Source organism: Amycolatopsis ruanii (assembly GCF_003385175.1).
GTDB lineage: Bacteria > Actinomycetota > Actinomycetes > Mycobacteriales > Pseudonocardiaceae > Amycolatopsis_E > Amycolatopsis_E thermalba.
The window spans coordinates 113,098-170,768 of record NZ_PQHY01000005.1; the positions used below are offsets into that span (position 1 = coordinate 113,098).

Here is a 57,671-nt window from a genome sequence, read left to right on the forward strand (position 1 = left end):
CGTGCAGCTCGGACATCCGGTAGTTGTGCCCGGGCACCTCGTAGGAGTAGCGCGTCCGCATGCCCTGGTTGCGCAGCACGCGCAGGCGGTCGGCCAGCTCGGCGTCGTCGGTGGTGATGACGCCGCCCTCGCCGGTGGTCACGTTCTTGGTGGCGTACAACGAGAAACAGCCCACGCCGAACGATCCGGCCGGCCGTCCGGCGAAGGTCGCCCCGACCGCCTGCGCGGCGTCCTCCACCAGGTACAGCTCGTGCTCCTCGGCGAGCGGGGCGAGCTTGCCCAGGTCGGCGGTCTGGCCGTAGAGGTGCACCGGGAGGATCGCCCGGGTGTCCGGGGTGATCTCGGCCGCGACCGCGTCCGGGTCGACGGCGAAGTCCTCGCGGGTGATGTCGGCGAACCGGACCGTCGCGCCCGTCGCCAGGATCGCGTTGAGCGTCGCGACGAAGGTGAACGGCGAGGTGATCACCTCGTCGCCGGGGCCCAGCCCGAACGCCAGCAGCGTGGCGGTGAGCGCGGCGGATCCGCTGTTCACGGCGACCGCGTGCGCGGTGCCGGCGGCGCGGGCGAAGGCGTCCTCGAAGCGGGCGACCATCGGGCCCTGCGCGAGCGTCCCCGACCGCAGCACCTCCACCACGAGGGATTCGGCGTCGCGGACGTCGACCGCGGTGATGGGGATCATGGGCGCGGCGTTCCTTTACTGTGATCGGCTCAGGCGTCCGTAAGACTGTACGAATGGATCTCGCGTGGTAAACCGCATCCACCCGACTGCGGTACTCGGGCCCGGAGTCGAACTCGGCGACGGCAACGTCGTCGGACCCTACGCCGTGCTCGCCGGGCCGCTGGTGATCGGGGACGGCAACTGGATCGGTCCACACGTCACGATCGGCACTCCGGCCGAGGACCGCACCGGTCCGCATCCCGTGTCGTGGGAGGACGAACCGGTCGGCGCGGGGGTGCGGATCGGCAGCGGCAACCGGATCCGCGAGTACGTGAGCGTCCACCAGGGCACCCGGCGCAGCACACGTCTGGGTGACAACGGGTACTACCTGCGCGGCAGTCACGTCGCGCACGACTGCGAGATCGGCGACCACGTCACGCTCGCGTCGAACGTCGTGCTCGGCGGGCACACGGCGATCTGGTCGCGCGCCAACCTCGGCATGGGCGCGATCGTGCACCAGCACGTGCGGATCGGCCCGGGCGCCATGGTGGGCATGGGATCCGCGGTGCGCCGCGAGGTCGGCGCGTTCACCGTCGCCGTCGGCAACCCGGCGCGCGTGACCGGCCTGAACGTGGTCGGCCTGACCCGGCTCGGCCTCGACGAGCGGCAGATCGCCGCGCTGGAGCCGTGGCTCAAGGGGGCCGGGCCGATTCCACCCGATGGGCTGCTGGACCGGCTCCCCGGCGGCGTCTCTACTTTGGTGCAGGCGTGGAACGACCGGAAGGACTAGACGTGGACATCGAGACCCGGCTGCGCAAGGTTTTCACCGAAGCGCTCGACCTCGGCGGCGACGTCGACGTGGACGCCCTGACCTACCGCGGGATCGAGGCCTGGGACTCGGTCGGCCACATGAGCCTGGTCGCCGCCATCGAGGACGAGTTCGACATCGAGCTGGAGACCGACCAGGTGATCGACTTGAGCAGCTTCCAGGTCGCGCGGAAGCTGGTGGCGGAGCTGGCGGGTGCCTGACCTGCGCGGGCGGGTCGCGCTGGTCACCGGCGGCACCCGCGGCATCGGACTGGCGACCGTGCGCGCGCTCGCCGCGGCCGGCGCGGCGGTGGTGCTCACCGGACGCGACGAGGCACGCGCGAAGGAGGTCGCGGCGTCGGTCCCCGGGCAGGTCACCGGGGTCGCCCTCGACGTCACCGACGCGAAGGCCGTGTCGTCCGTCGTCCGCGCCGCCGCCAAGGAGCGCGGCCGGCTCGACGTGGTGGTCGCCAACGCCGGGATCTACGCCGAGGGCGTGCTGGGCATGGTCGGCGACGTCGAGGCGGTCCTGTCGACGAACGTGGCGGGCACGATCCACACGGTGCAGGCGGCGGCGCGGGCGATGACCCGCGCCCGCTCGGGCGCCATCGTGGTGCTGGCCTCGGTCGTCGGCGAGCGCGGCGCCGCCGGTCAGACGGTCTACGCGGCGTCGAAGGCGGCGGTCGCGAACATCGCGAAGAGCGCGGCGAAGGAGCTGGGCCGGTTCGGCATCCGGGTCAACGCCGTGGCGCCGGGCGTGATCGACACCGAGATGACCGCCGGGCTCGCCGATCCGGACACCGCGCTGGGGCGCCGCGGCCGCGCCGAGGAGGTCGCGAACGCGATCGCGTTCCTCGCCGGCGACGAGGCGTCCTACGTGACCGGTCAGGTGCTCGGCGTCGACGGAGGGATGGTGCTGTGACCCTGCTGGCTCCCGGCGCGCGGCTCGTCGACGCGGAAACCGGCGCGGAACTGGGCGGCGCGGCGCTGACCGGCGAGGTCGAGCGGCGGGCCGAGGAACTCGCGGCGCTGCCGGACGGCGTGTTGTTCGCCCGCACCGGCGTCGACCTGGACAGCGTGCTCACCTACGTCGCGGCGGTGCGGGCCGGGCGGGCGGTGGCGCTGATCGACCCGGCGCTGGACGTCCCGGTGCTGGCCGGCCTGATCGAGCGGTTCTGCCCGGCGGCCGTGCTCGGCGCGCCCGCGGCGGAACCGCCGTCCGGGTACCGGACCGCGGACGGGCACTGGCTGCGCCTCGACCCCGGTGGTATCCGCCCGCACCCCGACCTCGCCGTGCTGCTGCCGACCAGCGGTTCGACCGGCAACCCGAAGCTGGTCCGGTTGTCCCGCACCGCGATCCTGACCAACGCGCACGCGATCGCCGACGTGCTCGGCATCGACGAGCGCGAGGTCGCCCCCACCACGTTGCCGCTGCACTACAGCTACGGCCTGTCCGTGCTCAACTCGCACCTGGTCCGCGGCGCGACCGTCGTCGTCGAGCGGGAGGGCATCCTCGGCCGCGGGTTCTGGGACGCCGTGGCCGCGCACGAGTGCACGTCGGTCGCCGGGGTGCCCTACCACTACGAGATGCTGCGGCGGCTGAAGTTCGACCCGTCCGCCAATCCCGGCGTGCACACGCTGACCCAGGCCGGCGGGCGGATGCGGCCCGAGCTGATCGCCGAGTTCGACACGCTCATGCGCTCGGCCGGCGGGCGGATGTTCGTGATGTACGGCCAGACCGAGGCCGCGCCGCGGATGGCGATCATGCCGTCCGAGCGGCTCGCCGAGAAGATCGGCTCGGTCGGGCCCGCGCTGCCCGGCGGGCAGTTCGCCATCCGCCGCCCGGACGGCGGCGACACCACGCACCCCAAGATCAGCGGCGAGATCGTCTACCGCGGGCCGAACGTGATGATGGGCTACGCCTCGACCGCCGAGCAGCTCGCGCTGGGCGACGAGTGCGGCGGTGTGCTGCCCACCGGTGACCTCGGTTACCTCGACGAGGAGGGGTTCCTGTTCGTCACCGGACGGCTCAAGCGGATCGGCAAGGTGTTCGGCAACCGGATCAGCCTCGACGACCTGGAGGCGGCCACCCGCGCGACCGGGCTGGGCATCGACATCGTGGCCGCGGTGCCCGCCGACGACAAGGTCGTGTTGTTCGCCGAGGGCGTTCCGGCGGAGACGTGCAAGGCCGCGTCCCGCGCGCTGTCCGACCGGCTGCACCTGCACGCGTCCGGGTTCGACGTCCGCTCGATCGACACGATCCCGCTGCTGGCCAGCGGGAAGATCGACTACCAGGCGCTGGCGGAGCGGGTATGAGCCTGCTCGCCGAGCTGACCGCGCTCACCGCGCACCACCGGGCGCGCTGCCCGGAGTACGACCGGATCCTGTCCGCGCTCGGTGCCGGGTCGTCGTTCGACAGCGTGGCCGACCTGCCGTGGCTGCCGGTCCGGTTGTTCAAGACGCACGCGCTCAAGAGCATCCCGGACGAGGCGGTGTTCAAGGTGCTCACGTCGTCGGGGACCACCGGCGAGCCGTCGCGGATCTTCCTGGACCGCGAAGCCGCGGCCGCGCAGACGAAGCACCTGGCGGAGACGCTGCGGACGGTCCTGGGCCCGCAGCGGCTGCCGATGCTGGTGGTCGACACGATCGGCGTGATCAAGGACCGCCGCACGTTCTCCGCGCGCGGCGCCGGGGTGCTGGGCATGGCGAACTTCGGGCGCAAGCACGTCTACGTCCTCGACGAGCACGACGTGCCGGACGTCGAGGCGGTGCGCGGGTTCCTGGCGCGCCACGGCGGCGAGCCGTTCCTGGTCTTCGGGTTCACCTTCATGGTGTGGCGGTACCTGTACCGGATGGCGCGCGAGCACGGGTTCGACCTGTCCAACGGGATCCTGCTGCACTCCGGCGGCTGGAAGAAGCTCGCCGACCAGGCGGTGGACAACGCGACGTTCCGCCGCGCCTTCGCCGAGGACACCGGGCTGCGGCGGATCCACAACTACTACGGGATGGTCGAGCAGATCGGCACGGTGTTCGTCGAGGGCGCGGCCGGGGACGGCCTGTACTGCCCGGAGTTCGCCGACGTGATCATCCGCGATCCGGTGACCTTCGCCGAGCAGCCGGTGGGGGTGCCGGGCGTGATCGAGGTGGTGAGCACGCTGCCGCGGTCCTACCCGGGGCACGTGCTGCTGACCGAGGACCTCGGCGTGTGCCACGGGATCGACGACGGCGAGCGGCCGGGCAAGCGGTTCTCGGTGCTCGGCCGGCTGCCGAAGGCGGAGGCGCGGGGCTGCTCGGACACGTTCCAGGCGCGGGCCGCATGAGGCAGCTCTTCCCGGCCGCGGGGCCGGTCGAGGTGGACCGCCTGCTGGACGAGGTGCGCTCGGCGCCCGCGCTGGAGGTGGGGGACGAGCGGGTCGTGGACTTCCTGGTCCGGTTCGCCCGCGCGCTGCTCGCCCCGGCGGTGGCTCGCGCGTACCCGGAGCTGGCCTCACTGGGGTTCTTCCTGCGGCGGGGCGAGATCCGGCGCGCGCTGGCCCGGCTGGACGGGGACGAGCTGCGGTTGCCGCGTGGCCTGGTGTTCCACGTGCCACCGGCCAATGTGGACACCATCTTCGTGTACTCGTGGGCGCTGTCCGCGCTGGCGGGCAACCGGAACGTCGTGCGCCTGTCGCCCCGGTCCGCGGGCGCCTCGGCCGCGGTGCTGGACGCGTTGTCCGATGTGGACCCCGTGGTGGCCGCGTCGCAGCGGATCGTCACCTACGACCGCGACGACGCGGTGACGGCGGCGTTGTCGGCGGCGGCGGACCTGCGGGTGCTCTGGGGCGGCGACGCGACGGTGCGCGCGTTGCGGAGGTTCGAGCTGGCGCCGCACGCGCGGGACCTGACGTTCCCGGATCGCTCGTCGTTCGCGGTGATCTCGGCGGCCGGCTGGGCGCGCGCGTCGGCGGACGAGCGCCGGGCGGCGGTCGAGGGGTTCCGCAACGACGTGTTCTGGTTCGACCAGGCCGCGTGCGCGTCCCCGCGCGGCGTGTACTGGGTCGGCGGCCCGCCCGCGGCGGAGTTCCGGTCGTTGCTGGCCTCGATCGCGCCGGCGCCGGAGCCCGCGATGGCGGTGCAGAACCGGGTCGGCGCCTACGGTGTGGCGGCCGACGGCGTGGCGACCCGGATCGCCTTCGACGGTCCGGCCCTGACCACCCTCGAAACACCCGACGTGGTCCGCGATTGGCTCGGCGCGGGGGTTGTCACCCAATCGAGGGTGTCCAGTTTGGACGAACTGGTACCGAAAGTCGTCCGGCGCGACCAGACCATCACTCATTTCGGTTTTTCCCGCGCGGAGCTGACCGATTTCGCGCGGAAACTGCCCGGCGTGGACCGGTTGGTGCCCTTCGGTTCGGCGTTGCAGTTCGCGCCGGTGTGGGACGGCTACGACCTACTCGCGGAATTCACCAGGATCGTCACTGTTACCGTCTGACCTCGTGAAACGACTCCTGGACGTCGCCCGCTGGGTGGCGCTCGCGGTCGTCGCGGCGTTCGTGGTGCGGGTGCTGGCCGGCGACTGGACGGAGTTCTGGCGGGCCCTGCGGTCGATCGCCTGGCCGTGGGCCGTGCTCAGCCTGGCCGCGCTGGTCGCGAGCATCACGGTGTCGACCTACGGCTGGCAGACGGTGGTCGACGGCCTCGGCGACCGGGTCGGCTACCGGCGCGGCGCGCGAATCTGCCTGGTCGGGCAGCTGGGGAAGTACGTGCCCGGTTCGGTGTGGGCGTACCTGCTGCAGATGGAGCTGGGCCGCAAGGCGGGCGTGTCCCGGGCGCGGATCTTCACCGGTTCCCTGGTGCAGTTCGGCATCGGCCTGGTCGCGGCGCTGCTGTTGTCCGCGCTGGCGCTGCCGGTCGCCGGGCCCGCGGTGTGGTTGCTGGTGCTGCTGCCTGCCGGGCTGGTGGCGTTGCACCCGCGGGTCCTGGCGTGGGGCACCGGCCTGGCGCTGCGCCTGCTGCGCAGCGATCCGCTGCCCCGCCCGCTGGGGTTCGCGTCGATCGCGCGGGCGTTCGCGGCCTCGGTGCTGGCCTGGACGCTGCAGGGGCTGCACCTGTGGCTGCTGGCGCCCTCGCTGAACCTCTGGACGTGCGTCGGCGCGATGGCGATCGCGATGACCGCGGGCACGTTCGCGTTCCTGCTGCCCAGCGGCGCCGGTGTGCGCGAGGCCGTGCTGGTGGCGCTGCTCGGCACGGCCGGTTTCTCGGCCGGGCAGGCGCTGGCGTTCGCTCTGGTGTCCCGGGTGATGTTCACGGTGGCCGACCTGCTGACCGCACTGGCCGCCACCCTCCCCACCCGCGAGTCCCACGCTCAGCCGCGCGAGTCCCACGCTTGAGACCGCGAGTTCCACGTTCCGGGCCCTGAGTTCCGCGTTCAGCGCACCAGCTGGTACACCACCGCGTCCGCGTTCCGGTAGGCCACGCGCAGGAACGGCAGCCCGTCCAGGTCCCGCCGGAGTCGCCGGCGCACCGCGGTGCGCGGGTAGCCGCCGTGGCCGAGGATCACCCACCGGATGTTCAACCGCGCCACCGCGTCCCGCACCGCGGCGTTCGTCGCGTATTCCCGGAAGTGTCCCGCGAGCAGCACGTAGTCCGCGGGCGGCAGGGCCGGGTCGAAGTGGCCCGCCGTGGTGCGCACGCCGCTCAGCGCGTAGGTCCAGGCCGTCCCGTCGGAGCGGTCGTTCACCGCCCAGTCGCCGGGGGAGGCGAGCCGCGCCAGCTCCAGCATCGCCTGCGCCTCGCCGGTGTTGAGCGGGATGTCGCCGGTCGACGGGTAGCCCGGCCGCACGATCACCGCGTTCGACGTCGTGTACAGGCCGTTCGTCGTCACCGCGAAGCCCGCCAGCGTCACCACTCCGGCCACCCACGCCCAGCGCGGCGCGAAGTTCCGCAGCCACCGCTGGACCTCCGCCAGCCCGTGCGCGGCCAGCAGGCAGCAGGGGACCGCCGCCATCACCAGGAACCGGTACGGGTCGTTCCACCACGGCCGCGACACGGCCTTGACCAGCGGATGCCCCGACGACAGCACCGCCACCGCGAACACCCCGAACAGCAACGCCGTCGCCGCCACCCACCGCAGCGGACCCAGCCGTTGCCACAGCACGATCCCCACCAGCAGTGCCGCCGACAACCACAGCTGCGGATGCGGCGCCACGTGCTCGAAGGTCAGCAGCATCCCGACCGCCGTGTTCGTCGACGCCGCCGTCGGCCAGCCGTTGTACGGCAGCGGCCCGGCGGCCAGCCCGATCGCCCCGAACAGCTGCAGCCACCCCAGCAGCAACCCGGCCACCGCGACCGGCCACAGCCGCCACAGCGTCCGTCGGTGCGCCACCAGCAGCGGCAACGCGAACAACAGGCCGCCGAACAGGGTCGACGAGTGGATGGTCAGCAGCCCGACCGCCACCGCGACCAGCAGGAACCCGGTGTCGAACGCCGGCCGCCGCAGGTAGCCGTCGAGCACGACCGCGACCAGCGGGGTCAGCGCGATCCCCAGCAGGAACGGCAGCAGCGGGCCGAAGTTCAGCGCCTCGTACAGCAGCGTCACCGGCGCCACGCACACCAGCGCCACCGCCCCGGCCGTCACCGCCCGGCCCCGGAACCACCGCACCAGCACCACCAGCGACAACGCCAGCAACCCCGGCAGCAGCACGGTGTTCGCGTTCAGCACCGCCGGGATCTCCGCGCCGGTCAGCCGGTACACGAGCGAGCCGACCAGGTGGTAGGCGTTCGGGTAGAACGACCCGTTGGGGTACCAGTTGACCGTGCCGGTGCCCACCAGGCTGCCGTCGCCGGTCTCGGCGAGGTAGCGGATGCCGTTGCCGTGGTACACCGCGTCGTAGCCCTGCGGCACGGCGTTGAGCCGCCCCATCCCGCTGAGCACGGTCCGCGCCCCGACCGCCCCACCGGCCAGCAGGCACAACCCGACCGCGACATGCCCACGCCGGTCCCACACACCCTCGACCGCGACCCGCCGCCACCCCGCCACCCACGCGATCCCGGCCAGCACAGCCACCGCCGCCAGGAAACTCGGCAGGTTGAACGGGATCCCGGCCTGCGCGAACCACGGCCCGGCCAGCCCGGCCGCGAAGTAGGTCAGCACCGGCGCCAGCCCGGCGAGCAGCCATCCGCGGGCACCGGCGAGCGCGCCGATCAGCAGGCCGGGCGCGAACAGCACCAGCAGGTACACCGCGATCACCGCGGCGGCGCCGGAGGCGCTCAGGGGAGTCGGCAACGGGTCCGCCAAAAGTCTCGGAGACGAAACAATTCGTGCGCGAGAACGATACTTACGGCAAGGGTGGAGCGGCGTCACGGAGGGTGAGAAGTGCCTGGTGCCCTGGTCGCCGCGTGGCTGGCGCTGGCGGGGGTGGTCACCGCGGTGTGGCCGCGGGTGGCGACCCAGCGCGCCCGGCGGGGCTGGATCCTGCTGCTCGCGCTGGTGTTCGCCCTGGTCCTGCAGCTCGTCGTGGCCACCGTGCCGGACGACGCGTTCGTCACCTTCCGCTACGCCCGCAACATGGCCGAGGGCTACGGCGCGGTCTACACGATCGGCGAGCGGACCCAGGGCGTGCCGAACTTCCTGTGGCTGGTGCTGGTCACGTTGCCGCGGGCGCTGTTCGGCGCGGACATCGTCGGCGGCGCGGGCGCGCTCGGCATCGCGTGCGCGCTGGGTTGCGTGGTGCTGGCGTACCTGCTGGCGAAGCGGTTCGCCGGTGGGGCGGGGGTGGTCGCCGCGCTGCTCACCGCGGGCGCGAGCATCCTGGCCGCCCGCGGTCTGGCCGGCACCGAGACGGCGTTGTTCGTCCTGCTCGTGCTGGCCGTGTGCCTGGCGCTGGTCACCGGCCACCCGCTGGTCGCCGGGGTGCTCGCCGCGCTGGCCGTGATGACCCGCTCCGACGGTGCGGTGCTCGCGTTGCTCGGCGAGGCCTGGCTGGTGACCGCCGCGGTGCGGCGCCGGACGAGCTGGTGGGGCCCGGCCGGGTACCTGCTGGGCGCGCTGGTGTTCCTCGTGCCGTGGTGGGCGTGGGAGGCCACCTACTACGGGCACGCCAGGGCGGGGTGGCCCGCGTCGGCCCACCTGCCGTACGGGTTCCTGCTGGGCGCGCTGGCCGCGGTCGGCGCGGCCGCGGTGTGCGCCCGGCTGGGCGTGCGCCACGACCGCCCGTCGCCCCGGCCGCGCCGCAGCCTGGCCGAGCGGCGCGTCGTGCCGGTGGTCGCGCTCGCGCTGTGCGCGGTCAGCGTGCCGGTGGCGGTCGCGGCGCAGCAGGTGGTGCACCTCGACCGCGAGCGGCTCGCGCAGACCACGGAGATCGGCCGCTGGCTGGGTGACCGCCTGCCGGCCGGCTCGACCATCGACACGTTCGGCAGCGCCGCGCTGGCCTACCGCGCCGGCTCCCGGATGATGATCACCGGCATCACCGCATCCGAGCCGGCCGACGCCTACGCTCCGGTCGCGATCTTCGGCCTGCCGGTGCTCGCCGCGCCGCTGGCCTGGTACTCACCGGAGCAGGACTGCGGGATAGCGGAGAAGTACGCGCAGCGCTACGAGGTGGCCACCTTCCAGCGCACCGGCCTGGGCTGGCTGACGCTGTACCTCCGCACCGACAGCGAGTCGCGCCTGCTGACCCAGCTGATGTCCGACCAGCGGCTGACCTACGTGCCCTGCCCCTAGAACCAGCGCTCCAGCACCTGCGCGACGCCGTCCTCGCTGTTCGGGCTCGTCACCTCGTCCGCCACGGCCAGGACCTCCGGGTGCGCGTTCGCCATCGCCACGCCGTGGCCGGCCCACTTCAGCATCTCCACGTCGTTGGGCATGTCCCCGAACGCGATGATCCGCTCGACCGGCACGTCGAACCGATCGGCCACCTCGGCCAGCCCGGTCGCCTTCGTGATGCCGTGCGCGGCGATCTCGATCAGCCCGCCGCTGGCGGAGAACGTGATGTCCACGGACTCGTCGAGCAGCGCCCCGGCCGCGCGCGCCATCTCGTCCGAGGTCATGTCCGGGTGGCTGACCAGCAGTTTCACCGCCGGCCGCCCGACGATCTCGGCGCGCGACACCGGCACGCCCTCACCGTCGCCCCACGGGTTGCGGTAGCCGTGCTCGATCACCAGGTGCTGCACGTCCGGGTCGAGCGCGCGCCGCCCGACCCGTTCGGCGGCGAACCCGGCGCCGGGCAGCGCCTTGGTCAGCTCGTCGACGGCGTCGTGGAGCATCATCGGCTCCAGCGCGCCGTGCACGCTGACCACCTCGTCGTTGCCGATGTCGTACAGCACGGCGCCGTTCGCGCACACCGCGTAGCCGGTCAGGCCGCCGGCCTGCGCCACCGCCGGGATCCAGCGCGGCGGGCGGCCGGTGGCGAGCACGATCGGAACCCCCGCCTCGGCGGCGCGGCGCAACACGGCGGCGGTGCGGGGGGACATCCGTTCCATCGGGTCGAGCAGGGTGCCGTCCACATCCGACGCGATCAGCAGGGGTTTCTCCACACCCCCATTGTCCCTTGGGGTGCGGGGCGACGGATTGTCGGTGCTGACCGATAGCGTGGGCCGGTGCGCGTTGGCATCGTGATTCTTCCCGAGGACCGGTGGTGGGCGGCCGAGCCGAAGTGGCGGGCCGCCGAGGAGTACGGCTTCGACCACGCCTGGACCTACGACCACCTCGGCTGGCGAACGCTGGTCGACGGCCCGTGGTTCTCCGCGGTGCCCACGCTGACCGCCGCGGCCATGGTCACCTCCAGCATCCGCCTCGGCACGTTCGTCGCCTCGCCCAACTTCCGCCACCCGGTGCCGTTCGCCCGCGAGCTGATCACCCTCGACGACGTCTCCGACGGCCGTCTCGTCCTGGGCATCGGCGCGGGCGGCCTGGGCTACGACACCGGCGTGCTGGGCGACGCGGAACTCACCCCGCGGCAGCGCTCCGACCGGTTCGCCGAGTTCGTCGAGGCCCTGGACGGCCTGCTCATCACCGACGGGTTCGACTACACCGGCACGTACTACGCCGCCCGCGGCGCGCGGAACCTGCCCGGTTGCGTCCAGCGGCCGCGCATTCCGTTCCTGATCGCGGCCAACGGCCCGCGCGCGATGAAGGTTGCCGCAACTTACGGTGGCGGCTGGGTGACGACCGGCCCCCGGGCCGAGACGCTCGACGAGTGGTGGCGCGGCGTGACCGAGCTGTCGCGGCGCTTCGACCAGGTGCTGGCCGACTCCGGCCGGGCCGGCGAGGACGTGCACCGCTACCTCAGCCTGGACGCCGCGCCGGTGTTCTCCCTGGTCAGCGCCCAGGCGTTCACCGACGCGGCCGGCCGCGCCGCCGAGCTGGGTTTCACCGACGTCGTCGTGCACTGGCCGCGTTCGTCCGGCCCGTACGCCGGGCGCGAGTCGGTGCTCGAGGAAGTGGTCGCCGACGTGCTGCCGGGCCTGCGCGAGGCGCAATAGTGAATGTGGGTGCGGTCGCCCTCAGTAGCGTCGGTACCCTCGCTTCCCGTGAGCGAGCACACGAGCAACACTGACGTCACCGACGCCGATTTCGCCGGGTACGACCTGGTCGTCGTCGGCTCCGGCTTCTTCGGGCTGACGGTCGCCGAGCGGGCGGCGAGCCAGCTGGGCAAGCGCGTGCTCGTGCTGGAACGGCGCTCCCACCTGGGGGGCAACGCCTACTCCGAGGCCGAGCCGGAGACCGGGATCGAGGTGCACCGCTACGGCGCGCACCTGTTCCACACCTCGAACAAGCGGGTCTGGGACTACGTCAACCAGTTCACCGAGTTCACCAACTACCAGCACCGGGTGTTCGGCAAGTACCAGGGCCAGGTCTACCCGCTGCCGATGAACCTCGCGTTGATCAACCAGTTCTTCGGCAAGTCGCACACGCCGGACGAGGCTCGTGAGCTGATCGCCAAGCAGGCCAGCGAGATCGACACCGCCAACGCGCAGAACTTCGAAGAGAAGGCCATCTCGCTCATCGGCCGCCCCCTGTACGAGGCGTTCTTCCGCGGTTACACGGCGAAGCAGTGGCAGACCGACCCGAAGGAGCTGCCCGCGGCCAACATCACCCGGCTGCCGGTGCGCTACACCTTCGACAACCGGTACTTCAACGACACCTACGAGGGCCTGCCGGTCGACGGCTACACCGCGTGGCTGGAGCGGATGGCCGACCACGAGCTGATCGAGGTCCGCCTGAACACCGACTACTTCGACGTCCGCGAGCACATCCCGGCGGGCACGCCGACCGTCTACACCGGCCCGCTCGACCACTACTTCGGCTACTCCGAGGGCCGCCTGGGCTGGCGCACGCTGGACTTCGAGCAGGAGGTCGTCCCCACCGGGGACTACCAGGGCACCTCGGTCATGAACTACAACGACGAGGACGTCCCGTTCACGCGGATCCACGAGTTCCGCCACTTCCACCCGGAGCGGGACTACCCGAAGGACAAGACGGTCATCGTCCGCGAGTACTCGCGTTTCGCCAACGAGGACGACGAGCCGTACTACCCGATCAACACCCCGGACGACCGCGCGAAGCTCGAGCGTTACCGCGAGCTGGCGAAGGCCGAGGCGCGCGAGCGCAACGTGCTGTTCGGCGGCCGCCTGGGCACCTACAAGTACCTGGACATGCACATGGCCATCGGTTCGGCGCTGTCGGTGTTCGACAACAAGATCGCCCCGCACCTGACCGACGGCGCCCCCCTGGACGGGAGCATCGATGCTTGAGAAGAAGCCGGAGCGCGCCGCCGAGATCCAGGTGCTCGCCAAGGTCCAGGGCGTGCTCAAGCGCCCGGCGACCGTGAAGGCCGCGCGTGGCCTGTCCCACTTCGGTGAGCACGCGATCGGGTGGTTCGCCGCCGGTCTCGTGGGCGCGGCGGTGGACCGCGAGCGCCGCAAGGACTGGCTGGTCGCGGCCGCCGGTGTGGTCGGCGCACACGGCGCGTCGATCGCGGTGAAGCGCGTGGTCCGGCGGCCCCGCCCGCAGGACCCGAGCGTCGAGGTCCTGGTGGGCACGCCGAGCCGGCTGAGCTTCCCGTCCTCGCACGCCACGTCCACTACGGCGGCGGCGGTGCTCTACTCGGGATTGACCGGGCGTAACCTGGTTCCCGCGCTCGTCCCGCCGATGTTGGCGTCCCGGCTCGTGTTGGGGGTCCACTACCCGACCGATGTGCTCGCCGGCGCCGCGCTCGGTGGTGTGGTCGGAGGTCTGCTGCGCAGGAAAATCCGCAAAAAGGGGTAGGGAACCACCCGTGACCAAATCAGTGAACAACGCCGCGGAAGCCGAGATCGTGGACGAAACCAGCGAAACGGCCGAAGCGAAGACGGTGGAGACGGCGGAGCCGGCTCCGGCGGTCAAGCGCGGCCCGGTGCACATGGTCGTCGGCGTCGCCAAGACCGCGCGGCCGAAGCAGTGGGCGAAGAACGTCCTGGTCTTCGTCGCGCCGTTCACCGCGGCCCAGATCACCAACGGCTCGGTGCTGCTCGACGCGGTCATCGCGTTCGTGGCGTTCAGCCTGGTCGCGTCGTCGGTGTACCTGATCAACGACGCGGTCGACGTGGAGGCCGACAAGGCGCACCCGACGAAGCGGAACCGGCCGATCGCGGCCGGGATCGTGCCGGTGCCGGTCGCGTACGCGGCCGCGGTGCTGTTCTTCGGCGTGGGCCTGGCGCTGTCGTTCCTGGCGAGCCCGGAACTGGCCATCGTGCTGGGGGTGTACGAGGCGGTCCAGCTGGGCTACTGCTTCGGTCTCAAGCACCAGCCGGTGATCGACCTGGCGATCGTCGGATCGGGCTTCCTGATGCGCTCGATCGCCGGTGGTGTGGCCGCGGGTATCGCGCTGTCGCAGTGGTTCCTGCTGGTCACCGCGTTCGGTTCGCTGTTCATGGTGGCGGGCAAGCGCTACGCCGAGATCATGCTCTTCGAGCGCACCGGGGCGAAGATCCGCTCGTCGCTGAAGAAGTACTCGGCCAGCTACCTGCGTTTCGTGTGGGCGACCGCCGCGGCGATCCTGATCATGTCGTACTCGCTGTGGGCGTTCGAGCTGCGTGAGGGCGCCGACCAGTCGGTGTGGCCGGTCATCTCGATGGTGCCGTTCGTGATCGCCGTGCTGCGGTACGCGGTCGACGTGGACGGCGGCACCGCGGGCGCGCCCGACGAGATCGTGCTCAAGGACCGCATCCTGCAGGTTCTGGGCGTGCTGTGGGTCGCCACCCTCGGGATGACGTTCTACCTGTGACGACCACGTTGGCCCGGCCCGGCGGCGGCACGTCGATCGAACCCGCACCGCACCGCCCGTTGACCCGTCTCGGACTCGGCCGCACCCTGGCCGAGCTCGTGCTGGGCACGGTCGCGGCGGTCGTGCTCAGCCTGGTGCTCCAGTTCGGCTCGAACAAGCTGGGTGTCGACCCGGGCACGTACGTGCCGGACGCGCTGGTCAACCTGGCCGTCGCGGTGATCGTCGTCGTGTTGTTCGGGTCGCTGGCCTACAGCGGCGCGGCCCGCTGGCCGTTGTGGGTGCGCCTGGGCGGCAGCTGGGCGGCGCTGACCGCGCTGTCCACCCTGCTGCTGGCGATCCCGCTGCAGGGCACCCGGTTCTTCCTCGGCGGCTCCAGCGTGGACAACACGTTCCGCCTGCAGTACATGGAGCGCCTGACCGAGACGGCCGGGCTGGCCGACGTGAACTACCACGGCCTGGCCGCCTACTACCCGGGCGGCTGGTTCTGGCTGGGCGGGCGCTTCGCGAACCTGCTCGGCCTGGAGGGCTGGGCCGCCTACAAGCCGTACTCCATCACCTGGGCCGCGGTGTCCGGGGTGGTCGCGTTCGTGCTGTGGAGCCTGGTCGTGCGGCGCCGGATGGCGCTGCTGGCGTCGGTCGCCACGGTGCTGGCCGGGTTCGTCGCGCTCGGCCCCGAGGAGCCCTACGCCTGGCCGACCACCGCCTGGCTGCCGCCGATCATGCTGCTGGCCTGGCACGCGCTGCGCTCCCGTGAGCGGGTACCGGCCTGGACGCTCGTGCTGATCGGCGTCTACCTGGGCTTCTCCGCGGTCACCTACACGCTGCACGTCGCGTTCGGCGTGGTGGCCGTGGTGGTGCTGGCGCTGGCCGTGCTCGCGCTGGACGTCCGCGCGGGCCAGCCGGTCGGGCCGGTGCTCAAGCGACTGCTGCTGCGCCTGGTCGTCGTCGGCGTGATCACCGCGGTGCTGGCCCTGATCACCTGGGGTCCGTTCATCCTGGCCGGCGGGCTGGGCAAGCCGAACGTCGCCGCGCACTTCCTGCCGGAGATCAGCGCCTACTTCCCGATGCCGTTCACCTCGGCGAGCGCGTTCGGCCTGCTGTGCCTGGCCGGGCTGGTCTGGCTGGTGCTGCGCGCGCGCCGCGATCCGGTGGCGTTCGTGATGCTCGTGCTGACCGCGCTGGTCTACGCCTGGTTCGCGTTGTCGAACCTCGCGCTGCTGGTCCGCACCACGCTGCTGTCGTTCCGGTTCATCGTGACCATCGACGTGGTCCTCGCGGTCGCCGGGGTGTTCGCGCTGGCCGAACTGGTGCGGGTGCTGCCGAAGCTGATCGGCCGGGTCCGCCCGGTGCGGACGGTGGCGTTCGTGCTGGCCGTGCTCGGCGCGGTTTCGGTGTCCCAGACGGTCGTCGGCACGTCCATGAAGGACGCGGTGGACACCGCCGAGTCCGACTACTACCCGGACGGCTGGACCGCCAGCTTCGGGCACGACCCGAAGCACGACGGGTACTGGACGCCCGAGCTGATCAGCACCATCGCCGAGCTGACCGGACGCCCGGCGAGCGGCAACATCGTCTTCTCGGCGCACGACCGGCTGCTGTCGTTCCAGCCCTACTGGGGCTTCCAGCAGACCACGCCGCACTACGCGAACCCGCTGGCCGGCTACACGCAGCGCAACGAGGAGATCCGGTCCTGGGCGACCGCCCGGGACTCGGCCGACCTGCTCGCGCGGCTGCGGGCGAACCCGCACGAGGCGCCCAACGTCTTCGTGCTGCGCCGCGCCGACGACGGGAAACTGCTCGCGCCGGTCGTGTCCGACACGTTCCCGCGCGCCGTGCCGATCCGCGTGGACGAGGTCGAATTCGCGCCGGAACTGTTCACCGCGTCCGAGTTCGCCCGCCGCGATGTCGGACCGTTCGCGGTGATCGTGGACTCATCTGCGCCACCGATTAGCTGAATGTGTGAGTTTCTCGTAAACTGCTCCGCACACACCAGTTGGCCGAAAACGCAGAGGGGGCACCGGCGTGACCTACCCCCTGTACCGCACCGGCACGATCGCCGTCGTGGACGGCGTGTCCTACCCGGTTTCGTATGCGGCGGGCGAAAACTACGTGCACTTCCCGCAGGTGAGCGACGCGAGACCGGCGCCGTTCCCGCGCCAGGAACTCGCCGGCGCGGTTCCGGTGGAGATGTGTGAACGCGTTTTCTCGGTGCAGGTCTACGCCAGCTACCGGGACCACCGCGTGATGGTCGACGCGGCATTCGACAACGGCACCGCGCGCGTGCTGGATGCCGAATGGGATAACGAATGGGCCACGATCAACGGTTTCGTGCAGGAGAACTCCTACGAGTACTACAAGACCGTCGACATGCGTGATCTCCGCGACTACGCGGAACGGCAGAACGACCTGTTGTTCACGCGGTGGCGCGCGGCGCGGTTCGCGCGGCCGGTCGAGGGGATCCCGCTGCACGGCGGCTGGCCCAACGGCCAGGCGGCGGTCGTCGCGGGCCGCCCGCGGTCCGGGGTGCTGGAGACCGAGGGCGGCCGGGTCGCCGAGGTGAGCACGCGCGCGGAGTACCTCGGCTACTCCTGCGAGGTGGCCGGGATCACTATGGACGGTTCGGTCGGCGTCCACTACCTGGGCAGCGATTTCGAGCGCGCCGACGCGGACGGGTTCCGCGTCGGCCCGGACGGCCGCTGGTCCAAGACGGTGCACATCTTCGACCTGGCGCGTTACCACGAGCTGCACCGGGACCTGCTGTTCGACCAGTGGCGCGAGTCGCGGGATAGCCTGGCCCGATGAGGCAACCACGGAACCCGGGCCGGGCGTGTGCGTGAAGTGACACGAGTTCTGGACCGTTCGGACGAGGTCGACCGCACCACTCACCGGCCCCGCCGCGTACCGCCCGGTGATCGTGCCTTCTGGCTCACCGGAGCGCTGGCCGCGCTGGTCGGCGTCGTGTTCGTCGCGAGTGGCCTGGCCTGGAACCAGGGCAAGCTGATCGCGCCGCTCGACGACGTCTACATCCACCTGCAGTACGGGCGTCAGCTGGGCCTGGGGCACTTCTTCCAGTTCAACACCGGCGACGAGATCAGCGCCGGGGCCAGCAGCCTGCTGTACGCGCTGGTGCTCGGCGCCGCGTACGCGGTGGGGGTCCACGGCACGTACTTCCTGGCGTTCGCGGTCGGCTTCGGCATCCTGTGCTTCGCGGTGGCGGCCGGGCTGGTGACCGTGCTGGGCACGAAGCTGGTGGCGCGTTCGGTCGGTGTGTGGTCGGGTGTCCTGGTCGCGCTGAGCGGCCCGCTGGCGTGGGGTTCGGCCAGCGGCATGGAGGTCGGCCTGGTCATGCTGCTGGTGGTCGCGACGCTGCTGGCGTTCGTGACCGAGCAGCCGTGGGCGCGGTTCCGGTGGACGCCGGTGCTGGGCGGCCTGCTGGCGCTCGTGCGCACCGAGGGCCTGATCCTGGCCGTGGCGCTCGCGTTCGCGGCACTGTGGACGGTGTGGGCGCACCGGCACATGACGCGTCCGCGCCGGACGGTGCTGCGGGCGCTGTGGACACTGCTGCCGATCGCGGTCGGCGCGGCCCAGCTGCTGTTCTACAAGATCGCGACCGGCACCGCGTCGGCGAACGGCATCCAGTCGAAGTCGTTCCTGCACGACCGGCCGGTGTTCTGGCTCGGCGAGTTCACCGACCGCACGATGGCGAACGTGCGCGGGTTCCTGAGCATCTTCCTGGGGTTCGACGGGCAGGACTTCGCGTTCCCGGGCGCGCTACTGGTGTTCGCGGCGGGGATGGTCTACGTGTTCCTGACCCGGCCGGCGTGGCGGCCGATGCTGTACGCGCTGGCGGCCGGCCTGGTGCTGATCCTGGTTTCGGTGTCCACTTTGAACACCGCGCTGGTGCACGAGCTGCGGTACGTGCAGCCGTTCATGCCGGTGTTCGTCCTGTTCGTGGTGATCGGCGTGTACGGGCTGAGCCGGATCGCCGCACGCGAGCGGGCCCGGCGCATCTCGCTGCACGGCGCGCTGGTGGTGGTGCTGGTGCTGTCGCTGGCGACGCTGCCGAGCTGGTCGGTCCGCTTCGGGCGGGCGACGGCGGCGATCCGCGACACCGACGTGTCGGTGGCGCAGTGGGTGCGCGGTAACCTGCCGCCGGAGGCGATCGTCGCGGTGAAGGACGTCGGCGCGGTCGCGTACTTCAGTGAGCACCGGGTGCTGGACCTGATCGGGTTGGGCACCAACGGGTTCGCGGCACCGTCGAACAACGGCACGGGCTCGCTGTACGAGGCGCTGAAGCACCTGCCCGCGGCGGAGCGGCCGGCCTACTTCGCGGTGTACGACCCGGCCCCGGGGCCGTCGATGGAGCTGCTGAAGAACGTCGGGGTGCTGCGGACGCCGGTGGAGATGAGCTTCGAGGTGCAGGCGCAGCCGGACCTCGGCGGGCGCTTGATCGTGCCGTTCCGGTGGCTGAACGTCTACGAGGCGGACTGGTCGCTGGCCGGCAGCGGTGACGAGCAGGCGGTGCCCGGTGAGCTGCGGGACTACGTGAACGTGGGCGACCTGCGCAGCGAGGGCGAGCACGGGTACGAGCCGGTGCTGGCCCAGGTGGGCACGCAGCCGTGGACGACGCTGGCCCGGGTCGGCGACGTGATCGACAGCGCCCGCCCCATCGTGGGCGGCGAGGCGTTCACGGCGCACAACCTGGTCCCCGGCCGCCCCCTGACGATCACCTCCCGCACCGCGATGCACGGCACGGTGTTCGACATGCGGGTGCTGGTCAACGGCGTGGAGGCGGGCGTGTGGACCCGCGACGAGCGGGACGGCGTGTGGTCGACGTACAGCTTCACGATCCCCGCGGAGCTGATCACGGACCCGTCGGCGCACATCGAGATCCAGCAGCCGCGCCCGCTGCTGAACCCGTACCCGGACTACACGTCGTACGGGTACTGGCTGAGCCAATAGAACCCCGGCCAGCGCGAGCGCACGCATCACCGGCCTGGGCGCCGGGTGCCCGCCCAGGCCGACCCTGAACGCGGCAACGCCCCGGGGGCCATCGCGGCGCCCGGGGCGTTGCCGTGGGAAACGATCAGATCGGCAGCTTGCGGAAGATCGGCCGCGGCACGTGCCGCAGGATCGACATCACCGCGCGGAACTGCGCGGGCGCCCACACCAGGTCCTTGCCCTTGCGCGCCGCGTCCACGGCGATTTCGGCGACCTGCTCGGCGGTCTGCTCCAGCGGCGCCTTGCCCAGGCCCTCGGTCATCTTCGTCTTGACCTGGCCCGGCCGCACGACCGTCACCTTGACCCCGAACGGCGCCAGCGCCTCGCCCAGGCCCAGGTAGAACCCGTCGAACCCGGCCTTGGTCGAGCCGTACACGAAGTTCGACCGCCGCACGCGCTCACCGGCCACAGAGGACAGTGCGATCACCGAGCCGTGGCCCTGCTTCTTCAGCTTGTCCGCCAGCGCCACGCCGACCGACACCGCCGCCGTGTAGTTCACCGTCGCCAGCTCGACCGCGGTGGCGTGGTTCTGCCACGCCTCCTCGTTGTCGCCGAGCAGGCCGAACGCCACCACGGCCACGTCGATGTCCCCGGCCGAGAACGCCTGGTCCAGCACCGCCGGGTGGGACGCGGTGTCCTTCGCGTCGAAGTCCACTTCGGACACCGTGGCGCCGGCCGCGCGCAGCTTCTCCGCGGCCAGCTTGCGCCGCTCGGACGCCCGCGCCGCGAGCACGACACGCAGTTCGGGCGCGTCCGCGAGGTACTTCTGCGCGATGGCCAGCGCGATGTCCGAGGTGCCGCCGAGCAGCAGCAGGGACTGGGGGTTGCCAACAGCGTCGATCACAGTTCAAGCCTCCGGCTCATGTCGGACGCGAACACGCCCTCGGGGTCGACCGACTGGCGGATCTTGCGCCACTCCTCCAGCCGGGGGTACATCTTCGCGAAGGTCTCCGGCGTGGTGCGCGAGTCCTTCGCCGTGTACAGCCGGCCACCGGCCGCCAGGACGTCTTCGTCGAGTTCGGTGCAGAAGCGGCCCAGGCCGTCCTTGATCGGGAAGTCCACGGACAGCATCCAGCCCGGCGACGGCCAGGACAGCGGCGCCCGGTTGCCCTCGCCCATCCGCTTGAACACGTTCAGGAACGAGTAGTGCCCGGACCCGGCGATCTTGCGGCACAGCTCCTTCAGCTCGTTCTCCCGGCCGAACGGCACGGAGAACTGGTACTGCAGGAAACCCTTGGAGCCGTAGGCGCGGTTCCACTCGCTGAGCATGTCCAGCGGGTGGTAGAACTGCGTCAGGTTCTGGATCTTGCCGCGCGCGCCCTTCTTCGGCACCGTGCGCTGCCAGATGTTGTTCAGCATCCCGAAGGTGAGCTTGTTGCCCAGGCCGTTGGGGAAGACGTCGGGCAGCGTCATCAGCTGCGGCGCGTCGAACTTCAGCGGATCGGCCCGCAGCTTCGGCGGCAGCTGGTCCAGCTTGGCCAGCGAGCCGCGGGAGAACGTGGCCCGGCCGAGACGGCTGTCGGAGTTGATGAGGTCCGGCACCGACATCGAGTAGTCGTAGTTGAGGTCGGAGCCGTTGCTGAACAGCTCCAGCGTCTCGTCCAGGCTCGACGTGCGGTCGGCGTCGACGATGAAGTAGGCGCTCTCGGTCTTCTTCATCCGGATCTTCGCGCGCACGATGATGCCGGTCAGGCCGATGCCCGCGACCGTCGCCCAGAACAGCTCCGACTCGGGGCCCTCCGGGGTCAGCGTGCGGATCCGGCCGTCCGCGGTGACCAGGTCCATCGACAGCACGTGGTTGCCGAAGCTGCCCGCGCTGTGGTGGTTCTTGCCGTGGATGTCGTTGGCGATCGCGCCACCGATGGTCACCTGGCGCGTTCCGGGCAGCACCGGGACCCACAGGCCGTGCGGCAGCGCGGCCTTCATCAGCTGGTCGAGGCTCACCCCGGCGTCCAGGTCGACCTCGCCGGTGTCCGGGTCGATCGAGTGGATCGTGTTCAGGGCGGTCATGTCGATGACGAGTCCACCGGCGTTCTGCGCCGGGTCCCCGTAGGAGCGGCCGAGCCCGCGGGCGATCACGCCGCGCTCGCCGGCCTGCGCCACCGCGCGGGCGATCGTCTCCACGTCCGGTGTGGTCAGCACGTCTGCGACGGTCGGGGCGGTGCGACCCCACCCGGTGAGTGTCCGCCGCTCGGTATGCGGTGTCGTGTTCACCCGGACCAGGGTAACCATCCCCGAGGGGCGGCTTTGACCGAGGCGCTTCTACACTTTTCCGGTCCTGGAAATCGCACGCTGGTGAGGTAGTGCAGTGGTGTCTACGGAACCGCAGGAGCAGGCAGTGACCGCGAAGGCGACGCCGGGCCTGCTCGGCCAGTTGGTGCGATTCGCGCTGATCGGCGGATTTTGCGCGGTGCTCGATCTCGGTACCTACACCGGGTTGCGAGCGCTGGGTCTCGATTACGCTCCGTGGGACACGGTCGCCCGCGCGATCAGTTTCATCATCGGTACGACGACCGCATTTTTCCTTAACCGGAAGTTCACGTTCTCCGGCGGCCGCAAGGGCGGCAAGGGGCAGATCGGCAGCTTCGTCCTGCTGTACGGCGTCACATTCTTCGTCGCGGTCGGCGTGAACGCGCTGATGCTGCACGTGCTCGGCGAGTTCGCGTTCAAGCCGACCGTCGCGTGGGTGATCTCGCAGGGCACCGCGACCGCCATCAACTTCGTGATGCTCAAGTGGGTTGTGTTCCGGGAACCGGGTGTGACCGATGTTTCGCCGGAGTCCGGCTCGTGATTCGTTCACAGGTGACCCGTGTAACTTGGCGGTCGCGAGTCGGATTCCCCTGGAGGACTGAGAACTGATGGCCGGCAAGACTGCCGCGGGACAGCCTGCCCCCGCTGAGGCGAAGACCAACGGAGCCCAGGCGGCGCAGGACCAGACCACGTTCGCCGAACACGTTCCGCAGGGCCGCCTGACCGCGCAGCGCGGGCTCTACGCCGGGCCGTCGCCCATCGTGTCCAAGGACCTCTACTCCGAGGTGCTCGAGGGCGTGGTGAACCGCGGCCGCGACGGCGTGACGCTGGAGCCGTCGGCGCGCGTGTCCGGCAACACCTACTTCGGCCGGTTCCCGGCCAGCTACTGGCAGCGCTGGACGAAGGTGCGCCAGGTCCGCGTCGAGGCCGTCGTGAGCGGCGCCGGCCAGCTCGCGGTGCGCGCGTCCGACATCGAGGGCGAGCCGCGCACGATCGAGGCGCGCGAGGTCGAGGGTGCCGACCAGGCGTCGGTCGAGTTCGACGTGAAGATCGACAAGTTCTACGACGGCGGCGCGCTGTGGCTGGACCTGGAGACCCAGGCGGGGCAGCGGCTGACCGTCGAGCGGGTGCGGTGGACCGTCGAGCCGCCGGAGAAGATCCGGCCGACCGCGGTGACCATCTGCACGATGAACCGCGCCGACGACTGCCTGAAGAACCTGCGGGCGCTGGCCGGTGACCTGCAGTCGCTGGACACGCTGGACGCGATCTACGTCGCCGACCAGGGCACCGACCGGGTGGACTCGCGGGACGGGTTCGCGCAGGTCGCGGCCGATCTGGGCGACAAGCTGCACTACATCACCCAGCCGAACCTGGGCGGCGCGGGCGGCTTCACCCGCGGTCTGTACGAGGTGGCCGGGCACACCGAGACCGAGCACGCGAACGTCCTGTTCATGGACGACGACGTGCTGCTAGAGCCGGACCTGGTGGTCCGGATGACGGCGTTTTCGAACCTGGCCGCGAACCCGGTCATCGTCGGCGGGCAGATGCTGAACCTGCTGCACCCGCACCAGCTGCACGTGGGGGCGGAGTACGCGCGGCTGAACACGCTGGAGCCGGGTGTGCCGGTGGAGCACAGCCTGCACACGGCGGACCTGCTGGGCGTGGACGAGGAGACCGGCAAGCCGAACCGCCAGGACCGGCGCCTGGACGCGGGGTACAACGGCTGGTGGTCGTGCCTGATCCCGTACGAGGTGGTCAAGGCCGTCGGGTACCCGATGCCGTTCTTCTTCCAGTGGGACGACGCGGAGTACAGCTACCGCGCGCGGGCGCACGGCTTCCCGACGGTCACGCTGCCCGGTGCCGGCGTCTGGCACGCCGACTTCCACTGGAAGGACTGGGACGAGTGGCACCGGTACTTCAACCTGCGCAACTCGATCATCACCGCGGCGCTGCACAGTGATTTCAACCTGAACGTGGTGTGCCGGACGCTGATGGCGCAGGTGGTGCGGTACCTGCTGGGGATGCAGTACGGGCTGACGCACACGCTGATCAAGGCGGTCGAGGACTTCCTGGAGGGCCCGTCGATCCTGGAGGACGGCGGAGTCGCCGCGATGCAGGAGATCCGGGCGATCCGGGCCCAGTACCCGGAGACGAAGCGCCACGACGCGACGGAGGTCCCCGGCATCGCGTCGAACGACATCGGAATCATCAACACCGCGCCGAGGCCCGCGCTGCAGCGGCTGATCCTGGTGAAGCGAATTGTCGACCGGCTGCGCGGCCGCTCCCGTTTCGCGCTGGGAGCCGTGCCCAACGACGAGGCCCACTGGTGGCACGTGGCGCTCTTCGACACGGCGGTCGTGACGGACGCGTCCCAGGAGGGCGTCCGGGTGCGCAAGTACGACCGGGAACGGATGTTCGAGCTGGGCAAGCGCGCGGTGAAGACCCTGAACCGGCTGCGCAAGGAGGGCCACGCGGTGCAGGCGCAGTACAAGCGCGCCCTGCCGCAGCTGACCAGCCGCGAGAACTGGAAGCGCCTGTACCGGCTCTGAGGCTTCGTGGTTTCGAGCCGGCCCTGCTGCTTCGGCGGCAGGGCCGGTTTTTCGTCGAGTTGGCGACCGGCCTGGGTGGCGTTCGCCAACCGTCCTGGGCGTGGCCGCTGTCCCAACGATGGCTGGCGGTGCCGAGCAGCCTCGTCACGAGGGTGATCCGCCAGGCATGAGCCACGCAGGCGGCCATCCCCGGGGAACCGCCGCTCCGCGTGGGGGCCGCCGCCCGGCCTGGGCCGTTGCCCGAGGCGACCCCCCGGGCGAACCCTCGCGCGAGCCGGGCCGCCGCCCGCGCGGGATCGTTGCCCGGCCGGCCGCCCGGGGCGAATCGCCGCTCGAACCGGGACCGCCGCTCAAGGCCGGACTGCCGGTCGGGCGCCGCCCGTCGCCTCAGTGCAACCCGAACACCTTGTTCTTCCGCTGCAGGTCGTCGATGTAGGCCACGGCCACGTGCGCGAAGTTCACGGTGACCCGGGAGCCTTCCTTCGTCCGCACGGTCTGCACCGAGCCGTGTTCCAGGTGCAGGTGCAGGTCCTTTTCCAGCTCGTCGACGTCCTCGGGCGGCAGGGCGAACAGCAGCGGCTCGCCACCGGTCGCGAGGTGCAGGACGAGCGCGGGTTTCTCATCGGCCATGCACCCAGCACACCAGCCACCGATCTTGCCGGCAACGAAGTTCGCCGACAGCGCAAGCGCTCAGTAGCGGAAGAACCGCTCCCGCTGTCCCTGCCGCACCAGCTTCAGCCACTGCACGAACCCGGCGGGATCCCGCTTCACGCCCACGAAGTACAACCCGAACCGCAGGATCTCCAGTGCCCCGATCTTCCGCATGCCGGGCTGGGACAGCAGGTACCCGCGGTTGCGGTAGGTGTAGTAGCGCTTGACCTCGTTCTCCGGGTCCTGCGCGTGGAACCGCCCGCCGAGCATCGGCTTGAACTCGTCCGAGCCGTCCGGGTGCAGGTAGGACACGCGCAGCGACGTGCCGAACGGCAGACCGGAGCGGACCAGCCGCCGGTGCACCTCGACCTCGTCACCGCGCACGAACAGCCGCAGGTCCGGCACGCCGACCACATCCAAAGTGGACGCCCGGAACAACGCACCGTTGAACAGCGACGCGATTCCGGGCAGGAAGTCGGTGCCCAGCTCGGCCGAGGAGCGCTTCCACGTCAGCCCGCGCCGCAGCGGGAACGCCAGCTTCTCCGGCGCGTTGATGTTCGTGACCATCGGCGAAACCTCGGCCAGCCCGCGCTTCTCGGCCTCCTCCAGGAGCACCGCCAGCACCGTCTCGTCCGCCGGGCGGCCGTCGTCGTCGGCCAGCCACACCCAGTCGGCGCCCAGCGCGAGCGCGTGCAGCATCCCGAGCGCGAACCCGCCCGCGCCACCGAGGTTGTGGTGCGACGGCAGGTACGTGTACTGCCCCGGGAACGTCTCCACGACGTCGCGCGCCGACTGGTCGGGACCGTTGTCCACGACCACCAGGTGGTCCACCGGCCGGGTCTGCGCGGCGATGATCTTCAACGAGTCCGCGAGCAGCTCACGGCGGTGCCGCGCGACGACCACCGCCGCCACGCCGCCCGGTCGCATCGGAGCCTGCTCCGGACCGCTCATGTCACTCCCCGCCCTGTACCGCCGGCGCGGCGTCGATCCGCTGCGCGGCTTCCGCGCTGATGTTCTCGAACGGGTCCCGGCCCTTGTACGCGGTGAGCACTTCGCGCAGGCCGCCCCGCATCTTCATCCGGCCCTCGTCCATCCAGATGGCCGTCGTGCACAGCTCCAAGAGTAGGTCGTCGGCGTGCGAGGCGAAGACCAACATGCCGGAGCGGTTCACCAGATCCACCAGCCGGTCCCGCGCCTTGTTGAGGAACGCCGCGTCGACCGCGCCGATGCCCTCGTCCAGGATCAGGATCTCCGGGTCGATCGTGGTCACCACGCCCAGCGCGAGCCGCACCCGCATACCGGTCGAGTAGGTGCGCAGCGGCATCTGCAGGTAGTCGCCCAGCTCGGTGAACTCGGCGATGTCGTCGACCCGCTTCTCCATCTGCTTGCGCGTCATGCCGAGGAACAGCCCGCGGATCATGATGTTCTCGTAGCCGGAGATCTCCGGGTCCATGCCGACACCCAGGTCGAACACCGGCGCGACCTTGCCCTCGACCCGCGCGAGACCGCGGGTGGGCTCGTAGATGCCCGACAGCAGCCGCAGCAGGGTCGACTTGCCGGCGCCGTTGTGGCCGACCAGCCCGACGCGGTCGCCCTCGCGCAGCGACAGGGTGATGTCCTGCAGCGCCTCGATGATCGGCACCTTCGATTCGGTGCCGATCTTGCCCCCGACCTTGCCGAGGACCTTCTTCTTCAGCGAGCGCGTCTTGGCGTCGAAGATCGGGAAGTCGACGTACGCGTTCTGCACATCAATGCTGACCATTGGTCGTTCTCACACCCAGTAGGAGACGCGGGACCGGTAGTTGCGCATGGCGACGAGCGCGAGCAGCCAGCCCACGATCGTCATGCCACCCACGGCGACCCAGCTCCACGGGCTGACGGCCTGCCCGATCAGCGGCGCCCGCAGGATCTGGACGAAGTGGTAGATGGGGTTCAGCTTGATGATCGGCTCCGCCCAGCTGACGCTGTCCCGCGCTCCGCCCGCGGTGAGCTGGTCGATCGGCCACACGATCGGGGTCAGGTAGAACAGCAGCTGGACCAGGGAGTTGATCACCTGCGGGATGTCCCGGTACCGCGTCGAGATGATGCCCGCGAGCAGTGTCACCCAGACCCCGTTGAAGGCCAGCAGGAAGAACGCCGGGATCGCGGTCAGGGTGTACCAGCCCAGGCCGGGGTGGCAGATCCCCTCACCGTCGCAGACTCCCTTGGAGAGTCCGTACTCGTGGTTCAGGCTGCCGAAGAAGATCCCCACCACGAGCACGACGACGATCAGGTTGTGCGCGAACATCAGCGTCTGCCGCCACACCGTGCGCAGCGCGTACACCGTCAACGGGGCGCGGATCTGCTTGATCAGACCCTCGTTGGAGATGAACGTCTCCATGCCCTCGAGCAGGCAGCCGTTGATGAAGTTCCAGACGACGAAACCCACCGTGATGTAGGGCAGGAACGTCTGGATGTGCATGCCGAAGAGCTGCGAGTAGAGCAGCCCGAGGCCGAGCGCGATGACGCCCTGGCTGATGGTGATCCAGAACGGGCCGATCACCGACCGGCGGTAGCGCTGCTTGATGTCCTGCCAGCCGAGGTGGCTCCACAGTTCGCGCTGGCGGAGGGCTTCCTTGATGTCGCCGAACGCGCGCCCGAACGTCCGGCTGTCCGACAAGGGCGGAAGCTCAGCCGGGCGGTCGAGATCGTCGCTGGTCTGCTGGACCGTGCTGGTGGCTTGCACGGGACCTAGCGTAGCGAGCGGGACACACGCACTCCGGGCAGGGCGGAGACGTCCGGTTTGGCTGATCATCGCCGGAAATCACGCTGTGCAACGGCGCGTGACGGCAGCGTGCACAGGATCGTCACGTACCCTCGCCCCCGTGCCTGAGACCCCGAAGACCCGCGTGCTGGCGGTCGTCCCGGCCAGGGGCGGCTCCAAGGGCGTACCGGGCAAGAACCTCGCGCAGGTCGGCGACGCCCCGCTGATCGCCAGGGCGATCCGCTCGCTGGCCGCCGCGGCCCGCGTCGACCAGGTCGTGGTGAGCACGGACAGTGGCGACATCGGCGCCGTCGCCAGGGCCGGTGGCGCCACGGTCCTGCCCCGCCCGCCGGAGCTGTCCGGTGACTCGGTCAGCTCCGAGGCCGTCCTCCGCCACGTGCTGGACGAGATGCGCGACACGGCCGACGGCGAACCGGACGTGGTGCTGCTGGTGCAGTGCACCTCGCCGTTCATCGCGCCGGAGACCGTGGACAACGTGATCTCGCTGATCGTCGACGGCGGCTGGGACTGCGCGTTCACCGCGGTGCGGGTGCACGAGTTCCTGTGGCGCCGGGACACCACGGGCGGCGCGCTGGCGGTCAACCACGACGCCTCGTTCCGGCCGCGACGGCAGGACCGCGAGCCGGAGTACCGCGAGACCGGCGCCGTCTACGGCATGCGCGCGCCCGGCTTCCGCGCCGCCGGCCACCGTTTCTTCGGCCGGATCGGCCTGGTGGAGACCCCCGCCGAGCACGCCGTGGAGATCGACACCCCCGAGGACCTGGCGATCGCCCGCGCGCTGGCCGCCGTCATCGACCCGCCGCCGCACACCGGCATCGACGTGGACGCCGTGGTCACCGACTTCGACGGGGTGCACACCGACGACACCGCGATCGTCCTGCAGGACGGCACCGAGGGGGTCGTGGTCAGCCGTTCCGACGGGGCGGGCGCGGCCCGGCTCAAGGCCGCCGGGATCCCGCTGATGATCCTGTCGGTCGAGCAGAACCCGGTGGTCGCCGCCCGGGCCCGCAAGCTCGGCGCGGCGGTGCTGCACGGGGTGGGGGACAAGGCCGCCGTGCTCAAGACCTGGCTCGCCGAGCAGCGGCTCGACCCGGTGCGCGTCGCCTACGTCGGCAACGACCTGCGCGACCTGGAGTGCATGGCCCTGGTGGGCTGGCCGGTCGCGGTCGCCGACGCGCTGCCGGAGGTCCGCCGCGCCGCCCGGCTCGTGCTGCGCCGCGCGGGACGCGCGGGTGCGGTGCGCGAGCTGACCGATCTGGTCCTGGACGCCGTCGAACGGAGGAACAACCGGTGAGTGCCGTGCGGATCGGGGACCGCGAGGTCGGTCCCGGCCGGCCCGTCTACACGGTCGCGGAGATCGGGATCAACCACAACGGCGACGTGGACATCGCCAAGCGGCTGATCGAGATCGCGGCGCGGGTGGGCGCGGACGCGGTGAAGTTCCAGAAGCGGACCCCGGAGATCGCGACCCCGCCGGACATGCGCGACACGCGCCGCGAGACGCCGTGGGGCGAGATGACCTACCTCGACTACCGGCACCGGGTCGAGTTCGGGCTCGACGAGTACCAGGAGATCGACCGGTACTGCGCCGAGCAGGGCATCGCCTGGTTCGCCTCGCCGTGGGACGTGCCGAGCGTGGACTTCCTGGAGAAGTTCGACGTGGTGTGCCACAAGGTCGCGTCCGCCTCGGTGACCGACCGCGAGCTGCTCACCGCGCTGCGCGACACCGGCCGCCCGGTGATCCTGTCCACCGGCATGTCCACGATGGCCGAGATCGACGCGGCGGTCGAGCTGCTGGGCACCGACCGGCTGGTGCTGCTGCACGCCACCTCGACCTACCCGTGCCCGCCGGAGGAGGCGAACCTGCGCACGATCCACACGCTCGCCGAGCGCTTCGGCGTGCCGGTGGGCTACTCCGGGCACGAGCGCGGCCTGCAGGTCTCGATCGCCGCCGTCGCGCTGGGGGCGTGCGTCGTGGAGCGGCACGTGACGCTGGACCGCACGATGTGGGGATCGGACCAGGCCGCCTCGCTGGAACCGGACGGGCTGCGCCGGCTGGTGCGGGACATCCGGGCCGTGGAAACCGCCCTCGGCGACGGGGTCAAGCGGGTCTTCCCAGGTGAAGAGGCTCCGCGTCGCCGACTCCGGCGAACGTAGCTAGAGTCGTCGCCTCGACGACGAAGGGTGATTGCCGTGTACCTCGCCGAGACCGTCTCCGAGACGGCCGCGGTCGGGACGGAGCGGGACACGCTCCGCGACCTGCTGACCGCCTACGGCCGCGGCGGGCGGGTGGAAACCCTGACCGTGGTCGGGAACGCGCCGATGCCGCCGTCGCGGGAACGGGCCGCGTCGATCGACGACAGCGACCTGGTCGTGCGGATGACCACGTTCGCGCTCGACGAGCCCGGGGGCGAGCCGGGCTACGGGCGCCGGACCGACGTCGTGGTGCTGCACCGGGGCGTGGTGGCCAGCCCGCACACCTTCGCCGACTACACCTCGCGCCTGTACCTGCTGGCCGAGCCGGGGCGGATGCACTGGGAGCCGGCGAACATCCCGGACTGGTGGCCGGCCGACCTGGGCTTCGTGCCGATCCCGAACCGCCCCTACGTGGTGCCGCTGAGCCGGGCTCTCGGGCTGGACACCGCGTCGGCGACCTGGGCGACCACCGGCACGCTGACCGCGTACCTGGCCGTGACCCTGTTCCCCGCGGCGAAGATCCGGCTGGCCGGGTTCTCGATCGTCGACGAGCCGGAGCAGACTTCGTTCGCCCACGCCTGGGGCGAGGACGTGAAGGTGACCGGGGACCACCGGTTGCACGCCGAATCCGCGTTGCTGCGCTCGTGGCGCGACGCGGGCCGAATCGAGGTGGTGCCGTGAACGCCGCGAAGAAACTGGTCAAGGCCGCCGGCTTCCCGGTGTGGAAGCGGCTGCGGTGGCGGATCGAGCAGGTCACCGACGAGCGGTTCGGGCCGCGGCTCGACCACCTGCACGCGGAGCTGGACGGGCTGCGCGGCGAGCTGCGTGAGCTGCGGGACGGGGTGACCGGCCGCTGCGACGAGCTGGCCGGGCACCACCGCTGGCACGACGACGAGCTGCGCCGCCTGGCCGCGCACGTGGCCGGGCTGGACAGCAGGCTGGCCGGGCTGGAGCGCCCGGCCACCGACGGCAGCGCGCCGGTGTCGGCGGTCGAGGAGGTCCGCGCCGAGCACGCGCGCGTCCGGGCCCGGCTGTCCGCGGTGGCCAGGTACGAGGAGCGGCTGGCGCGGCTCGAGGAGGCGCTGTCGGTGCGCGTCGAGAGAGCGGGCGAGTAGATGACGGCCACCCATCCCGTCCGCGAACGGGCACGTCGTAAACCGATCCGGGGATGGGTGTGGGCGGCGGTCGCGGCGCTGCCGGTGGCGCTGACCGCCTCCTGGATCGGGCTCGGCCACGACGTCCGCTACGTGCTGGGCGGGTTGGACGTCAGCCCGTTCGGCGCGACCGGGACGTTCGTGCACCGGCCGCTGGCCTACCGCTGGCTGGCCGAGGGACTGAGCGTGTTCGACGTCGGTTCGGTCGGCGTCGGTGAGGGGCTGATCCGGCTGGTCGCGCTGGCCTTCGTCGCCGGTGCGGCCTGGTGGCTGCGGGCCGGGCTGCGGCAGCGGCTGCCGTCGGGGGAGGCGTCCGCGGTGGCCGCGGCGGTCGGGCTGGCCCTGGCGCTGGCGCCGAACTGGGACTTCCTGCAGCCGGAGTGGGTGGCGGCCCTGTTCGGCGTGGCCGCGATCGGGGCCGCGCTGCGGACGTCCAGCGTGCTCGGCGGGCTGCTGCTGGCGCTGGCGGTGCTGGTCAAGTACACGACCCTGCCGACCGCGTTGATCGCGCTCGGCGTGATCGCCGTGCTGGACCGGCGGCGCGCCCTGGTCGCCGGGGTCACCGCCGTGGTGTCCGGGTTCGCGTTGTTCGGGCTGAGCCTGCTCGCGCCGCGGGAATGGCGGTGGCTGCGCGAGGCGTGGCTGCTCGACGAGGGCGTGGCCCGGGACTTCGGCGCGGTGGTGAAGTTCGCGGCCAACGAAGCCATGCTCGTGCCGCTGGTCGCGCTGCTGCCGGCGAGCCTGGTGGTGCTGGTGCGCGTGTCGCGGCGGCGGTGGGCCTGGCCGGTCCTCACGGTGCTCGCGCTGGCGCTCGTGCTGGGCGCGGCGGTGATCCAGGGGCAGTGGTTCCAGTACCACCTGGCCGCGTGGGTCCCGTTGGCCGCCGGGTTGTGGGCGCTGGCCGTGGCGCGCTGGACGCTGGTGCACGGGCGGCCGCCGTGGACGCTGGTCGGGGCGACGGTCGTGGTCCTGTTCGCCGCGCGGGTGTGCCTGGGCGCGTCGTTCGACTGGCGCTCCGGCCACGGCGCGCTCGCGTACGGGCTGCTCGCCGGCCTGGTGGTCGTGGCGATGCTGGCCTGCGCGGTCGAGCCCGGCCGCGGCGGGCGGCAGCTGCTGTCGGTGCCGGTGCTGGTCGGGGTGCTCGCGCTGACGGTGCCCATCCTGCCGACGACGCCGTACTCGTTCGACGGCGTCCACGCCGACTACACCAACGCCGGCCGGGTGGCGATCGAGCACAAGTTCACCGAGGAGATGCTGGCCGTCCGGGACCGCATCGGCGCCGACACCCCGGTGGTCTACCTGGCCTTCGGCGACATCGCCTACTTCATGGGCAACCCGACGCCGTGCCGCTACCCGTCGCCGGCCTACCTGCGGCGCGGCACCTACCTGCCGTCGCTGCGGGACACGGCGAGCTACTCGGAGAACGCCGCCTGCCTGTCCGATCCGTCCGTGGCGTACGTCGTGATCCAGCCGCTGTGGATCGACGCCGCTGAGCTGCCACCGGGCCTGATCGACACCCGGTTCGACTGCTCACGGCCCCTCACGAACGACGACGTGGTGGTCTGCCCCCGCACCCGCTGACGCGAGTCCCACGCTCCCGCGCGCGAGTCCCACGCTCAGCGCGCCGAGTTCTGCGTTCCGGCGCGCGAGTCCCACACTCGCGCGCCGGCACTCACAGGTACTGACCCGTCCCGCTGATCCCCGGCGCCTGGCCCTCCTGGCCGCCGCGCCCGGCGGGCAGCCCGCGGCGCATCTGCTCCAGCTGCACCCGCGCGGCCATCTGCTGCGCGAACAGCGCCGTCTGGATGCCGTGGAACAGGCCCTCCAGCCAGCCGACGAGCTGAGCCTGGGCGATGCGCAGCTCGGCGTCCGACGGGGTGGTGCCGTCGGTGAACGGCTTGACCAGCCGCTCCAGCTCGCTCTGCAGCTCCGGCGCCAGCGCCTGTTCCAGCTCCTTCACGGACGTCTGGTGGATCTCGCGCAGCCGGTCGCGGCTCGCGTCGTCCAGCGGCGCGGCCCGCACCTCCTCCAGCAGTTGCTTGATCATCGTGCCGATCCGCATGACCTTCGCCGGCTCTTCGACGAGGTCACCGACCGACTCCTGCTGCTCGTCGTCCTTGTTCGGGATTCGCGCCGTCCCCACCGGCGAGCCGTCCGGCCCCACCACGACCACGCGGTGCGGCTGCTCGTCGGGCGAGGGTGACTCGGAAAACCTCGGTTCCGTCATTGCTCCATCCTGGCTGGTCCGGCAACGCCGCTGTGTTCGAGCCTAGCGGTCGCGCACGCCCGCGGTCGGCGACAGCCCAACCCCGGACGCATTGCGAAACTACCCCTCCGTACGGTGTTGTCCATGGCGTTCGACGTCGCTCGAATTCGTGGGTTGTTCCCCGCGCTGGGTGACGGCTGGATCCACTTCGACGGCCCTGCCGGAATGCTGGTACCCGAACAGGTGGCCTCGGCCGTGTCGACGGCGATGCGTGCCCCGGTCTCCGGCCCGGGTGGCGCGTTCCCGGCGTCCCAGCGCGCGGAGAGCATCGTGACCGCGGCCAGGCGGGCGGTGGCCGATCTCGTCGGTGCCGATCCGGCCGGTGTCGTGCTGGGTTCGAGCGCGGCGGTGCTGCTGCGTCGACTTGTCGACGTGCTTTCGGAGCGCTGGACCCTGGGCGACGAGGTGGTGGTCTCGCGCCTGGACGAGCAGACCAACATCGCGCCCTGGACGCACGGCGCGAAACGCGTGGGCGCGGTCGTGCGCTGGGCCGAGATCGACATCGAGAACTGCGAGCTGCCGGCCTGGCAGTACGAGAACCTGGTCAACGCCCGCACGAAAGCCGTCGCCGTCACCGCCGCCTCCGGCTCGGTCGGCACCCGGCCCGACGTGCCGACGATCGCCGAGTTCGCCAAGCGCGTCGGCGCGCTGGTGGTCGTCGACGCCACCGCCGCGGCGGCGTTCCTGCCGCTCGACATGAACGCCCTCGGCGCGGACGTGCTCGTGGTGTCCGCGCAGGCCTGGGGCGGCCCGGCCGTCGGCGCGCTCGTCTTCCGCGACCCCGACCTGCTGGAACGACTGCCGTCCACGTCGCTCGACCCGGGCGCCCGCGGCCCGGCCCGGCTGGAGCTGGGCCCGCACGCGTACCCGCTGCTGGCCGGGCTGATCGCGTCCATCGACTACCTCGCCGGCCTGGACGACGCGGCCACCGGCTCCCGCCGCGAACGGCTGGTGACCTCGCTCGGCTCGGCGAAGTCGTACCACGCCGGGCTGCTCGCCCAGCTCAGCACGGAACTGCGCGCGCTGCGGCACGTCATGGTCATCGGCGACGCGATGCGCCGCATCCCCGCGCTGGCGTTCACGGTCATGGGCAAGAAGGCGCCGGAGGTCGCGGAGTACCTTGCCGCGCAGGGCCTGTGCGCGTTCGCCGACCTCGGCACCAGCGGCGTGTTCGCCGCGCTCGGCGTCGGAGAGGTGGGCGGCGCGGTCCGGATAGCGCTCGCCCACTACTCCAACGTCTTCGAGGTCAACCAGCTGGTGCGGGTACTGGACGAGCTGCGCTAGCCGCGGACCGAGAGCAGTACCTTGCCGAACACGCCGCCCTCCTCGAGGGCCTGGTGCGCCTTGGCGGCCTCGGACATCGGCACGACCTGACCGATCACCGGCCGGACCGTGCCCTCGGCGACCAGCGGCCACAGCCTTTCCCGCACGTCGGCGACGATCCGGGCCTTGTCGTCCACCGGCCGCGCCCGCAGCGTGGTCCCGGCGACGCTGGCGCGCTTGGCCATCAGCTTGCCGATGTTCAGCTCGCCCTTGACACCGCCCTGCATCCCGATGATCACCAGGCGGCCGCCGGTCTTCAGGGCGCTGACGTTGCGGTCCAGGTACTTCGCGCCCATGTTGTCGAGGATGACGTCGGCGCCGCCGGTCTCGTCGCGCAACACCTCGACGAAGTCCTGCTCCTTGTAGTTGATCGCGAGGTCCGCGCCGAGCTGGCGGCAGCGGTCCAGCCGGTCGGCCGAGCCCGCGGTGACCGCGACCGTCGCGCCCAGGGCCTTGCCGACCTGGATCGCGTGGGTGCCGATGCCACCGGCGCCGCCGTGCACGAGCAGCACCTCGCCCTCGGCCAGGTGCGCGTGCATGACCACGTTCGACCACACGGTGCAGGCGACCTCGGGCAGGCCGGCGCTGGTGATGAGGTCGACCTCGCCGGGGACGGGCAGCAGCTGCCCGGCGGGCACGACGACGCGTTCGGCGTAACCGCCGCCGGCGAGCAGCGCGCACACCTCGTCGCCGACCTGCCAGCCGTCGACGCCCTCGCCCAGCTGGGCGACCGTGCCCGAGCACTCGAGCCCGAGGATGTCGCTCGCCCCGGGCGGCGGCGGGTAGTTGCCCTGGCGCTGCAGCAGATCGGCCCGGTTCACCGCGCTCGCGGCGACGTCGAGGAGCACCTCACCGGGGCCGGGCCGCGGATCGGGGACCTCGACCCACTCGAGGTTGTCCGGGCCGCCGGGTTCACGGAGCTTGATCGCATGCATGTGCCCGACCCTATTGCCGGGGTACACCGAATGCACGATTGACCTCGGCGCGAATCGGGACAACAGTGACTCCTCATGTCACTTCGGCCAAAGAGACCCTTTGCCGCCCTGGTGCTGACCGCCGCATTCGCGACGGCCGCCACCCCGGCCGCGATCGCAGCCCCGTCCCCGCTACCCGACCAGCTCGTCGCGAAGACCGACGTGGGTGCCATCAACCGGCACCTGATCGCGTTGCAACGCATCGCCGACCGCAACGACGGCAACCGCGCCGCCGGAACCGGCGGGCACGCCGAGTCCGCCGAGTACATCGCCGGCAAGCTGGAAGCCGCCGGGTATTCGGTGACGCGGCAGGAGTTCCCGTTCACCTACACGGAAACGATCGCGGAAAAGCTGACGGTGAACGGCGCCGACGTGCCGATCACCGTGATGACGTATTCGGCGTCGACGCCGGCGGGCGGGATCACCGCGCCGCTGGCCGTGGTCCCGGTGGACGCCACGCCCGGTTGTGAGGCGTCGGATTATGCCGGTGTCGCGGGCAAGATCGTCCTGGTGCCGCGCGGTTCCTGCCCGTTCGCGCAGAAGCAGGCGGCCGCGGCGGACGCGGGCGCGATCGGCGCGGTCATCTACAACAACGTGGCCGGTCCGCTGAACGGCACCCTCGGTGACCCGGCGGCCGCGCGCATCCCGACGGGTGGCATCTCCCAGGCGGACGGGCAGGCGCTGTCCGGGCTGAACGGTGCCACGGTGACGCTGGACCTGCGCGAGTTCCGGGAGGAGCGCACGTCCTACAACGTGATCGCCGAGACGAAGACCGGTCGCAAGGACAACGTCGTGATGGCCGGCGCGCACCTGGACAGCGTGCCGGAGGGGCCGGGCATCAACGACAACGGCACGGGTTCGGCGGCGTTGCTGGAGATCGCGTTGCAGCTCGGCGGAAAGCCGAAGGTGGAGAACGCGGTGCGGTTCGGGTGGTGGAGCGCGGAGGAGTTCGGGCTGGTCGGCTCGACGTACTACGTGGATTCGCTGAGTTTCGAGCAGCAGCTGGACATCGCGTTGTACCTGAATTTCGACATGATCGGTTCGCCGAACGCGGGGTACTTCGCTTATGACGGCGACAATTCCGACGGTGTGGGCGCCGGCCCGGGCCCGTACGGTTCGGCGCAGATCGAGGCCGAGTTGGCTGGGTATCTGAATGGTCGCGGCGTGCCGACGGAGGGCAAGGACTTCGACGGCCGGTCGGATTACGGCGAGTTCATCGCGGTCGGGATCCCGGCGGGTGGCCTGTTCACGGGCGCGGAGGGCGTGAAGACGCCGGAGCAGGCCGCGAAGTGGGGCGGCCAGGCGGGCGTCGCGTACGACCCGTGCTACCACCAGGCGTGCGACAACCTGGGGAACGTCGACCGGGTGGCGCTGGACCGCAACGCGGACGCGGTCGCGTGGACGCTGGGCAGGTTCGCGCTGAGCACGGAGTCCGTGAACGGAGTCAAGCCCGGCACGGCGGCGGTGAAGCCACACCGCACCCCGGCGGCGACCAAGGCGGCGGAGCTGGCGGTGGCTTGAGGTTCTCGGGTGGGCGCCACTCCACGGGCGGCGCCCACCCGGAGTGCCTCTCACCTGCCGGGCTGCTTGCACCCTGCCCCGCCTGCGCTGCTTGCTCGCGTTGCCCGCCTGCACTGGCCTGCCTCGATGGCGATTCCCTCATGCACCCGCCGAGCGCTAGCGTTCTCCTCTGCGGCGGCTTGTCTCCCACGAAAGTCCCACTCGCTGACGCGCGAGTGGCCCACTCGGTCGCGCGCGAGTGGCCCACCGGCACGGCGATGGTTCACTCCGCGAGATTCGTGTTCGCGGAACTACGAGATGCCCATTCGCCGGTCCACGAAAATCCCACCCGCTGACGCGCGAGTGGCCCACCCGCCGCAAAAGGTCTGCCCACCGCGTGAAAGTCCCACTCACTCCCGCGCGAAAGTCCCGCTCGCTCCCGCACGAACGGTCCACTCCCCCCCCCGCACGAACGGTCCACCCGCGTCACCCGAGGTTGTTCGTTCCGAAGGTGTCGCACCGCGCCGGGTCGCCGGTCTGGAGCCCCGTCGTGAACCACCGCTCCCGCTGGGCTGACGTGCCGTGCGAGAACTGCGATTCGTCCACCTGCCCGCCGCCGAGGTGGGACTGGATGTAGTCGTCGCCGATGCGGGACGCGGTGTCCAGCGCGCGGTCGATGTCGTCCTGCGTGATCTCACTGATCAGCGGCCGCCCGGTCGACGACGGCGTGGTCGTCGCGTGGTTGGCCCACACCCCGGCGTAGCAGTCGGCCTGCAGTTCGAGCCGCACCGAACCCGAGGTCGGCCCCGTCTCGTTGCCGACCCGGCGGGACGTGCCGAGCTGGTTCTGCACGTGGTGGCCGTACTCGTGCGCCAGCACGTACGCCTCGGCGAACGTGCCGCCCTCCGCGCCGAACCGGGTGCGCAGTTCGTCGTAGAAGGACAGGTCGATGTAGACCTCGGAGTCGGCCGGGCAGTAGAACGGGCCGACGTCGGAGGTCGCGCTGCCGCACCCGGTGCGCACGCCGCCGCTGAAGAAGTTCGTCTGCGCGGCGCGGTACGTGCGGCCGGAGCGGGCGAACTGGTCGCTCCAGTAGTCCTGGATGGAGTTCACGATGGCGACGATCGCGCAGTCGTGATTGGAATTGGCGTCCGCGCCGGTGCGGCATTCCTGCGCCAGCGAGCCGTTGCTGACCTGCTCGCCGGAGCCGAGTTCGCCCAGGCCGCCCACGCCGCTCGGGCTGACCCCGCCGATCTGGGAGAGCACGAAGTAGATGATCACGCCGACGACGCCGAGCCCACCGCCGCCGAGCGCGACCCGGCTCCCGATGCCCCCACCGCCGCCGCGGAGGTCGTCGACCTCGGACGTGTCCAGCCCGGCGCCTTCGTCAAACCTCACCGCGTCTCCCTCACACAAGCCTGGGTGCGGACTCCGCGAGTCCGCACCCAGGATTACCGAGGTTGTCAATTGTAATCAGCGGCTGACCACGTCGCGGGCCGGCGAGGAGCTCTGCTGTGCGGACACGGAGACCGCACTGAGGCAGGCTCGAAATCGCCGTGGTGCGCAAGCGATGGTCGAGGCGCATCGAGATGGAAACCCGTTGCTGCTCACAGTCACAGCCGGACTGGGTTCACCGCATCCCGGCTGTGGGTCCACAGCTGTATCCGGTAGTCAACCGCGAGGAACTTCTCGTCATTGAACCACCTGACCCTCTCCCGGCGGACGGCTCGATGGACCGCACCCGGGTAGTGCGTCCCTGGACCGGTGACCGATCCGCCGTTGCCCTCAAGCATGCGCCTGCGCGGGCGAATCCTCAACCGGAGCGTCGTCCCTCGTTGGTTGGTAATCGCGGTTCCGGGCTACTGTTCGGTACATGGCTGAGGTGCGCTGGCTGAGCGAGCCGGAGATGTCGGCGTGGCGCGCGTACGTCGTCGCCACGCTGCGGCTCCGCCAGCGGCTGCACCGCGAACTGGCGGCCGCGCACGACGTGTCGCTGACCGACTACGAGGTCCTCGTGTGCCTGGAGATGGCGCCGGAGCGGCGGATGCGGATGTCGGAGCTGGCGGCCATGATCGGTTCCACGAAGAGCCGCCTGTCGCACCAGATAGCGCGCATGGAAGCCGCCGGCCTGGCCCGGCGGGCACCCGACCCGGACGACAAGCGCGGCGTGGTGGCCGAACTGACCCCCGGCGGAGAGGCCCTGCTGAAAGAAGCCGCGCCGACGCACGTCGAGGGCGTCCGGGCCCACCTGATCGATCTGATGACCCCCGAGGAGCAGGCGGTGCTCGCCAGGGTCTTCTCCCGGGTCGACGAACACCTCGAGGGCCTGGGCGGCTGAGCCGCTACCCTGAGGCCCAGGGAAGCGTGGCAGAGCGGCCGAATGCACTCGCCTTGAAAGCGAGCGTCGGGAAACCGACCGGGGGTTCAAATCCCTCCGCTTCCGCGCCGTTGACCAGGGCGGATGCCGGGCGGGGCAGACGCACTCGCCCGGCAACCGCCCCGTGAGGCGACCTTCCGGAGTCGTTCCTCGGCTGAGCGAAACTCGCGCGCGCCGTCTGCCGGCCGTCTGCCAGGAAAGGGACGATCGGCAGCTGGGCCGACCACAGTCGACCGGAAAGGCGGTGCCGTGCGCTCCTTCGCCGAACTGGTGCGCGAGGCGGAATCGGCGCCCGTCGAGGGCTGGGACTTCTCCTGGCTCGACGGGCGGGCGACCGAGCAACGACCGTCCTGGGGCTACCAGCGGCTGCTGGGGCAGCGGCTGGCCGGTGTCGACGCGGCACTGGACCTGGAGACCGGCGGTGGCGAGGTGCTGGCCGGGGCGCGGGCCACCTTCCCGCCGCTGATGGTGGCGACCGAGTCGTGGCCGCCGAACCTCGCCAAGGCCGCCGGGCTCCTCCGCCCCCGTGGCGTGCACGTCGTCGCCCAGGGCGAGTCGCCGCCGCTGCCGTTCGCCGAAGCCGTCTTCGACCTCGTCACCAGCAGGCATCCGGTGGCGCCGTGGTGGGACGAGATCAGCCGGGTCCTGCGGCCCGGTGGCACGTACTTCGCCCAGCACGTCGGACCGGCCAGCGCCTTCGAACTCGTCGAGTACTTCCTCGGCCCCCTGGACCGGCGAACGCACCGGCTGCGGCACCCGGACGACGAACGCGCCGCGGCGGAGGCCGCCGGCCTGCGGGTCGTGGACCAGCGGCACGAGCGGCTCCGGATGGAGTTCTTCGACGTCGGCGCGGTGATCTACTTCCTCCGCAAGGTGGTGTGGATGGTGCCCGGCTTCACGGTCGAGACCTACCGCGACCGGCTACGCGAGCTGCACGACCAGATCACCGAGCGGGGCCCGTTCGTCGCACACGCCTCGCGGGTGCTGGTGGAGGCACGCAAACCGGCCTGAGCACAGGACGTTCCCCCGCGGCTCATTTCGCCGGCCGCCACAGCACGGCGACCCCGTGCCCGGGCAGCAGCCACGATTCGATGTCGAGCGTCGTCGGGGTGGTGGCCGGTAACCACTCCGCCACCGATGATCCCGACCGGAACGTGAACGGCACCGTCCGGAACTGCCACTCCGCCCGCCCGGCGACGTTCAGCGCTCCGGCGTTCACCCGCACCTGCTCCACGTAGCACGGAAACGGTGGCTGCCAGTAGCAGTAACCGTCGTTGACGTGCTGCGGCCCAGCGACCCGCACCTCGAGCCGTTCGATCGAGCGCACCGCCCGCCCCGCCAGCCGGCCGAGATCGCACTCGAACACGTGCAGCTTCGCGGACGGCAGGTCCAGCCGCCGCCGCAGTTCCGGCTTCAGGTACTGGCCGATGAGACGACCAGGCACTTCCCGCAGGTCGGGTTGCACCGGCGCTGAACTACGCGCGTTTCCTTCAGCGTCCAGGTAGTCGCACGCGATTCGCACCGAGGCCAGGGTGCGCGCGGCGGCTTCGTCGAACCCGGATCGGTCGGGGAAGAACCACAGATCGAACAGCGGCAGTTCGATCCCGGCGACGAGGGAGTCCCGGACCTCCGCGTCGGACGTCATGACCAGCACGAACTTGTTCGTCACCAGCGGCCGACGGAAGCGGTAGGTGCAGGTGTACCGCAGCTCGTACAGCTCGCCGCTCAGCGCGGTCAGTTCCAGGTCGACCTCGGTGTGCGTGCTCACCGCGAGGTGCCTGCCGAGCAGACCCGTCACGACGTCGTGGGTGGCGTCGTCGCGGCCGTAGATGGAGGAGAGCAGCACGTCGAGCAACTGCTTCGGCGCCATCGAGTCCACGATGCCCGGTCCGGACAGGCGGCGGAGGTCGTCCGACAACCGCCTGCGCAGTCCGCGCCGATAGCCGACGAGGACGACCGCGCACAGGCCCAGCAGCGTCCACGCCAGCGTCAGGACGGTGTGCGCGACGACCTGCCAGGTGGAGCTCGGTTCCCACAGCAGGACCGCGACCAGGGCGGCGACCGCGGCGACGGCCATCCCGAACGCCAGTTGTCCCCGCGTCACGGCAGCTCCCACTGGCCGCCGGGTCGCCACAGCAATGCCACGCCGTGCCCGAGAAGCAGCCAGGAGTGGACTTCGATCGTCGTCAGCTCGTCGGCCTTGAGCCACTTCTCCGAGATGTTTTCCGACCGGAACATGAACGGCGCCACCCGGAAGGCCCAGGTGCCCGTCCGGTCGACGTCCAGATCGGCCGCGTCGATCCGGATGCGGTCCACGTAGCACGGGTACGGGGCGTGCCAGTAGCAGTAGCCGTCGCCGATCTGCTGCAGGGTGGTGGACCGCAGTGTCAGGCGTTCGATCGACTGGACCTCGTGTTCGTCCTCGGCCAGATCGCTCAGATCGCACTCGAAGATCCGCAGGGCGCCCAGGTAGTCCCGGGTGCTCTGACGCCGCAGCGAGCCCATGTCCTCCCGGAAGAACGACAGGTAGTCGGCCCACCGGTCGTACTTGACCTCCCGGAGGCGCAGCTTGTCCGACGACGCCAGGTGGTGGTCGCCCCGGTCGTCCAGGTACTCGATCCCGAGCCGGACCGAGGGCAGCATGTCCTCCACCGAGTTCTGGAAGATGTCCTCGTCCGGGATGAACCACAGCTCGAACAGCGGCAGCTGGCAACCCGAGCTGATCGAGTCCCGCAGCAGCGTGCTGCAGGTGGCGAAGATGACGAACCGGTCCACCGCCACGTTCTTCTTGAAGCTGTAGGTCGTGGTGACCGTGAGGTGGTACTGCTCGTGGTCCACCGCGCGCAGTTCGAGATCCACCTCGGTGTGCGTGCTGACCGCGAGATCGGCGCCCATCGGACGCCGCCCTTCGCCACCGAGCACACCGACCAGCACGTCGCGGTTGGCTTCCTTCTCGCCGTAGACCGAGGTGAGGAAAGCGCCCATCACCTGCTGCGGAAGCAGTGCTTCGACGATGCGCGGCCCCGCGAGCCGCACGATCTCGGACAGCAGGCGGTGGTGGACGAACGCCTCGTAGCCGATGATCGTGAGGCCGGTGACGAGGAACCCGGGCGAGGCCGCGAGAAGGAACCGGTGCGCCGCGGCCACCCAGCCGCCGGACGACGGCCAGGTGAGGCCGACGATCAGGAGGACCAGGCCGACCGCGGTCAGCAGGAAGCCGAACCGGCTGGGGCGGCGGCCGGTTCCGGGAGGTGGAGAGCCGTCCCCGCCCCGGCCCGCGTCCCCAGTCGTCACTGCCTCTCCGCACGATCGAAGAACCATGATCGGCGGATGGCGGACCGGGACGATAGGCCCGATCGGATTAAATTCGGACCTGGCTCACCGGTTCTGCTGCCAGCTCGGTTCGTCCTCCAGCGCGTAGTTCGTCAAGCCGGCGCGCTCCTCGACGGGCATGCCGGTCTGGGCGGCCAGGTCGTTGTACAGACCGAGAAGGTGCGTGGTCATCGCCGCTCGTGCGCCGGCCTCGTCGCGCCGCCTGAGGAACCACGACACCTGGTTGTGGTCGTTCGCGGAGCGGACGTGCACCTCGGCGCTGCTGTAGCTGTTGCGGCGGTAGGACCGCAGCTGCGGCACGAGCGAGCGGTACAGCTGGTCGAGCAGCTCGTTGTGGCTGGCCCGCACCACGGCTGCGTGGAAGTCCTCGTCGGTCCGCAGCAGCTCGTCCTTGTCGTTGACCGAGGCGGCCTGGTGCAGCTTGGCGAGCTTGGCGATGTCGTCGAGTTCGCCCTGGCTCGCCCGCAGCGCGGCGAGACTGGCGGCCGTCGTCTCCAGCGCGATCCGGACCTCGAGCAGGTCGGAATCGCTCACGCGCCGGTCGAACCGCAACGGCTCGTCCCGTTCGGCCACGTCGGTGGAGCGCACGTACCAACCGCGTCCGCGCATGACCTCGACGACGCCCTGGAGTTGCAGGCGCTGCAGGGCGGTGCGCAGGGAACTGCGAGCCACAGCCATCTTCTGCGCCAGCTCGGGTTCGGTCGGGAGCCGGTCGCCGGCCCGGAACGTGCCGTTGGTGATGAGTGCCCTGATCTTGTCCTCGATCAGTTCGGGCAGGGGCTTGCGGGCGTTCGGTGAGAGAGCCCAGCTCTCGTCATCCATCGTCAACCTCTCGCCTTGCTCCACTGGGTGTCCCCGAGCATTCGTCGACCGTAACAAGAACTGATGCCAGACGCAAGTTGTCTGTCAACAAGTTGTCACTTGACAGACAACCTACAACATGGAGATCCTGGAGTTGCCGAAGCGGGGGCCGGATCCGTCGGGGCGACTCGGGCGGACACGAGTGGAGGTGTTGGCAGTGGGCTCGCAAAACCTTCTGATTGTCATCTTCTTGGTGGCCATGGCAGTCGTGTTGATCGGCTGGCGAACAGTGCTCGTGATGACCGTGACGGCCTGCTTCGTCCTGGCGGTCGTCGGTTTCGTGCAGGTCGTTTCCTTCCTGGGCAGCGGGGTCTGAGGGGAGGCCAGACCCGTACCTGGCGTCTGTTGTCTGACAAGATGGCCCGTTGCGGGTGCGCTCGGGCGTGGCTGTAATCTCGCGCGGTCCACAGGCTGGTCCTTCTAGCGGAAGCCGCGCACGGATGAATTCCAGATCTGCTTGGCCGGACGCCACGGCCGTTCACGCGGCACTGGCGCCCGCCCATGCGGTGCTCGAGGAGCGCCGGGCGCTCTACCGGCTGGCGGTCGAACTGCTGCTCCCGGGACGGGCTCCGGTACCGCCGGAGCAGCTCGACAGCCCCCTTTTCCGGTTCCAGGTCGGCGAAGCGCTGGCGGGACGACGTCCGATCACTTCCGATCTCGGCGACGACCTCGATTGCGTCGTGACCGAGCTGGTGGCGGGCCCGTCCACGTTGAAGGTGGCGACCGGAGACCGGGCCGGTGCCGTGCTCGCGGAGGCTCTTCGGGTCATCCACGCGCAGAGCCTGTCCGGTGGTCGTCCGCCGCGCGTGCTGACCGGGGACGACGAGGCCTTGGCCGTCGTCTCGGCCGGCCTGGACAAGGTCCGGGCGGTGAGCCCGGCGCTGGCCGGCGACCTCGTGGCGCACGTCGACCTGCTCGTGGTCCTCGATCCGGCCACGTCCGGCGGATTGGTGTCGGCGTCGTCCCGGCTCTTCCCGGGGATGATCCTCATCGATCGGCCGGATGCTGCTTACGAAGTCGCCGAGGCGATCATCCACGAGGGCGCCCATCAGAAGTTCTTCGATCTCGCCATCACCCGCGACTTCCTCGGCCCGGATCCGGCGGACGGGCGCACCTTCCGGCCGTCGTGGTCGGCGGCGGTGTGGCCGGTGGAACAGGTCATCGCCGCGTTCCACGCCTACGCGTGCCTGGCGCAATTCGCCGAAGACGTGTGGGCGCGGAACGAGAACAGCGAACTCGGCACGAATTCGTTGCTTCCCCGCGCTCGCGAGCGCGCGACGGAGATCGGGCGCTGGCTCCGCGGCGCGGAGGACACGCTGGAAATCGACGCCAAGTGGTTGCTGCGCACCCTGTTGTGTGATGAGGACGCGCCCACTCTTTCCCAACCTGTCACCCGTCCGGTGCCGCCCGGCTACTACACGCTGGACCCGCTGCTGCGCATCGCCCGGATGGAGACCACCCGCAGAGTGCTCGTCGGCCGTCCCGGCGACCCACCGGAACTGCACTGGCTCGACGGGGACGCGGCCGAACTGGTGGTGCGGCTTAGCCGGGCGCCCTCCGGGCTATCCCTGGCGGAAATCGAGTCCGGTATGCGGCCGGTGCTCGCCGCTCTGTTCGAGGCGACCTTGGTTCGTGCGACCGGCGCGGCAGGAGTACCGTCCTCTTCGGACGGATCAACACGTCGGAAAGGAAACTGATGTCAGTGCAATGGGATCCCCGCCGGGAACGCGATAACCGGCCCGGGGAATTGGTGGTGCCCAGCGCGGATGCGATTGATTCTCCGGTGAATCCGATGATCGGCCGTCAGCCTTACGGTCAGCCGATCGCTCGCGTGAACTTCTTCCGCCGGATGCCCCAGGGCGGCACCGCCTACCTCAAGCCCGCCGACTCCACCGAGGACTGAACCGGCCGGGCTCGTCGACCCGGGCGAGCCCACGGCCATGTGACGAACGGCGTCAGATCGTCCCGTTCGCCATCGCTTCGCAGCTGCGCAACACGACTGCCGCGGCGCGACGCTCCCCGGCGCTCAGCTCCGGGTTCTCCGCCTGGTCCCGCCACCGCCGCACGGCGAGCAGCACCGGCTCCGCCCCCAGCCGCTCGGTCCGCGACGTTCCCGCGGCACCGATCAACCGCAGGGCTTCCGCCTTCAGGTCCGCCGAAAAAGACGTCCGTCCGGTTTGCAGCGCGGCCACCAGCCGCAGCTCCCGGAAATCGTGGGCACCGGCCAGCAACCGTTCCAGTTCGGTCGCCAACCCGGCCGCGGCCGGGCGCGGTTCCATGCGCAGCACCACTTCCAGCCCGATCAACGCCGACCGCGCCTTGAGCGCGTCCCGCCGCGCCACGAAGTACCCGTCGATCGCCTCGCGCAGGTCGGCCAGGCCGCTGCGCGGCACGAGCTGACCGGCCAGCGCCGGCAACGTGTCCGCGCCGCGGCGGATCAACGTCAACGCCAGCCGCACGCCGAAGATCCCGAAGCGGGCGAGCAACGCGGCGCGGTCGGACGCGGCCACCGGCGCCGGGAACTCCGCCGCCGCGAACCGGTCCGCCGACAGCAACCGCGGCTCCAGCTCCTCCCGCGGCACGGCCGCGAGCGCTCGCAGCACCGCGAACTCCGGCTCGGTCAGCGTGCGCGCCGCCGCGGCCAGCAGCCCGGCCACCGGCACGACGTCCTGGCACAGCCCGGCCACCTCGGGCGCAACCCGGTAGCGGCGCGCGACCTGCCGGGCCGAGATCACGGCGTCCACCCGGCCGCCACCCAGCTCGTCCGCCCGCGACAGCACGACCAGCGCGTTCACGGCCGCCGCTCGCGCGACCGGGTGGTCCTGCAGCGTGTGCAGGAACGACAAATCGGCCTCGGACGGGCGCCGCACGAGGTAGAGGACCGCGTCGGCGTCCATGCAGATCCCCTCGATCGTGCTCGGCGCCGCACCGCCGTCGATCGCCGGCGTGTCCATCAGCATCAGCTCGTCCGGTGAGCGGCCCGGCGAGGTCCGGAACCACGTCATCTCACCCTGCGGCGGCTCCCCGGCCAGCGCGGCGACCAGCGTCGACCGGCCCGAGCCGCGCGGCCCCACCACCGCCAGCCGGAGCGGGTCGTCGAACCGGGTCAGCTGGCGCTGCAACCAGCTCGTCGCCCGCGGGCTGTCCTGGTAGACCTCCAGCGCCTCCTGCAGGACCGCGCGCGTCCTCGCGGCCAGGCTCACGCGGTGATCCCCCGCTGGGTCGGCAGCTGCGCGGGCGTGGCCAGCGCCTGGGCCCGGCGGCGCAGCACGTTCAGCTCGTCCATCATCCGCCGGATCTCGTTCGCCCGGACCGTGCGACGGGTGGTGTCGTCGTCGATGGCCTGCTTGAACGTCTTCGCGGTTTCGGTGATCTCGCCACGCAGCTCGTCGGCGACCCCGTTGAGCCGGTCGCGCAGCGCGCGGTGGATCTGCCGCGCGGTGTCCTTGCTGTGCTTGCCGTAGCGCAGGAAGAAGTCGTCCACGTACCGGTGCGCGGCGGTCTTCGCGGCGTGCTGGCGCCGCTTGAGCCGGTTGCCGCGCTCCTCGAACACGCTCTTCGCGCCGAAGGCCGCGCCCGCGCCGAGCGAGATCGGGTTGATCAGCGGCAGGCCGGCGATGGTGGTCGCGAGACCGAACATCAGCAGGCCGCTGTAGGACCCGCGCATGCCGACGAAGAGCTTCTGCCCGACGCTGAACCGCTCGACCCGCGGCATCCGCAGGTCCCCGACCGCGTCACCGGGCACCTCGCGCGGCAGCGAGTCGGGCAGCGCGTCTTCGCGGTGCGGAGCGACCTGCCGCGCGATCTTGCGCGCGATCCACTCGAACCGGTCGAGCAGCCATTCGGAGTTCGTCTCGGCGACCGTGGTGAGGTTATCCCGCAGCCACTCCTCGAACTCGGGCCACGTCTTCGCCGGGTCCGCGGTCTCGAAGTACTCGTCGACCTCGACCAGGATCTTGCGGGTCCGGTCGCGCAGGTCGAACTCGACGTCCGAGATCAGGTCGGACACCTCGTCGGACAGCAGCGTCTGCCACCGGTTCGCGTCCCGCTGCAGCCTCTCCAGACGTCGTCCCGCGGCGTGCCAGCGGGCGACCGCGTCGCCGTTGTCCGGCTGCTGCGTCGCGGCGTACTCCTCGGTCAGGGAGTTCTGCAGGGCCTCGACGGTGGTGGTGCTCAGCGCGGCGACCGAGCGGCGCGCCAGCAGGTCCGCCTGGCCGGGGAGGTCCTGGTGCAGGCACTTGACCAGCTCGCCGAACCCGGACTCGGCGTTGAGCGCCTGGTCGCCGGTTTTCGCCGCGGCCAGCCGCAGCGCCGCCGAAACCGGGACCAGCGACGCCATCAGCCCGCGCTGGTCGAGGCGGTTGCGGTTGCGCTGCGCCACCGCCCGCCAGCCCGGGACCAGATCGATCTTGGTGAGCACCACGAGCACGGTCGGGCACAGCCGGACGACCTGTTCGAGCAGCTGGATCTCCGACGCCGACAGCTCGCTCGTGGCGTCGGTGGCCATCAGCACGGCGTCCGCCGAGTCGACGGTCTCCATGGCCGCCCGCGCCGGTGTGTCGACCAGCGCCAGGCCGCCGGACAGCAGCGCGCGGGGCAGGCCGACCTCGGCCCGCACGACCGGTGGACCGCTCACGGCGACCGCTTCCCGATTGGCCTGCCCGGTGACCGACTCGACCGGGACCGGCTGCCGGGCGGGACCTTCGATGGCCCGCGGACCGGCCGTGACGACGGCCGCGGTGGGGGTCTCGGCGTGCGTGACGACGGCCGGGACGGTGGTCGTCGCGTCCTCGCCGACCGCGCACACCGGCGCGTTGACCAGGGCGTTCACCAGCTGGCTCTTGCCCTGGCCGGACTCGCCGATCACGACCACCCGCAGCTGCTCGTCGAGCAGCTGAGCTCTGCGTCTGCGGATGCGATCGACCAGATCAGGACGCCGTTGGGTGGCGCAGACGTGGGCGGTGTCGTCCAGTACGTCGAGCCAGGGCGGTGCAAGCACGCGGAGGAGTGTGCCGTGTCGTGACCAAAACGTGAAGCGGCGGGGTCCGTTCTGAGACGAACCCCGCCGCTCCGTCGGTGAGTGGTAGCCGCGCCGTTGCGGCTACCGGTCAGTGACCCAGGGGCAGATCGCCGTGCAGGTTGTCGAGGTCAGCGGCCTCGGGCAGCGGCGCGTGGTTCAGCGGGCCGATCGCGTCGGCCAGCGGGCTGTCGGTCACGGACACGATCTCCTTGACCGGGTCGGTGGTCAGCGCGTGCTCGACGTGGTTGGTCACCTCGGGCAGCGGGTTCGCGACCGGCAGGTGCGGCAGGCCCTGCGGCAGCTCGGCGCCGAAGTGGACCGGCAGATCACCGGGCGCCTCGGCCGGGATCATGGTCGGGACGGCGGCGGGCAGCACGGACGGCACGCCGGGGGCGGCAGGCAGGTCGCTGGCGAGGTCCGCGGCCTGGTGGCCGGCGTCGGAGATCGCCGTGCCGGCCTGGGCGCCACCGTTGGTGACCAGCTCACCGGCCTGCGCGCCGCCGAGGGTCAGGTACTCGCCGAGGGTGGCCGAGTGCTGGGCGACGCCGCCGCCGACCAGGTCACCACCGATCGAGATGTAGTCGGCGATCGTGCCGGCGGCCGGCTCGGCGCGGCCGAGGACGTCCGAGTCGAGCGAACCGGCCAGGTCACCGGCCTCGTCGAAGCTCGGCAGGCCGTCAAGGCTCGGGGCGTCGGCGGGGGTGCCGTCCACGCCGAGGGTGTAGGTGCCGAGGGCCGAGTCGGTGCGGGCGCCCGCGAGGACGGCGTCCTCGGTGGCGGTCAGACCGCCCTGCAGCTCACCCTCGTTGTTCTCGACGGCGAAGCCGCCGGTGAAGCCCTCGGTGCTGCCCGCGGCGCTGCCGATGAAGGCACCGGCCGGGGTACCGGCGGTGCCGGCGACGCCCGCGCCCTCCGCGGCGGCGGCGGCCGCGGCGGCGCCTTCGGCCAGGTCACCCTCGTAGGAGACGGTGGTGGCGTAGCCGTCGGCGGAGCCGGCGCTCGTGGTGTCGAAGCGGCCCACGCCCGGGACGTCCAGGTCGGGCGCGGTGAACGGCTCGTCGCCCAGCGACGGCGCGTCCACCGGCAGCGAGCCCAGCGTGTCGAAGTCGACGGGCAGGCCGCCGGTCTCCGGCAGCTCGGTCAGGCCGACGGCCGCGGCGAGGCCGGTGACGTCCTCGGTGCCGACCGGCAGGGCGCCCGCGTCCAGCGGCAGAGCGCTCGCGTCGACCGGCAGGCCGGTCAGCTCGCTCGGCACGTCGGCGCGCTCGGTGCTCACCGTCGGCAGGGACGGCAGCTCGCCCAGGGCGGGCAGCTCGACCGGGAGGCCGGGCACCGCGTTCTGCAGGCCCTCGACCTCGGGCAGCGACACCGCGGAGCTGCTCAGATCGGGCGCCTCGACGGGCAGCGTGTTGACCGGCAGGTCGCTGACGGGGAGGTCGCCGACGGGCAGGTCGTTGCGCGCGTCCAGCGGGAGGCCGTCGAGGGCGGGGACGTTCAGCGGCAGGTCGCCCAGCGGCAGGTCGCCCAGCGGCAGGTCGCCCAGCTCGGGCAGCTCGACCGGCAGGTCGCCCAGGTCGGCGGTCGGGCCGCCGAGCAGCTCCTCGCCGAGCGGCAGGGCCGAGGTGTCGACCGGCAGGGCCGGGGTCTCGACGGGCAGGTCGGCGCGGGCCGGGACGTCCAGGGGCAGCTCGGGGGTCGCGACGGGCAGCGCGTCAGCGGCGTCCGCGACGGCCTGCAGCTGGGCGATGGCGCCCTGCAGGTCGGTCACGTCGGCGTCCAGCGGCAGCGCGGACAGCGCGTCGGCCAGCGGCGCGGGAGCGTAGTCGGCGACCAGCGGGGCGACTTCCTGGATGTCCTGCGGCGTGACGTCGCTCAAGCCGGCGGCGGCGAGCGCGCTGGTCGGGTCGGCGGCGAACGCCGACCGGGCAGCCTCGTCGTTCAGGAGGTTGAGCACGAACTCGTGCAGGTTCTGGGCGGGGAGAGACAAGGAATATCTCCGCGGATCTCGGGGGGTTTGAAACCGGACAAGGCGTCCAGGGTGCACCGCAGGACGCCTCGGCCGAACCTAGTGACCGTTCCGTTACCGAGGCATCGGGGATAGGTCCGCAACCTTGGGTGAGGTCATCGGGGCCAGCGGTTAGGGGATTAGGGGATGTGACCCCAACGGGCGACTTTGGTACGAAGGGGCGACCCCGTGAGTGAGGATTCAACCCCTATGCGTCACGTTCTCGGCATCGACATCGGCAGCACCGGCATCGCCGCTGCCGTGTGCCGTGACGTGGGCGAACGCTGGTCGGAGCCGGTGTCCGGGCCCCCGGTGGAGTCCGTCGTGCACGTCGCTCCGGACGCGACCGTGTCGGTCGGCGCGGAGGCGTTGCGGCGCTCGGTCGTGGAACCGGACCGGGTGGCGCGGGGATTCCTGCGCCGCATCGGCGATGACGTTCCGTTCCTGCTTGGTGACGAATTGTACACGTCAGAGGCGCTGACCGCGGCCGTCGCGGGCTGGGTCGTCGACCAGGTCGCCGCCGACGAAGGCGAGCCGGCCGAGCGCATCGCGGTCACGCACCCGCCGTCCTGGGGCACCTACCGGCGCAAGCTGCTGCTCGACGCGCTGGGCGCGGCCGGGCTACCGCCCGCGATCCTGCTGCCGACGCCGGTCGCCGCCGCGGAGGGGCACCTCGCGCGGGAGCGGATCGACCCGCAGACCCTCGTCGCGGTGTGCCGGATCGGCGGCGAGCACGCCGACCTCGCCGTGCTGCGGCGCGGACCCGCGACGTTCGACCTGGTCACGCACGCCGAGCCGGCCGAGCCGGCGGCTGGGAAGGCGCTCGACGACCTGCTGTTCGCCCACGTCCACGAGCGGTGCGGCGACGTGGCGCCCTCGGCGTTGCGGCTGGTGTGCGCCGAGGCCAAGGAGCGGCTCTCGACGCTGCCCGAGACCGAGATCGGGCCGGTGCGGGTGACGCGCGCCGAGTTCGACCGGCTGGCGCGGCCCGGCCTGCTCGCGACGCTGGACCCGCTGCGCCGGTACGAGCGGCTGAGCGCGGTGCTGCTGGTCGGTGGCACGGCGGCGGTGCCGCTCCTGGCCGAGCTGGCCGGCGAGCTGACCGGCTGCCGGGTGGTCGCCGAGCCGGAACCGGCCTTCGCGGTCGCGCGCGGAGCGGCGCTGGTCGCGCGGCTGCGGGAAGGCGCAGCGGTCGAGTCGACCGCGCTCGTGCCGAAGGTGACCGGCTTTCCCGACCTGGAACCCGAAGACGTGTACGACGACGAACCCGTTCCGCCGCGGCCGCCCGTCGTACTGACCCCGCTCGAACCGCCCCGCCGCCGGTTCGCGCCCTCCCGCCGCGGCGGCTCCCGAAGCGAGGACGACGAGTGATCCTGCTGGACGAACCCACCGAGCGGGTCTGCGCGGCGATCAAAACCGGTCAGCTCGCGCCGGTCCGCCTCGCGATCGTGGCCCCCGGCGGCTACGGCAAGACCGCCGTGCTCGACCACCTCGCCGGCGCGCCCGGCGTGCGGCTGGTCGACGACGCCCACCTGCTGACCGACGCCGAACTGTCCGAAGTGGCCCGTCAGCTCGACGACGAGTCGGCCGGGCTGGTCATCGCGGCCCGCCCGCACCCGCGGCCGGCCGCGCTGAACCAGGTGCTCGGCCGGCTGACCGGGCAGCTGGTGCTGCGGCCGTTCGACCGGCCGCGCACGGAGACGTTCCTGTCCAGGGCCGGGCGGCCGCTGGCCGTCGACTCCGTGCTGGCGCAGACCGGCGGCGTGCCTGGGTTCGTGCGCCTGCTGGCCGGCGGCGACGGTGAGCTGGTCGCGGCGTTCCGGCACGAGCTGGACCAGGCCGGCGAGGATTCGCTGTGCTACCTGCTCGCGGTCGAGGCCGGGGCCGATCCGGACCTGCTCGCCGCGCTGAAGCTGCCCGCGTCGACGGTCGAAGCGGTGCGGGCGACCGGCTACCTGGGGCCGGACGGGCGGCTGCTGCCGGTCGCCGCGCGGGCCCTGCGGGAGCTGGTGCCCGCCGACCGGCGGATCGCCCTGCGGCTGCGGCTCATCCGGCGGCAGCTCGACCGCAGCGGGCCGGTGCTGAGCCTGGTCCGGCCGCTGATCGGGGCCGGTGTGACCGGGGCGGACGTGGCGACGGCGTTCGAGGTGGCCGCCGGTGAGGCGACCGGGGAGCCGGCGCTGGCCGCGCGGTTGTACGAGGCGGCGGTGCGGGCCGGGCGGCCGGCCGCGGCGGTGGGAACCCGGTGGGCCGAGGCGGTCGCGCGAGCCGGGGACTTCGACACGGCGCTGCAGCTGGCCGACCAGGTGATCGGCTCGGACGACGCGGCGGACCGGGCGGAGGGGGCGCAGGTCGCGGGCGCGGCGCTGGCGCACCGGGGCCAGCTGGCCCGCAGCGCGGAGCTGTTCCAGTGGTCGGACACCGCGGCCGCGCGCTGTTTCGCGGTGATCGGCCTGACCGGGTCCGGGCGGCTCGCGGAGGCGGAGAAGCTGCTGGACAAGTCCTCAGTGGACGGTCCGCCGACGTTGCTCGCCGGTGCCGTGTCGTCGGCGGCTCGTGGTGTGCTGGAGTCGGTGACGGATCAGCCGACGGTGGCACTGTCCACTTTGATCCGTTCGGCGGAGATGCTGGAGCCGGTGTCGGACCGGGTGCTGCTGCCGGACAGCCCGGCGGCGCTGGGCGCGCTGGTGGCGCTGCACTCGGGTGAGGCGGCGATCGCCGAGCCGTTGCTGGAGCGGGCGGTGTCGTCGGGCGTGCTGGTGCCGCGGCACCGGTTGCTGCTGGCGTGGATCGCGATGCTGCGCGGCGACGAGGAGGGCGCGAACGCGCAGCTGCGGTCGGCGGGGGAGCAGTTGTCGCCGCGGGACTGGTTGTTCGCGGTCGGGTTGCGGGTCGGGCTGGCGCGCCGGGCGAGCGACCTGGCCGGGTTGCGGCGGATCTGGATCCAGGCGCGCGAGGCGGTGGTCCGGCACCCGGTCGACCTGTTCACGTTCCTGCCGTTCGGCGAGTTCGAGGTGGCGGCGGCGCGACTCGGGGAGCGGGACCGGCTGGCGCCGCACCTGCGGCAGGCGCGGGAGCTGCTGGCCGGGCTGGGCGACCCGCCGTTGTGGGCGAGCGCGTTGCACTGGAGCGGTCTGCACGCGGCGGTGATCGCGGAGCAGCCGGAGGAGGCGGCCGCGCACGCCGAGGCTTTGGCGGAGGCGGCGTCGGAGGGCCCGTACTTCGCGACGATCGCGCGGGCGGCGGGGTGCTGGCTGAAGGTGCTGGGCGGCGAGGTCGACGCGCCGGAGGTCGAGTCGGCGGCGCGTGACCTGCACGGGGTCGGCCTGTGCTGGGACGGCGCGCGGCTGGCCGGCCAGGCGGCGATCCGGACGTCCGACCGCAAGGCGATGGTGACCCTGCTGGACTGCGCCCGTGTGCTCCAGGGCCGGCCGGGCCGGGAAGCGGTGGAGCACACGGGCGGGGTGCGGCTGAGCGAGCGGGAGCGGCAGGTCGCGGAGCTCGTGGTCGCCGGGTTGACGTACAAGCAGATCGGTGATCGCTTGTTCATCTCGGCGAAGACGGTCGAGCACCACATGGCGCGGATGCGGCAGCGCCTGGGGGCGGGCAGCCGCGGTGAGCTGCTGGCTGAGCTGCGGGAGATCGTGCAGGTGGCGTCCTAGCGGACGACCTGCACGGTGTCCCCGGCCGCCAGGGTGCTGAAGAACTTCTGCGAGGCGCTGGTCGACAGGTGGATGCAGCCGTGCGAGTACTTGGACAGGCTGCCCTGGTGGAAGGCGATGCCGGGCTGGAAGAAGACCGAGTTCGGCATGGGGGCGTCGAACTCGCGGCTGTGGTAGTCCTTGACCTTGTGTGAGACGCGGAAGGTCCCGACCGGCGTCGGGTCGCTGGCCGAGCCGGGCATGATCTGGACGGGGCCGTAGACGACCTCGCCGTCCTTGAGGAGCCAGGCCTTCTTCGCGGAGAGGTCGACACAGGCGTCGACGGTGGCCGCGCACGGCACACCCGCCGGGGCCTGAGCCTTGGTGGTGGTGGTCTTCTTGGTGGTGGTCTTCGAACTGGTCGAGGGCTTCGTGGTGGTGCTGGTCGTCGAGGGCGCGGCCGAGCTGGTCGACGGCGTGGTGGTGCTGGGAGCGGCGGTGCTGGTGGTGGTGGGCGCTGTGGTGGGCGCGCCGGTGGTCACGGCGACCTGCTGCACGTCCGCGGCCTGCTGGGCACCACCCCCACAGGCGGTGAGCACGAGAGCAGCGCCCACGGCGGCGACGGCCAGCACCAGCTTCTTGACGGTCACTTGTACGTTCCCCCAGCGTTCGGATGATCCCTACAAGCGCAAAGACGCCCCACGGGGAGCCGTGGTTGAGCGCAAGAGGTCACGATCTTGTTGCACCGCGTTTGAGGGCGAGGATTTCGCCCGGCGGGTGAGCGTGGTGCTGCTGGTACCGCATTGTCACGGTCAGCTACGCCGCATCCGCACTCGATCGGCACCCGGACCTGCGGCCCGCGCCCCCGGCATGCGGGCCCGCAGCCTGCGGCCGCGCCTGTGGTTGGATCCCGCCCGCGGCCTGCGGCCGCGCCTGTGGTTGGACCCTGCCCGCGGCCTGCGGCCGCGCATGCGGTTGGACCCCGCCCGCGCCGGACACCTGCGCCTGCGACTGGCACTCGCACTGGGCATCCCAACCCCGGGCCGCACCCACCCGAGGCCGGCACCCTACCCGCAGCCGGGCGCCGCACCTGTGGCTGGCACCCGCGCCCGCACGGGGCATCCCACCTGCGACACCGTCCCCTGCGGACAGCACTGCCTTCCGGCCAGCACCGGCCCCTCTAACCAGGACCGTTCCCTCCCACGAGCGCCATCCCTCCCACGAGCGCCATCCCTCCGGCGAGTGCCGTCCCGATCCTCCCCCGGACCGTCATCCCCGCACCGTCCCTGCCACAGCACCGTCACCCCACCCAGCACCGTCGCCCCCCACCCACCATCGGTCCGGCACCATGGGCCCATGCGCTACGTCATCATCGGAGCGGGCGCGGTCGGCTCGACCGTCGCCGCTCAGCTCCACCTCGCCGGCATTCCGGCCGTGCTCATCGCGCGCGGCGAGCACGGCGCCAAGATCCGCGAGCGCGGGTTGCGGTACTTCCGGCCCACGGGCGAGCAGCTCGTCCCGGTGCCGGTCGCCGGCAACGCTGAGGAGGTCGAACTCGCTCCGGATGACGTCCTGGTCGTGGCCACCAAGACCCAGAACACCGAGGAGGTCCTCCAGGAGTGGTCGTGGCTCCCGGCCGGCGCCGGTCTGGCCGCCGACCTGCCGGTGCTGATGCTGCAGAACGGCCTGGAGAACGAACGCGCGGCATTGCGCCGCTTCGCCACGGTGTTCGGGGCGTCCCTGTGGATGCCGACGACCTACCTGGAACCCGGCGAGGTCAGCGCCCAGGGCGCCCAACTGCCGGGCATCCTGTGGCTCGGCCAGTTCCCGTCCGGTGACGACCCGCGCCTCGACACCATCGCCGCCGACCTGCGCACCGCCGGCTTCGGCGTCCAGCTCGTGCCGGACCTGCTGCGTTGGAAGGCGGGGAAACTCCTCGCCAACCTCGGCAACGCCGTCGACGCTCTCTTCGGTCCCGACGACCGCACGGCATCGCTCGGCCGCGAGCTGCGCGCCGAGGGCCGTCGGGTGCTGGCCGCGGCAGGCATCGATCCGGTCAATTTGCGCGAAGCATCCGAAATAGACACTTCGGCCTCGGACCCCGCCGAGATCCCGGGGCGTCCGCGCGCCGGCAGCTCGACCCGGCAAAGCCTCGCCCGCGGTGCCGGATCGGTGGAGGGCGATTTCCTCAACGGCGAAATCGTCCTGCTCGGACGGTTGCACGGAGTTCCGGCCCCGCTCAACGCCGCGATGCAGCGCCGCCTCGCGCTCGCCGCCGCGCGTGGTGAGTCGCCGGGTTCGGCCGACCCATCCGAGATCGACCTGCCCCGGCCGCCGGTCCTCATCAGCGCCGATGAACTGCAACGGCAGCTCGACTCGTCTGCCCCACCTGTTCTGCTGGACGTGCGGTGGGCGCTGGGCGATCCGAACGGACATCGTCACTACCTCGACGGGCACCTGCCGGGCGCGGTGTACGTGGACCTCGACACCGAGCTGGCCACACCGCCGTCCCCCGCCGAGGGACGCCACCCGCTACCGGACATCGAAGCTTTCCAGGCGGCCGCACGTCGCTGGGGCGTCCGCGAAGGCTCGTCCGTCGTGGCCTACGACAACAGCGGCAACCTCGCCGCCGCCCGCGCCTGGTGGCTGCTCCGCTGGGCGGGTGTCGCGGACGTCCGGCTCCTCGACGGCGGACTCGCCGCGTGGGGCGACAGGCCCCTGGAGACCGGTTTCGGCCGCACGCCCGAGCCGGGCGACGTCGTGCTCAAGCCCGGTCACCTGCCCGTTCTCTCGATCGACGAGACTGCGGCCCTGCCGGCCGAGGGCACGCTGCTCGACGCCAGGGCCGGCGAGCGCTACCGCGGCGAGCAGGAGCCCGTCGACCCGCGCGCCGGGCACATTCCCGGTGCTGTCAGCGCGCCGACCGGTGACAACCTCGCCACCGACGGCCGGTTCCGACCGGCCGCCGAACTCGCGGCCCGCTTCCGCGACCTGGGCGTCACCGCAGGCCCAGTGGGGGTGTACTGCGGTTCCGGTGTGACCGCGGCGCACGAGATCGCAGCGCTGGCCATCGCCGGGATCGACGCGGCCCTCTACC

General features: G+C 71.5%; 51 protein-coding genes and 1 tRNA gene (2 of these 52 only partly in view). 33 read left to right on the forward strand and 19 right to left on the reverse strand.

Annotation, left to right across the window (positions count from 1 at the left end; translation table 11 throughout):
- Positions 1–679: the 5' portion of a DegT/DnrJ/EryC1/StrS family aminotransferase gene (locus tag D0D28_RS04370; protein ID WP_116109812.1), read on the reverse strand. It extends 428 nt beyond the left edge of the window; the window shows 679 of its 1,107 coding nt (coding positions 1–679); its start codon is at positions 677–679; the stop codon falls past the left edge of the window.
- Between the two features lie 64 nt (positions 680–743).
- On the opposite strand from D0D28_RS04370, the gene D0D28_RS04375 reads away from it, so the two are divergent.
- From D0D28_RS04375 to D0D28_RS04405, 7 genes are read left to right on the forward strand one after another with little or no spacing between them, the layout of a single operon-like run.
- Positions 744–1,448 (forward strand): UDP-N-acetylglucosamine acyltransferase, encoded by a 705-nt coding sequence (locus D0D28_RS04375; RefSeq protein WP_094003540.1) that lies wholly within the window; start codon positions 744–746, stop codon positions 1,446–1,448.
- 2 nt (positions 1,449–1,450) lie between these two features.
- Positions 1,451–1,687, forward strand: a complete 237-nt coding sequence (locus tag D0D28_RS04380) for an acyl carrier protein (RefSeq protein WP_094003541.1) — start codon at positions 1,451–1,453, stop codon at positions 1,685–1,687.
- Position 1,688: 1 nt separating this feature from the next.
- Positions 1,689–2,387, forward strand: coding sequence for an SDR family NAD(P)-dependent oxidoreductase (locus tag D0D28_RS04385; protein WP_369806748.1), 699 nt, complete (start codon positions 1,689–1,691; stop codon positions 2,385–2,387).
- Complete coding sequence (locus D0D28_RS04390) at positions 2,384–3,781, forward strand: AMP-binding protein (protein ID WP_094003543.1); 1,398 nt, start codon at positions 2,384–2,386, stop codon at positions 3,779–3,781. Before D0D28_RS04385 ends, D0D28_RS04390 begins: the two co-directional genes overlap by 4 nt.
- Positions 3,778–4,785, forward strand: coding sequence for an acyl-protein synthetase (locus D0D28_RS04395; protein WP_094003544.1), 1,008 nt, complete (start codon positions 3,778–3,780; stop codon positions 4,783–4,785). Before D0D28_RS04390 ends, D0D28_RS04395 begins: the two co-directional genes overlap by 4 nt.
- Positions 4,782–5,936, forward strand: a complete 1,155-nt coding sequence (locus D0D28_RS04400; RefSeq protein ID WP_094003545.1) for an acyl-CoA reductase — start codon at positions 4,782–4,784, stop codon at positions 5,934–5,936. The genes D0D28_RS04395 and D0D28_RS04400 overlap by 4 nt, the downstream gene beginning before the upstream one ends.
- A 4-nt stretch (positions 5,937–5,940) precedes the next feature.
- Positions 5,941–6,834: a lysylphosphatidylglycerol synthase transmembrane domain-containing protein gene (locus D0D28_RS04405; RefSeq protein ID WP_240323090.1), complete on the forward strand. Its 894-nt coding sequence runs from the start codon at positions 5,941–5,943 to the stop codon at positions 6,832–6,834.
- A gap of 38 nt (positions 6,835–6,872) precedes the next feature.
- On the opposite strand, the gene D0D28_RS04410 is transcribed toward D0D28_RS04405, so the two are convergent.
- Positions 6,873–8,729 (reverse strand): DUF6541 family protein, encoded by a 1,857-nt coding sequence (locus D0D28_RS04410; protein WP_240323091.1) that lies wholly within the window; start codon positions 8,727–8,729, stop codon positions 6,873–6,875.
- A 90-nt stretch (positions 8,730–8,819) separates the two neighbouring features.
- Between D0D28_RS04410 and D0D28_RS04415 the strand changes: the two genes are divergently transcribed.
- Positions 8,820–10,166 (forward strand): hypothetical protein, encoded by a 1,347-nt coding sequence (locus tag D0D28_RS04415; protein WP_116109814.1) that lies wholly within the window; start codon positions 8,820–8,822, stop codon positions 10,164–10,166.
- Here D0D28_RS04415 and D0D28_RS04420 read toward each other — a convergent pair.
- The gene (locus D0D28_RS04420) at positions 10,163–10,978 is read right to left on the reverse strand and encodes an HAD family hydrolase (RefSeq protein ID WP_116109815.1); all 816 of its coding nucleotides are present in this window, start codon (positions 10,976–10,978) and stop codon (positions 10,163–10,165) included. The two genes, D0D28_RS04415 and D0D28_RS04420, sit on opposite strands and share 4 nt — an antisense overlap.
- A gap of 63 nt (positions 10,979–11,041) precedes the next feature.
- Here D0D28_RS04420 and D0D28_RS04425 point away from each other — a divergent pair, with 63 nt between their 5' ends.
- From D0D28_RS04425 to D0D28_RS04455, 7 genes are all read left to right on the forward strand, one after another.
- Positions 11,042–11,926 carry an LLM class flavin-dependent oxidoreductase gene (locus D0D28_RS04425; RefSeq protein WP_116109816.1) on the forward strand — a complete coding sequence of 295 codons (885 nt, stop codon included), beginning with the start codon at positions 11,042–11,044 and terminating at the stop codon, positions 11,924–11,926.
- 3 nt (positions 11,927–11,929) lie between these two features.
- Complete coding sequence (gene glf / locus D0D28_RS04430; protein WP_094003550.1) at positions 11,930–13,198, forward strand: UDP-galactopyranose mutase; 1,269 nt, start codon at positions 11,930–11,932, stop codon at positions 13,196–13,198.
- Positions 13,191–13,712 (forward strand): phosphatase PAP2 family protein, encoded by a 522-nt coding sequence (locus tag D0D28_RS04435; protein ID WP_094003551.1) that lies wholly within the window; start codon positions 13,191–13,193, stop codon positions 13,710–13,712. The genes glf and D0D28_RS04435 overlap by 8 nt, the downstream gene beginning before the upstream one ends.
- 10 nt (positions 13,713–13,722) lie before the next feature.
- The gene (locus tag D0D28_RS04440; protein ID WP_429727730.1) at positions 13,723–14,709 is read left to right on the forward strand and encodes a decaprenyl-phosphate phosphoribosyltransferase; all 987 of its coding nucleotides are present in this window, start codon (positions 13,723–13,725) and stop codon (positions 14,707–14,709) included.
- Entirely contained in the window at positions 14,706–16,664 is a 1,959-nt protein-coding gene (locus D0D28_RS04445) for an arabinofuranosyltransferase (protein ID WP_116109817.1), read from the forward strand. Before D0D28_RS04440 ends, D0D28_RS04445 begins: the two co-directional genes overlap by 4 nt.
- A gap of 67 nt (positions 16,665–16,731) precedes the next feature.
- Complete coding sequence (locus tag D0D28_RS04450; RefSeq protein WP_116109818.1) at positions 16,732–17,511, forward strand: hypothetical protein; 780 nt, start codon at positions 16,732–16,734, stop codon at positions 17,509–17,511.
- Positions 17,512–17,547: 36 nt separating this feature from the next.
- Positions 17,548–19,671, forward strand: a complete 2,124-nt coding sequence (locus tag D0D28_RS04455) for a hypothetical protein (RefSeq protein ID WP_094003554.1) — start codon at positions 17,548–17,550, stop codon at positions 19,669–19,671.
- A gap of 124 nt (positions 19,672–19,795) precedes the next feature.
- Here the strand turns inward: D0D28_RS04455 and D0D28_RS04460 are convergent, their stop codons facing one another.
- A complete protein-coding gene (locus D0D28_RS04460) occupies positions 19,796–20,554 on the reverse strand; it encodes a decaprenylphospho-beta-D-erythro-pentofuranosid-2-ulose 2-reductase (RefSeq protein ID WP_094003555.1) in 759 nt (252 codons plus the stop codon).
- Positions 20,551–21,942 (reverse strand): FAD-binding oxidoreductase, encoded by a 1,392-nt coding sequence (locus D0D28_RS04465; RefSeq protein ID WP_094003556.1) that lies wholly within the window; start codon positions 21,940–21,942, stop codon positions 20,551–20,553. Before D0D28_RS04465 ends, D0D28_RS04460 begins: the two co-directional genes overlap by 4 nt.
- A gap of 76 nt (positions 21,943–22,018) precedes the next feature.
- Between D0D28_RS04465 and D0D28_RS04470 the strand changes: the two genes are divergently transcribed.
- Together D0D28_RS04470 and D0D28_RS04475 are read left to right on the forward strand one after the other, a co-directional pair.
- A complete protein-coding gene (locus D0D28_RS04470; protein ID WP_167481436.1) occupies positions 22,019–22,501 on the forward strand; it encodes a GtrA family protein in 483 nt (160 codons plus the stop codon).
- A gap of 67 nt (positions 22,502–22,568) precedes the next feature.
- Positions 22,569–24,509: a glycosyltransferase gene (locus tag D0D28_RS04475; protein WP_116109819.1), complete on the forward strand. Its 1,941-nt coding sequence runs from the start codon at positions 22,569–22,571 to the stop codon at positions 24,507–24,509.
- Between the two features lie 387 nt (positions 24,510–24,896).
- Here D0D28_RS04475 and D0D28_RS04480 read toward each other — a convergent pair whose 3' ends face one another.
- The 4 genes from D0D28_RS04480 to wzm are packed head-to-tail and all read right to left on the reverse strand — an operon-like array spanning position 24,897 to position 27,885.
- On the reverse strand, positions 24,897–25,139 hold the full coding sequence (locus tag D0D28_RS04480) for a hypothetical protein (protein ID WP_094003559.1): 243 nt from the start codon (positions 25,137–25,139) through the stop codon (positions 24,897–24,899).
- A 60-nt stretch (positions 25,140–25,199) separates the two neighbouring features.
- Positions 25,200–26,111, reverse strand: a complete 912-nt coding sequence (glfT1, locus tag D0D28_RS04485; protein WP_116109820.1) for a galactofuranosyltransferase GlfT1 — start codon at positions 26,109–26,111, stop codon at positions 25,200–25,202.
- 1 nt (position 26,112) lies between these two features.
- A complete protein-coding gene (gene wzt / locus D0D28_RS04490; RefSeq protein ID WP_094003561.1) occupies positions 26,113–26,922 on the reverse strand; it encodes a galactan export ABC transporter ATP-binding subunit Wzt/RfbE in 810 nt (269 codons plus the stop codon).
- 9 nt (positions 26,923–26,931) lie between these two features.
- A complete protein-coding gene (wzm, locus tag D0D28_RS04495; protein ID WP_116109849.1) occupies positions 26,932–27,885 on the reverse strand; it encodes a galactan export ABC transporter permease subunit Wzm/RfbD in 954 nt (317 codons plus the stop codon).
- 139 nt (positions 27,886–28,024) lie between these two features.
- On the opposite strand from wzm, the gene D0D28_RS04500 reads away from it, so the two are divergent.
- From D0D28_RS04500 to D0D28_RS04520, 5 genes are read left to right on the forward strand one after another with little or no spacing between them, the layout of a single operon-like run.
- A complete protein-coding gene (locus D0D28_RS04500; protein WP_240323092.1) occupies positions 28,025–29,218 on the forward strand; it encodes an acylneuraminate cytidylyltransferase in 1,194 nt (397 codons plus the stop codon).
- On the forward strand, positions 29,215–30,081 hold the full coding sequence (locus D0D28_RS04505) for an N-acetylneuraminate synthase family protein (protein WP_094003574.1): 867 nt from the start codon (positions 29,215–29,217) through the stop codon (positions 30,079–30,081). Before D0D28_RS04500 ends, D0D28_RS04505 begins: the two co-directional genes overlap by 4 nt.
- Before the next feature lie 36 nt (positions 30,082–30,117).
- Complete coding sequence (locus D0D28_RS04510) at positions 30,118–30,801, forward strand: hypothetical protein (RefSeq protein WP_233157061.1); 684 nt, start codon at positions 30,118–30,120, stop codon at positions 30,799–30,801.
- On the forward strand, positions 30,798–31,235 hold the full coding sequence (locus tag D0D28_RS04515) for a hypothetical protein (RefSeq protein WP_116109822.1): 438 nt from the start codon (positions 30,798–30,800) through the stop codon (positions 31,233–31,235). Before D0D28_RS04510 ends, D0D28_RS04515 begins: the two co-directional genes overlap by 4 nt.
- On the forward strand, positions 31,236–32,855 hold the full coding sequence (locus tag D0D28_RS04520) for a hypothetical protein (RefSeq protein WP_162830973.1): 1,620 nt from the start codon (positions 31,236–31,238) through the stop codon (positions 32,853–32,855).
- Positions 32,856–32,946: 91 nt separating this feature from the next.
- On the opposite strand, the gene D0D28_RS04525 is transcribed toward D0D28_RS04520, so the two are convergent.
- Positions 32,947–33,501 carry a bacterial proteasome activator family protein gene (locus D0D28_RS04525; protein WP_094003577.1) on the reverse strand — a complete coding sequence of 185 codons (555 nt, stop codon included), beginning with the start codon at positions 33,499–33,501 and terminating at the stop codon, positions 32,947–32,949.
- Positions 33,502–33,624: 123 nt separating this feature from the next.
- Here D0D28_RS04525 and D0D28_RS04530 point away from each other — a divergent pair, with 123 nt between their 5' ends.
- A complete protein-coding gene (locus D0D28_RS04530) occupies positions 33,625–34,824 on the forward strand; it encodes a cysteine desulfurase-like protein (protein ID WP_116109824.1) in 1,200 nt (399 codons plus the stop codon).
- Here the strand turns inward: D0D28_RS04530 and D0D28_RS04535 are convergent.
- A complete protein-coding gene (locus tag D0D28_RS04535; protein WP_116109825.1) occupies positions 34,821–35,798 on the reverse strand; it encodes an NAD(P)H-quinone oxidoreductase in 978 nt (325 codons plus the stop codon). The two genes, D0D28_RS04530 and D0D28_RS04535, sit on opposite strands and share 4 nt — an antisense overlap.
- A 75-nt stretch (positions 35,799–35,873) precedes the next feature.
- Between D0D28_RS04535 and D0D28_RS04540 the strand changes: the two genes are divergently transcribed.
- Entirely contained in the window at positions 35,874–37,358 is a 1,485-nt protein-coding gene (locus tag D0D28_RS04540) for a M28 family metallopeptidase (RefSeq protein ID WP_116109826.1), read from the forward strand.
- A 465-nt stretch (positions 37,359–37,823) separates the two neighbouring features.
- Here the strand turns inward: D0D28_RS04540 and ypfJ are convergent, their stop codons facing one another.
- Positions 37,824–38,735, reverse strand: a complete 912-nt coding sequence (ypfJ, locus tag D0D28_RS04545; RefSeq protein ID WP_094003581.1) for a KPN_02809 family neutral zinc metallopeptidase — start codon at positions 38,733–38,735, stop codon at positions 37,824–37,826.
- A 475-nt stretch (positions 38,736–39,210) separates the two neighbouring features.
- Between ypfJ and D0D28_RS04555 the strand changes: the two genes are divergently transcribed.
- The 3 genes from D0D28_RS04555 to D0D28_RS04565 all read left to right on the forward strand — a co-directional run bounded on the left by D0D28_RS04555 (position 39,211) and on the right by D0D28_RS04565 (position 40,725).
- A complete protein-coding gene (locus tag D0D28_RS04555; RefSeq protein WP_094003583.1) occupies positions 39,211–39,675 on the forward strand; it encodes a MarR family winged helix-turn-helix transcriptional regulator in 465 nt (154 codons plus the stop codon).
- 20 nt (positions 39,676–39,695) lie between these two features.
- A tRNA-Ser gene (locus D0D28_RS04560) sits at positions 39,696–39,780 on the forward strand.
- A gap of 183 nt (positions 39,781–39,963) precedes the next feature.
- Entirely contained in the window at positions 39,964–40,725 is a 762-nt protein-coding gene (locus D0D28_RS04565) for a methyltransferase domain-containing protein (protein WP_094003584.1), read from the forward strand.
- 22 nt (positions 40,726–40,747) lie between these two features.
- On the opposite strand, the gene D0D28_RS04570 is transcribed toward D0D28_RS04565, so the two are convergent.
- From D0D28_RS04570 to D0D28_RS04580, 3 genes are all read right to left on the reverse strand, one after another.
- Positions 40,748–41,818, reverse strand: a complete 1,071-nt coding sequence (locus D0D28_RS04570) for a hypothetical protein (RefSeq protein ID WP_162830974.1) — start codon at positions 41,816–41,818, stop codon at positions 40,748–40,750.
- Positions 41,815–43,008 carry a hypothetical protein gene (locus D0D28_RS04575; protein WP_240323093.1) on the reverse strand — a complete coding sequence of 398 codons (1,194 nt, stop codon included), beginning with the start codon at positions 43,006–43,008 and terminating at the stop codon, positions 41,815–41,817. Before D0D28_RS04575 ends, D0D28_RS04570 begins: the two co-directional genes overlap by 4 nt.
- A gap of 84 nt (positions 43,009–43,092) precedes the next feature.
- Positions 43,093–43,869: a FadR/GntR family transcriptional regulator gene (locus tag D0D28_RS04580; RefSeq protein ID WP_116109828.1), complete on the reverse strand. Its 777-nt coding sequence runs from the start codon at positions 43,867–43,869 to the stop codon at positions 43,093–43,095.
- Positions 43,870–43,987: 118 nt separating this feature from the next.
- Between D0D28_RS04580 and D0D28_RS35480 the strand changes: the two genes are divergently transcribed.
- The 3 genes from D0D28_RS35480 to D0D28_RS35485 are packed head-to-tail and all read left to right on the forward strand — an operon-like array spanning position 43,988 to position 45,811.
- Positions 43,988–44,224 (forward strand): hypothetical protein, encoded by a 237-nt coding sequence (locus D0D28_RS35480; protein ID WP_162830969.1) that lies wholly within the window; start codon positions 43,988–43,990, stop codon positions 44,222–44,224.
- Positions 44,225–44,279: 55 nt separating this feature from the next.
- The gene (locus tag D0D28_RS04585; protein WP_240323095.1) at positions 44,280–45,605 is read left to right on the forward strand and encodes an aKG-HExxH-type peptide beta-hydroxylase; all 1,326 of its coding nucleotides are present in this window, start codon (positions 44,280–44,282) and stop codon (positions 45,603–45,605) included.
- 5 nt (positions 45,606–45,610) lie between these two features.
- Positions 45,611–45,811 carry a hypothetical protein gene (locus D0D28_RS35485; protein ID WP_162830975.1) on the forward strand — a complete coding sequence of 67 codons (201 nt, stop codon included), beginning with the start codon at positions 45,611–45,613 and terminating at the stop codon, positions 45,809–45,811.
- 52 nt (positions 45,812–45,863) lie between these two features.
- Here D0D28_RS35485 and D0D28_RS04590 read toward each other — a convergent pair whose 3' ends face one another.
- The 3 genes from D0D28_RS04590 to D0D28_RS04600 form a co-directional block, all read right to left on the reverse strand.
- A complete protein-coding gene (locus D0D28_RS04590; RefSeq protein WP_116109830.1) occupies positions 45,864–47,111 on the reverse strand; it encodes a GTPase domain-containing protein in 1,248 nt (415 codons plus the stop codon).
- Entirely contained in the window at positions 47,108–48,907 is a 1,800-nt protein-coding gene (locus tag D0D28_RS04595) for a dynamin family protein (protein WP_116109831.1), read from the reverse strand. Before D0D28_RS04595 ends, D0D28_RS04590 begins: the two co-directional genes overlap by 4 nt.
- Before the next feature lie 109 nt (positions 48,908–49,016).
- Positions 49,017–50,915, reverse strand: a complete 1,899-nt coding sequence (locus D0D28_RS04600; protein ID WP_116109832.1) for an IniB N-terminal domain-containing protein — start codon at positions 50,913–50,915, stop codon at positions 49,017–49,019.
- Positions 50,916–51,143: 228 nt separating this feature from the next.
- Between D0D28_RS04600 and D0D28_RS04605 the strand changes: the two genes are divergently transcribed.
- Positions 51,144–52,304 carry an Hsp70 family protein gene (locus D0D28_RS04605; protein WP_094003590.1) on the forward strand — a complete coding sequence of 387 codons (1,161 nt, stop codon included), beginning with the start codon at positions 51,144–51,146 and terminating at the stop codon, positions 52,302–52,304.
- Positions 52,301–54,595 (forward strand): helix-turn-helix transcriptional regulator, encoded by a 2,295-nt coding sequence (locus tag D0D28_RS37270; RefSeq protein ID WP_116109833.1) that lies wholly within the window; start codon positions 52,301–52,303, stop codon positions 54,593–54,595. The genes D0D28_RS04605 and D0D28_RS37270 overlap by 4 nt, the downstream gene beginning before the upstream one ends.
- Here D0D28_RS37270 and D0D28_RS35490 read toward each other — a convergent pair.
- On the reverse strand, positions 54,592–55,224 hold the full coding sequence (locus tag D0D28_RS35490; protein WP_162830483.1) for a L,D-transpeptidase: 633 nt from the start codon (positions 55,222–55,224) through the stop codon (positions 54,592–54,594). The genes D0D28_RS37270 and D0D28_RS35490 overlap by 4 nt on opposite strands.
- Positions 55,225–55,930: 706 nt before the next feature.
- Between D0D28_RS35490 and D0D28_RS37460 the strand changes: the two genes are divergently transcribed.
- Positions 55,931–57,671, forward strand: partial view of a rhodanese-like domain-containing protein gene (locus tag D0D28_RS37460; protein WP_116109834.1) — the 5' portion only. It continues 65 nt past the right edge of the window; 1,741 of the gene's 1,806 nt are visible here — the first part of the coding sequence; the start codon lies at positions 55,931–55,933; the stop codon falls past the right edge of the window.

Excerpts from the sequence above, each read along its gene's own strand:
- D0D28_RS04535 (WP_116109825.1), bottom strand. The coding sequence starts at position 35,798 with ATGCATGCGATCAAGCTCCGTGAACCCGGCGGCCCGGACAACCTCGAG.
- D0D28_RS04395 (WP_094003544.1), top strand. The coding sequence starts at position 3,778 with ATGAGCCTGCTCGCCGAGCTGACCGCGCTCACCGCGCACCACCGGGCG.
- D0D28_RS04525 (WP_094003577.1), bottom strand. The coding sequence starts at position 33,501 with ATGACGGAACCGAGGTTTTCCGAGTCACCCTCGCCCGACGAGCAGCCG.
- D0D28_RS04465 (WP_094003556.1), bottom strand. The coding sequence starts at position 21,942 with ATGGTTACCCTGGTCCGGGTGAACACGACACCGCATACCGAGCGGCGG.
- D0D28_RS04530 (WP_116109824.1), top strand. The coding sequence starts at position 33,625 with ATGGCGTTCGACGTCGCTCGAATTCGTGGGTTGTTCCCCGCGCTGGGT.
- glf (WP_094003550.1), top strand. The coding sequence starts at position 11,930 with ATGTGGGTGCGGTCGCCCTCAGTAGCGTCGGTACCCTCGCTTCCCGTG.
- D0D28_RS04480 (WP_094003559.1), bottom strand. The coding sequence starts at position 25,139 with ATGGCCGATGAGAAACCCGCGCTCGTCCTGCACCTCGCGACCGGTGGC.
- D0D28_RS04520 (WP_162830973.1), top strand. The coding sequence starts at position 31,236 with ATGACGGCCACCCATCCCGTCCGCGAACGGGCACGTCGTAAACCGATC.
- D0D28_RS04580 (WP_116109828.1), bottom strand. The coding sequence starts at position 43,869 with ATGGATGACGAGAGCTGGGCTCTCTCACCGAACGCCCGCAAGCCCCTG.
- glfT1 (WP_116109820.1), bottom strand. The coding sequence starts at position 26,111 with ATGAGCGGTCCGGAGCAGGCTCCGATGCGACCGGGCGGCGTGGCGGCG.
- wzt (WP_094003561.1), bottom strand. The coding sequence starts at position 26,922 with ATGGTCAGCATTGATGTGCAGAACGCGTACGTCGACTTCCCGATCTTC.
- D0D28_RS04605 (WP_094003590.1), top strand. The coding sequence starts at position 51,144 with ATGCGTCACGTTCTCGGCATCGACATCGGCAGCACCGGCATCGCCGCT.
- D0D28_RS04435 (WP_094003551.1), top strand. The coding sequence starts at position 13,191 with ATGCTTGAGAAGAAGCCGGAGCGCGCCGCCGAGATCCAGGTGCTCGCC.
- D0D28_RS35480 (WP_162830969.1), top strand. The coding sequence starts at position 43,988 with ATGGAGATCCTGGAGTTGCCGAAGCGGGGGCCGGATCCGTCGGGGCGA.
- D0D28_RS04540 (WP_116109826.1), top strand. The coding sequence starts at position 35,874 with ATGTCACTTCGGCCAAAGAGACCCTTTGCCGCCCTGGTGCTGACCGCC.
- D0D28_RS04555 (WP_094003583.1), top strand. The coding sequence starts at position 39,211 with ATGGCTGAGGTGCGCTGGCTGAGCGAGCCGGAGATGTCGGCGTGGCGC.
- D0D28_RS04400 (WP_094003545.1), top strand. The coding sequence starts at position 4,782 with ATGAGGCAGCTCTTCCCGGCCGCGGGGCCGGTCGAGGTGGACCGCCTG.
- D0D28_RS04475 (WP_116109819.1), top strand. The coding sequence starts at position 22,569 with ATGGCCGGCAAGACTGCCGCGGGACAGCCTGCCCCCGCTGAGGCGAAG.